Below are 57,671 nucleotides of genomic sequence, written 5' to 3'. Positions count from 1 at the left end.
GACTAATAGAGAAGTATATGCAACGGCCAGTTCAGCAGCACCTGCCAAGGAGTCTGAAGCAATTACTGGTTTGGTAAATGACCTGCTTTCTCAAGTCAAAAATATAAGTGTATACCCTAATCCTGCTGATAGAGTGTTGAACTTCGCCATTACGGAGAAGGCCTTGGAAACTTATACATGGAAGATTGTTGATCAAAGGGGTGTTACCATGGAGGAAGGTAGGATAGAGTTTGACAATGGTCTCTTTAGTACTAATATTGAAAACCTCTCCAATGGAATATATTATGTCGTCATCGGTACAGATGATAAGGCTTTGATATATAGAAAGCTAGCAGTGATGAATAGGAAATAATAGAGTAAGGAAATCCCTTTTAAGCTTGGATAATAACTTAAAAAGGAGGGGGGACTTGAATATTGAGAAGGGCACTCTGCTAGTTCTTCTTACTTTTGCTTAGCCCTATAATATGCGCTATCTCTTGAGCAATTTTAGTGTCTTTCAACTTATAACATTGCTGCTTGGTGATATCTCTGGAAATATTGATGAGATTGAGATTTTCTTTTATTGCAGGTGGAATGGAGGCGTCAGGATACTCATCGTATATGAGCAGTTTTGGTTTTAGGCACCAATAAAGTAGACACTCCTCCATACTAAAAAAGTTAAATACTCTTTGTTTGGTTATTTTTTCAATCGTAAGACTAAGGATATTACGGTCATACGTATCCGAATCAACCAGAAAAATTACACCGTCATGTTTTTTCATAGGGAGCTCACTATTTGAAATAGGTTATTTCAAGAAATGTGCCCAAATGAAAAAAAGCCTCTATTTAATTACAGAGATGTTTCTTGATAGGATGAATTCTCTTTTTGGGAATTGTGTTTCATTTCAGGGTTTCATTGTAGATTTTCAAGTGTATATCGCAATTCCATATAAGCTATCTGGCACTTCTGGGAAAGAATATCTACCAACGAAGGGATTTCATCTGTTTTGTAGCTTTCTTTACCATAATCCTCTATTTTCTTTACCACTGGCTTTAGAGATTCAATACCCATAAATGTAATAGATGGTTTTAATTTATGGGCAACATCACCCACTTTCCTCCATTCCATTTTAGTGACCTGCTTTTGCATTTCATTAACTGCAGAAGGAGTATTCGAAATGAAAGTCTCTATCATGTCCCTCATGAATACTTTATCTCCATCGCATACATTGGATAGGTAAGTGAGGTCAGTAACGTTATCTTCTTCCACAGTAGTGTTTTTTTCTAACTCAGAAGGTTTTTCTTTGGCAAACTTTGATATTACCTTATATAGATCTTCGGGCTGGAATGGCTTGGAGAGGTAATCGTTCATGCCTACTTCAAGACATTTTTCGTTATCTCCCTTAATGGCATTAGCCGTAAGTGCAATAATTGGAATGGAGCTCTTTGGAGGCTTTAGTCCTTTTCGAATGTTTTTAGTGGCCTCATAGCCATCCATAACAGGCATTTGAATGTCCATTAATATGATGTCATAATCATTTGTTCGTAGCCTTTCCAGAGCAATGTATCCATTTTCTGCACCATCTACTTCACATTGCCATTTTTTTAAAATATTAAGTGCATATAGCCTATTAATGTCATTGTCTTCAACCAACAGCACTCTTAAACCCTCGAAAGAGTGTCGAGGTGTGGTTTCTTTTCGAGAAGATTGAGGTTGTACAAGATCCTTTATCTGACCAGACTCATAAGGTATTATAAATACAAATCTGGTACCTTTACTTTCCATGCTTCGTACTTCAATAGTACCATTTTGTAGTTCAACAAGCTGTTTTACAATAGAAAGCCCCAGACCTGTGCCTCCATACCTACGGGTTACACTTTCGTCAGCCTGAGTGAAACTCTCAAATATATGATTAACCTTTTCTTTGGGTACTCCAACACCAGTATCGTTAACGGTAAATTTTATAAAGTGTGTTTTGTCTTTTTTATGATCCAGGTCAACCTTTACATTGATTTCACCAATGTGAGTAAATTTAACGGCATTACTTATAAGGTTGATTAAAATTTGATTTAAACGTACCGGGTCCCCAAGTAGTATAGTGTCAGCTTTGGGGTCAATGCTATATTTTAATTCTATTCCTTTTTCCTTACATTGAAACTGGAAAGTATCAATAACAGCACTAAGTTGATATTTAATGTTGAAGCCAATTTTTTCTAGTTTTAATTTTCCAGACTCAATGACGGAGAGATCAAGAATGTCATTAATGATCACTTTTAAGTTCTCCGTAGAATTCTTTATGGCGTTTAAATAACTTACTCGGTCTTCTTCGCTGGTAGCCTCCGTTAGGAGGTTGACCATTCCGGCTATTCCATTAATGGGTGTTCTGATCTCATGGCTCATGTTGGCAAGAAATTGCTCCTTGGCTTTCTGAGCCCTAAGTAATTCCTCGGCATCTTTTTTCCGTTGAGTAATGTCTCTGCAATCTAGTATCAGCCCTTCAAAACCCTCTTTATGTTTTAGGTTTATAGAGTTAAACTCCAGGTATTTGTAGGACCCATCTTTGCACAAAAAGCGAAACTCTATACTCTCATCATAGGGCTTAGTAGTGCTTTTTTCAAATTCCGCCCTGAAAGTTTTCAAGGTCTCGGGTTCCACAAAATCAAAGAAAATTTTCCCAATCAGGCTAAAAGGTGCATGCCCGAGGGTTTCTTCAACAGATGGATTATGATATAAAATATTGCCGTTGTAATCTACAATAAAAATAATATCAGAGCCGTCTTCTACTACTGCTTTGTAAAAGGCGCCTTGGTTTACGTAATCTGCCAGACTTCTAATTGCTTCCATTTATTTTACAGGTTCATCCTCCATTTCCTTCAGGTATCGGTAAATAGTTGATTTACCAATATCAAGTTTATCAGCTACCTGCAATACGTTGTTGTCATATTTATCAAGGTAATATCTAATGATCTTGAAGGTGTAGTCTCTAAGGGTCATCTCTTCGAAAAGAAAGTTGGTTTCCTTTGATACGCTATTAAAGCTAATGTCATCAGCCTTGATCTCATCGTCATTGGCCATAACAGCGGCTAACTCCATAATGGATTTTAGCTCACGTACATTACCCGGAAAAGGATAGCTTAATAACTTTTCCTGAGCTTCGGCCGATAACCTTAAAGTTGGTAGATCATTCTCTTTTGCAAAGGCTTGTAAGAAATGTTTGGCGAGTATTACTATATCATTGCCTCTATCCCGTAAAGGAGGGAGATGTACAGGAAGTCCAAGGAGTCTATAATAGAGGTCTTCTCTAAAATTGCCAACCTTTACTTCTTCTGCCAGGTCACGATGTGTGGCTACAATAAGTCTGATATCGAGCTTGATTATTTCGTTTCCTCCAATTCGAGTTAATTCGCGCTCTTGAATAACACGCAGAAGTTTTGCCTGAAGATTGAGGTCCATTTCACCAATCTCGTCAAGAAAGATGGTACCACCCTCAGCTTCTTCAAATTTACCAATGCGCCGAGTATTGGCTCCTGTAAAAGCACCTTTCTCATGCCCGAAAAGTTCACTTTCCATCAATTCAGAGGGAATGGCAGCAATGTTTACAGCTACAAAGGGTTTCTTTTTGCGTTTTGAGTTATAATGAATGGCTTTGGCTACCAACTCTTTTCCTGTACCGGTTTCACCTGTTATAGAAACGGTAATATTGGTTTTGACGGCCTTCTCCAATAAAGCGAAGACTTTTTTGAGTGCGCCACTACTTCCGACAATGCTTTTATCAAACTCGTATTTTTCAGAGATCTCCTGTTTCAGGTAATCAATTTGCTTGATCAGGGAAATATTTTGTCTTGCATTATTAATGGTGTTGAGTAGCCTGTTTTTTGTGTCTTCATCTTTTGTAATGTAATCGTAAGCACCAAGCTTAAGAAGCTCTACGGCTGTTCCAATCTTCTCCTGAGCTGAAATAATGATAACCTGGATGTTGTCAAAAGCTTTGATTTCAGACAATACTTTTTCTCCGGACATATCAGGTAAAGTATAATCCAGGGTGATTATTGTTGGTTTTTGGTATAAGTTATCAAGGCAGTCTTTACCTGTTGAAAAGGTTGATACCTCAAAATCAGGATTAAGACTGAGCACATACTGCAAAAACTTGGTATAAGCAGGATCGTCTTCAACAATGAATATTTTAACCGGTTCCTGTTTGTACATACTGTATTGGTTTTAATGTTAGGCTTCTAAAGATAATATAAGTATTTAATTAAAAAGAAAGGTTCATTTTTAATACTTTGAAAAAAATAATCTTTACATGTTGATTTGACAAAAAGCTTCTTTTACTTTGAAATATTAACCCAAAAGGTTTTGTAGAATACAAAATTATTTTAGCTGCTCTAAAACAATAGAAGTATGATTGAAAAATTTAAAAACTTGACCCAGGAGGAGGTTGAGGTTATGTACAAAGTCCCCGTGCTAGTGTCTATATTAATAGCAGGGGCTGATAATGAAATTGACAGATCTGAAATAAAAGAGGCGGTAAGTCTTTCTAAAATTAAACAGTCTAACGCCAGAGAAGATCTTATCGACTATTATAAAGGTGTGGGAAAGGATTTTGAGGATAAAATAAAGGTAATGATCCAACAGTATCCTGTAAGCGCGGAAGAGCGAAACCCAATCATTATATCAGAGCTTGAAAAACTAAATAATATATTGCCTAAGTTGGATAACAGGTTTGCTGTGGAGTTTTATAGTAGTATTAAGGATTTTGCTAAAAAAATAGCGGAATCTTCAGGTGGACTTTTGGGGTACATGGCAGTAGGGTATGAGGAGTCCAAATTAATAGCCCTCGATATGATCAGTGATCCTACAAAATAGAAGCCTATGTCAAATGGTCGTACCTTAATAGGAAGTGCGGTTGTACCTATTAGGTTTGTATTTCTCATGTGGCTATCTTTTGTGGTAGATTTTTTGTTTGGATATGATCTGACGGTTTTTGGTATCTGGCCCCGAACACTTATAGGGGGTATTGGTATTATTACCTCCCCTTTGATACACGCCAATTACATTCACTTAATTTCTAATACAATACCATTACTTTTTTTAGGAGTGGTATTGTTTTATTCCTATCATAGAATTGCTTCAGGGGTGTTTTTACGTTGTTATTTCTTTACGAATCTGCTTGTTTGGCTATTTGCCAGACCATCTTTTCATGTGGGTGCCAGTGGATTGGTTTATGGAATAGCTTCATTTTTGATCTTCTATGGATTTATGAGAAGAGATTTCAAATCATTGTTTGTGTCAGTGATAGTGCTCTTTATCTATGGCTCTATTTTTTACGGTGTTTTACCTGTTAATTCTCATGTTTCCTGGGAGTCGCATCTTGCCGGGGCAATTGTAGGTGCTGTAACTGCTTATAATTATAGAAAGGTTAAAGCCTGACAAATTAAAAAAATGGAGATGTCTTAGAGATAGGTATAAAGAGCATACTGACGTAAATTAAAAAGCCGTCTAAAAAGTATTTTTTAGACGGCTTTTTACAAACTAACTATCTGCTTTAAGGTTGAACTTTAATGTCCAATTCTATATAATCACCAGTTCCAAAAGTACCATTGATACTTACAACTCTGATTAAACCTTTTTTACCATAGCCATCAACAAATTCAATAATATCACCAACTTGCAATCCTGTTACACTTTCAGTAGCGGGTTTAGTAATAAAATCCAAATCTCCTTTAACCGCCACGGCATCAAAATCTGCTGAGGTTTTGCTAGACCCAGTGAAATATGCATGGTTTAGCTCTTCCTGAGGTGTATTGGTGAGGGTTGCAACCGCAACCAATGCTGTATTTGGATCATTGTCATGATTAAACAATTTAGGGTAAGTATATGTTGATGCAAGAGAAGCATTATTTGTATTTCCATAGTAATATCCAAAATCCCAGAAAGAAGCATATTCTACACCTTGGCTAATCTGGTATGTTTCTCCATTATACGTAGAAATGAAAGTTTTTGAAGACCCGTCTGCCAATGGAGCATAAAGAAGTTTTGCTGAATAAGATTTTACTGCAGCAGCCTCATTTGTACCTCCATAATTTAGAGTGATACTTCCTGTTCCAACCGCAAACCGTTTAGTTTGATCTCTATAGTCACCACGGCCTGTAGTTGTCCATAGTTTATAAACTACAGTACCAGTACCTACACCAGAAGGAACTGGTAAAGTAAGTTCGTAAACAATACCGTTTGAGTTTGCAGCTTCGATATCAATTGAACCGTCGGCTTTTTTGTCAACTGCAGCGGTGATTTCAAAAGGCTCATCTCCTTGTCCACCTATATTTTGAGTGATGTACAACCTTCTCATGCTTACTGAAGTAGAAAGGAAAGTAACTCTTGCTTTAATGGTAGACTGTGTGTTAGCATCCACTGTAACTGTAGCAGATGTAGTATCGCCTGTACCTGCTTCAGATAGTCTTAATATGGCATCATATGACGCATTAGGGTCTACTGGTGTTATTTCATCGTTGTCATCACAACTTGCGAAAAACATAAGACTACCTAACAAGGTCATCATAAATCCTAGTTTCATAGTTTTTCTCATAATTTCAATTTTTGGTTCTTTGTTAATGTCATCAACTATTACATAAACTATACCAGTTTTTTGACAAAGGTAACTTCGTTTATGCGCATAATTTTAATGCGAAAGTATACAGTTTTGTTTTATTTCTGTATATAAATTGACACAACTATTTCCTTAAGTTTTAGTAAATCGATCAACGGTTTTATCTGTCGATATTCAGTAGTTTCTCTTTCTTAATTGTAACCTTCTAACATTCAAATGAATCAATATAATGCTTCTGTAGAATAACAGCTCCAATAGAAATGTTTTCGGGGGGGTAATTCATGCTATATTTATTTATAGACTTTTAGTCATTACTAACTAATCTACTATTTTTGCCTATCACACATTATTGATTTATGGCTGTTACTCCTGAAAGTGTTCTCAAAGATTTAAAAAGTAAAAAGTATGCTCCGGTCTATTTTCTTCAAGGCGATGAGACATACTATATAGATCTTATTTCCGATTATATTGAAGACCACGTGCTGACGGAAAGTGAAAAAGGTTTTAATCAAACCATTCTGTATGGTCGGGATGTAGCTATGAATGCTGTACTGACCAATGCACGGCGTTTCCCCATGATGTCGGAGAAGCAGGTCGTTATAGTTAAAGAAGCCCAGGCTGTTAGTGATATTAACAAAGAGGCAGGGCAAAAGCTATTGGTTGATTATATCCAGAACCCTGTACCATCCACCATACTTGTTTTTTGTCATAAAAATAAAACTCTTGACAAGAGGAAGGCACTGGGAAAATTGATAGAAAAGCACGCAGTTGCTGTTACTACAAAAAAACTTTATGATAATCAGGTACCAGCATGGGTGGAAAACTATATCAAATCTAAAGGCTTTGGGGTATCACCAAAAGCAGTTCAGATGCTGGCAGACTCTATAGGAAATGATCTGGAACGTCTGGCTAATGAAGTGGATAAGATGCTCATCAATTTTAAAGAAAAGGTGCAGATTGATGAGGGCATTGTACAGCGGTACGTAGGTATAAGCAAGGATTACAATGTATTTGAGCTGCAAAAAGCGCTAATGACAAAGGATGTAATTAAGGCGAATAAAATCGTTAACTATTTTGAAGCTAATTCCAAGAAGAACCCGATCATACCTATTGTGGCGATATTATTTTCTTTTTACAGTAAACTATTAATGGCATTTCATGCCAAGGATAAGTCTGAAAGGAACCTGGCTTCAGTATTAAAGGTAAGTCCCTACTTCGTGAAGGATTATATTTATGCTATGAAAAACTATAGTCCTATGCAAGTAGTCAACAATATTCACCATATCAGGCAGGCAGACCTGAAATCCAAAGGGGTAGATAATATCTCTGCTACGGACGGACAAATACTTAAGGAGTTGGTTTTTAAATTATTACATTAGGTGTGTGGCAGTTAAAGCCACCAATGTTTATAGGCCTTACATAAACTATTTTATTTGAGCTGTAAATAACTTTTTGCAATTGTTTCGTTTATAGAGAGAGCTGATCTTTTTATTACCATAAAAAAGAATAACAAATAGATGCGATTAAAATATAGTCTTGTGCTTCTTGCTTTTATAAGCTTTTCTGCATGGAGCCAGAATACTGTTTACCAATCTGAAACAAATACGCTTTTTAGGAAGGGACTTGAGTTGCTTGATAGATCTGATTATACAGCTGCAAGAGAGAGTTTTGAGCGTTTTGTAGAGCAGTCTGATGATAATATCCGGAAAATTGATGCTGAGTATTACATTGCGTTCAGCGCACTTAGCCTATACCATAGTGATGGTGAGAAACTAATTGCGGACTTTATAAAAAAACATCACAATCATCCCAAAGCTGCGGTTGCTTACCTGGAACTGGGGAATTTCTATTTTGCTCAAAAAAATTATAATAAAGCTGTAAAGTATCTTTCGAAGGTTAATCTTTCATTAGTTACAGAGAAGCAACGTCAGGAAACTCGTTTTAAGCTTGGATATTCATATTTTAGTCAGAGGGAATTTGCAGAATCCATCAATTATTTCAATGTACTTAAGAGGCAATCTACTCCCTATGCTGCGGCATCAAGTTATTACGCCGGTTATATTGAATATGAAAGTGGTGAGTATGATAAGGCCATTGCTGACCTGGAACGTGCAGAACGAAATGATGCCTATAAATCTGTAGTGCCAGGCATGATTGCAAATGCCTATTACAAACAGAAGAGATACGATGATCTCATCGCTTATAGTAAAAAAGTATTGGCAGGTTCGGGTAGTGTTAACCAAAAAGATTTTTACCTACTTACAGCGGATGCTTATCTAAATAAAGGCGATTTTAAACTGGCAGCAGAATATTACGGGCTTTATAATGAAAAAATAAACAATCCTTCGCCAGACATACGGTATAGGGCGGGATATGTTAATTATCGTTTAGGAAATAATGAAGAGGCAATAGCAAACCTTAAACATGCAGCGTCTGACCGTGATAGCATTGGAATATATGCTTCATATTATCTAGGTATCCTGTATCTGAAGGAAGGGAACAAGCTTTATGCCCTTACGGCATTTGATAATGCAAGAAAAAACAAAATAAGTATGGCCTTACGGGAAGAAGGTGCATATCAATATGGTAAGGTCAATTATGATTTGGGGCGTTTTGAAGAAGCGATAGAGGCTTTTCGACAGTTTATTACTAACTATTCAAATAGTAATCATGCGGATGAAGTGAATGACCTTTTATCTGAAGCATACCTCAATTCCAATAATTATAACCTTGCCATAACGCATATTGAAAATATGCGCTCCATTAACCGAAGCATGAAGAAAGTCTATCAAAAGGCAACATACCTTAAGGGAGCAGAACTTTTCAATAAAGGAGATTACCGTCAGGCCATAGACTTATTTAAAAAGTCGCTGAAACATCCTATAGATCCAGAATATGTGGCTATGGCTAATTTATGGGCAGCTGAAGCCTACTCAGTAGGGCAGAAGTATGAAGAGGCTATTGGACATTATCAGGCTATTATCGGAAGTTCTTACGGGAGGGGCTCTACCTCAGGGCTGAAGGCCAGATACGGGCTTGGGTATGCTTATTATAATACTAAGGCATATGATAAGGCACTGATTCACTTTAAAGAATATGTTGCTCAATTAGAGCCGGCCAATGATAAGCTGTATTATGATGACGCCTTACTTCGGTTGGGAGATTGTTACTATGTTTCCAAGTTATATGATAATGCTTTAAGATATTATAATCAGGCTATCAAGTTTAATAAGGTGGATAATGACTATGCTCATCTTCAGGCGGGGATAGTACTTGGGGTACAGGGTAATGTAGATCAGGCCAAAGAACGATATGACTTCATTATTAATAACTATTCAAGGTCGCGATATTATGATGATGCTTTATTTCAAAAAGCACAGTTGAATTTTGAGAAGGGACTTTATGAACAAGCGGTTGGTGGTTTTAGTAATCTGATTTCAAAGAAGTCATCAAGTCAATATACTCCTTACGCATATATGAGAAGGGCATCTTCATATTACAATCTTAAGCAATACGATAAGTCCATAAATGATTATGAAAAGATATTGGATGCCTACCCCACTCATTCCATAGCATCAGAGGTGCTTTTGCCATTACAGGAAGTGCTTAATATTCAGAATAGGTCATCCGAGTTTGATAAGTACTTGGCTCAATTTAAAAATGCTAATCCTGAAAAGAAAGGTATTGCGAGTGTTGAGTTTGAAACAGCTAAAAATCAATACTTCAACCTGGATTATGAAAAGTCTATAGCTTCTTTTAACGATTACATCAGAAATTATCCTGATAACCCCAAGGTGTCAGAAGCCAGATATTATATGGCCGAATCGCATTATCGTTTAAGAGAGTTTGATAAGGCGTTGGAGGTATACAATGAACTTCTGGCCAAAGGTACAACTAATCAGTTGAGCAGGGTAATTCATAGAATCGCAGAAATAGAATACAGGGCTGGAAGGTATGAAAATGCAGCTTATTTCTACTACCGACTAGTGAATGCCGCCAATAGCAAGAAACAACAATATTATGGTTGGGCAGGGTTAATGGAATCTTATTATGTGCTAGGGGAGTATGACTCAACCAGTCATTATGCGAATATCATCCTGGAAAAAGGGAATGTAAATATCAGTTCACAAAACAAGGCATCTCTTTATTTGGGCAAGGCTGCTTATGCTATGGGAAAATATGAAGATGCAAAGGATGAGTTTTTGAGCACGCTCAATACAGCCAAAGATGAGCATGGTGCTGAAGCGCAATATTTGTTGGGCCAAATATTCTATCAGAGCAAGCAGTATCAGCAATCTATAGAAGCGCTCATAGAGCTCAATAGCAGTTTTAATGTTTATGAGGAATGGGTAGGGAAGGCCTATCTGTTACTGGCGGATAACTATGCAGCTTTAGGAGATTTCTTTCAGGCTAAAGGGACTTTAAAGTCTATCATCGAAAACTTTCCGTTGGAGCATGTTCGTCAAAAAGCAAAAGCAAAACTGGCTGATATTGAGCAACTTCAAAAGCAGGTTGAGGATAGGTCTGATATTGAATCAGATAGTTTAATCATTGATATTAAAGATATTGAAAATTAATAACTTAAGAGTTTATTATAGATAAAATCTATCACTAAGAAATGAGATATTTTAATATATGTATAGGTGCTTTTTTGCTGTTTATGCCTTTTGCACTGTCAGCGCAGAATGGCTGGGAAAATGATGGCGAAATTGAAAATGTGGAAATTGAAATAGTGAAGGATCGAGAAATCAAACTGCCTAGTGCAAACCGCAATTTTGAGAAAATTCCACCAACTACTGTTGATGCTTCAAAGCAGGAAATTGAATACTTCTACAATAATATAAACTTTGATCTTCCAGACCTGAATGTGAGGGTAAGACCATTGAGAGTAAAAGATGAGAGACTGTCTAAGTTATATGGCAATTATGTAAAAGCGGGTTTTGGTAATTATACTACGCCTTATGTGGAAGGTTTTTTTAACAGTAAGAGAAGTAAGGAATACAGCTACGGGGCTCACTTCAACTACCTGAATTCAAAAAAAGGACCTGTGGATGATGATAACTCAGGTTCTGGTAAAATAGATGTTGATCTCTTTGGTAAATACTTTACAAAGAAGGCTACATTCAGTGGTGACATTGGTTTTAACCAGAGACTGTATCATTTTTATGGTTACCCGGAGGGTCAGGAAGTAGATGCTGATACACTGAAGCAATTTTTTAACAATTACTACATCAAAGGTAGTGTTGAAAATTCTGATGAAAAGTCCGATTTTCACTACCACACTGGTGTTAGGTTTGACTATCTGAAGGATAACCGTGATGCCACTGAGACTGATGCTCAGCTCAATATTAAATTTGAGTATACTCTTAGTGAGCAGTCGTTTGTCAGGCTGGGTGGAGATATTGAAGCCATAAGTAGGGAAGACAATCTCGTGGAAAAGGAAGCGAGAAACTTATTTCGAATCAGACCTTCATTTGGGTTTGATTATGAAGGTTTTAAAATAGTTGTTGGCTTCAATACTGTTTATGAAAATGATACCTTAGGAGATGCAGGAGAAATGCACTTTTATCCTATTGCCAGAGCTAGTTATCCATTCTCTGAGAGCATAGAATTATATGCAGGAATCGGTGGAGATATAAAGAAGAATACTTTGAAGACACTCTCAGAGGAAAATCCATATGTAGATTCTAATATTGGTATTTATCATACCAACAAGACATTTGATTTGTATGGAGGTATTAATGGTAAGCTGAGTAGTAAACTGGGCTTTGGCGCTGGGTTCAGTGCAGCCAATTATAAAAACATGTATTACTTTGTGAATTCTACCGCTGATCAGTCTAAGTTTGAAGTGATATATGATACAGGTAATACTACTGTTTTTAATGTGTTTGGTCAGTTGAGCCTCAACACTGATGAGAGGTTCAGGTTATCAGCAAGAGGTGATTATTGGGGGTATGGAGTAAATGATGTTGAGGAGGCTTGGCACAAGCCTAATTATAAAATATCATCATTAGCCAGCTATAACTTGTTTGATAAGTTCTTATTTACTGCTGAAGCCTATGCAATAGGTGGGATTATGGCGAGGGATACCGAAACGGGCGATGCTGTAAAGCTTGATGCTCTATTTGATTTCAATTTTAAAACTGATTATCTGGTATCAGATCAGGTCTCTGTTTTTCTGCAATTCAATAATATCTTCTCAAAAGAATATGAGGTTTATTACCATTATCCCTCAAGAGGATTACAGTTTATGGCAGGGCTTACTTATAGCTTTTAGTCTACAGGTTTGATTTTAAATGAATTAATATTCCTATATTGGGAGTATTGTAGCAAAAAGATAGTTTGTGTCATGTAGTTTGCCACAGTGAAAAATTAAATTATTTTTGTAAGACCAAGATTAAGGCAACTTTTAAAAATTCAACCATGGCTAAGAAAGATAAAAACGACGAAATAGAAGATAACGATAATATAAATAGAGATTCAAACGATGACTTTAATGAAGCTGATGATAGCTTTGGTTTACCCGATGTTGATTATGAGCCATTAGACAGGGATGAGGATATTCAGGATGATTCATCGCAGGAAGATCAATCAAGTACGATTGAACCGGAACCTGAGCCCGAACATACAGAAACTGAGGATGCATACACTCAGGAAGAAGAGTCTGATGTTTATGCCTCTTCTTCCGAAGAGCCTCATGTAGAGGAGGAAAGTACATACGTGCCGGGAAGTTATACGCCTCCAAAGGATAACTCTATGTTGCCAAAAATTTTAGGATTGGTATTCGTACTGTTGCTGGCTGGTGCCGCCATTTGGTGGTTTGGTTTTCACCAACCAGCTATAGAGGCTGAGCAAAGGGCAAAGCTAGAGCAGCAGAAGCGTATAGAAGAACAGAAGCAACGTGAGGAAGAAGCTCAGCGCGAGAGGGAAAGACTTGAACGTGAGCGGGCACAAAGAGAAGAGGAGGCTAGGTTGGCAGCGCAAGAAGCAGAACCTAAAATTGGTACAATAGAAACAATTTCTTCTCGTACAGGGCGTTACTATGTGGTAATTGCTAGTGCTATTGATGAAGATCTGGCTATGGACCATGCGAAGAAACTTAGCAATGAAGGCGCAAATATATCGATAATTAAGCCTTTTGGCAGCAGCAAATTTCATAGAATAGCAGTAGAGAGCCATGATACTTGGGCAGGAGCAGAAGCTTCGGCGACTGATTTAAGAGGGCAATATGGCGATGATGTATGGGTAATTAAATATTAATATGATTTTAGCGATATTAGCGCAGATTACAACAAGCGTAGATACATCGGGAGTGAGTGAAGAACTCAAGTCCGAATCGGTACTGGACCTCCTTTTTAAAGGAGGTTTTATGATGATACCCCTTTTAATCTTATCGATTGCTGCAGTGTACATTTTTGTGGAACGAGTACTTACCATTAATAAGGCATCTAAAACCCCTGAGGCATTTATGGGTAAGATTAGAGGAATGGTAGAGAAAGGCGATATTAGTGGGGCAAAAGTGCTATGCCATGAGTACGATTCACCAACTGCCCGAATGATTGAGAAGGGGGTATCGAGAATTGGCAGTCCCTTAAAGAATATCGAGGTAAGTATTGAGAATGTAGGTAAAATAGAAATTTTTAAACTGGAGAAAAACTTGTCCTTGCTGGCTACCATCTCCGGGTCAGCTCCGATGTTGGGATTCTTAGGAACAGTAATTGGTATGATTGATGCGTTTATAGCCATCGCAAACGAAGAAGGATCTGTAAGCCCTAAGTTGCTCTCGGAGGGTATTTATACAGCCATGGTAACAACAGCGGCAGGCCTATTTGTAGGAATACTTGCTTATCTAGGATATAATTACCTTGTTACCCGCGTTCAAAAGGTTGTTCATAAAATGGAATATAGCACAGTGGATTTTATAGATCTTTTACAAGAGCCGAGATAAAAGTTATTTATGATTCACTGTTTTATAGTTTTCAGTGGTTGCTATAAAGAAACTATAAATTAAGAAGAAATTGAGAACTGACAAATCATGGCATTAAAATCAAAGCATACAGTAGAGCCGATGTTCAGCATGTCTTCTATGACTGATATCATCTTTTTGCTACTCATTTTCTTTATGCTTACATCCTCATTTATCACCCCATCAGGTTTACCAGTTAACTTACCAACTAGTAAAGCTGCTACGGTGGAGTTGCAGAAGGTTTCTGTGACAATAACCAAAAACCTTGATTATTATGTGAATGATAAGAAAGTGAGTAAGGGAATGCTTGAGGGGGAACTCAAAAGTAAATTAAAAGGTAATGAAGGGGTAGTTGTACTGCATATTGATGAGAGTGTGCCAACTCAGCACCTTGTTAATGTAGCGGGCATAGCAACGGCTCTGGAAGCCAAAGTATCTATAGCAACAAAGCCGAATTGATAGAAAACCTATGGAAGAGCGGGAAGAAGAAAAAAGAAACAGGAAAGTAGGCATAATGGTGTCAGCAGGTTTGCATGCGCTGTTGTTAATTGCCTTCTTGTTTATCCTCGCTTGGCGAGAACCTGATCCCCCACTTCCTGAGTATGGTATTGAATTGAATTTTGGTACCAGTGAGGTTGGTACTGGAGAAGTGCAGCCTGAAACACCTGCGGAGATAACCGATAGCGAGGAGGAGGCAGCTCCTGAAGAGGTGCCGGAGGAGGCTGAAGTAGAACCTGTAGAAGAGAGTCAGCACGAGCAGGTATCAGAGCCTGTAGAAGAAGTTGTGGAGACTACCTCAAATACGCAACAGAGTCCACAAGTGGTGCCTGATGAGAAAGAGGAAGTTAAGAAACCGGAGGTTAAGGAAGAAAAGAAAGAAGAAGCGAAGCCGGTATCAAAGCCTGTTGAGACTGAAGATCCGGTTAAACCAGAAAACGGGGCCAACGGGAGTGAAGGAGAAAGTAATAAGCCTCAGAATACCAGCCATGGGGATGACGCCAATAGTGAGGGTGATAAGGGGGATGAACAGGGAACCTTAGACTCCCGGGCACTTTACGGGAATTCTGGAGGAGGTAGTGGATCTTCCCTGGAAATGACCGGTTGGATGTGGGACTTTAAGCCCAAGCCAGATGATACTTCAAATGAAAATGGGCGTATTGTATTTGAAGTAAAGATTGATGATATGGGGGAGATTATTTCAGTGCGTACAATAGAACGCAGTGTAAGCCCCGCAGTTGAAAAGATCTATAGAGCAGAGGTTGAAAAGCTTACATTTAGCAAGACTTCTGATAATGCTATTGTAGCCCCTATGTCGACCGGGAAAATTACATTTGTTATCAAGTCAAAATAGTTCTTTTTAGAAGCTTCTTAAATATTACTCCTCTTTGTTTTAATATCGTTTGCAGGATTGTTTTTAGGCAAGGGAAATTTGCATATTTGCGGCTGTTAGTGATGGTCCTTTATGTCAGATACAAATAAAAATCCTAATACTTATTTTTCCAGCTATCAAGAAGTGCTGGATTACATGTACACTCAGCTCCCTATGTTTCAAAGGGTGGGAGGCGCAGCTTTTAAGAAAGACCTTGGCAACACATTGGCACTTTGCCAATATTTGAATAACCCTGAGCATCAGTTTAAATCAGTACATATTGCTGGTACTAACGGGAAAGGGAGTAGTTCAAATTATCTGGCCGCTATTCTTCAATCAGCGGGATATAAAACAGGCCTGTACACTTCTCCTCATCTGAAAAATTTTACGGAACGAATAAAGATCAATGGCAAGGAGATTGCTGGAGAAAGAGTGATTAACTTTATGAACAGAGTATATCCGTTTATAGAGGAGCACCATCCTTCTTTTTTTGAATTGACCGTCGGTATGGCTTTTGACTACTTTGCAGAGGAGCAGGTGGATATCGCAGTGGTTGAAGTTGGAATGGGAGGGAGGCTTGACTCTACTAACGTAATTATACCTGAGGTGGCCTTGATTACCAATATAAGCGAAGATCATAAGCAGTGGCTTGGTAATACACTTGAAGAAATAGCTGCTGAAAAGGGAGGTATCATCAAAGATCATGTGCCGGTTGTGATTAGTGAAAAGCAAAAAGGGATTTCTGAAGTATTTGAGCGAATTTCTATTGAACGTCATGCAGCTTTGAGCTTTGCAGAAGACAGTTATACAGCAACATTTGAACAGTCTGGAGACCTTGTGGTACAGTCTGGAGATAGTCAGGTATATTCATTGAAGGTGCAACCTGCGGGATATTACCAAAAGAAAAATATACCTGGTGTATTAAAAGTAATCGAGGTTTTACAGGCAAGAGGTTTTAATATCGGTGAGGAGCATGTTATTCGGGGAATTGAAGATGTAAAAACTATCACTGGGCTTAAAGGCCGGTGGCATGTGTTGGGAAACAAACCCATGGTAGTATGTGATGTAGGTCATAACAAAGCCGGAGTCGAATTTATTATGAGACAGGTAGCTTCAACACCGCATCATAAGCTTTATGTGGTTTGGGGAGCAGTAAATGATAAGGATGTCTCCGGTGTATTGGCGATGCTGCCTAAGGAGGCTCAATACTTCTTCTGCCAGGCTGACATACCCAGAGCATTGGAAGCTGAGAAGCTATATGAGGAAGCTGCAAAGCAAGGGTTGAAAGGAAAGGTCGTTAAAAATGTGAACGAGGCCATAAAAGAGGCAAAGGTTCTGGCTAGCGAAGACGACATGATCTTTATTGGAGGAAGTACCTTTGTTGTAGCAGAGGTAGCTGAGCTGTAATGTACCACATAACTCAAGATAATTTAATTTAGACCTGTTTATAAAGCACAATTAAGTTTTGTAATTAATAGTTACCTTTGCAGCCTTATTTGAGCAAATGCATAGAATATAGCTATGAGTAGACAAAAATTGGCACGTTTTGCAGACAATGCTAAACGTGAAAACGTGGTAGAACCCGGGAAGGAAATTATTGATAAAATAAAGGGGAATTGGCACGAGTCATATTTTAAAAATGATAGAAATATTACGCTTGAGTTGGCATGTGGAAGAGGGGAATATACTATAGGGCTAGCCCGTTTGTTTCCGGAAAAGAATTTTATTGGGGTTGACCTTAAGGGAGACAGAATATGGAAGGGGAGTGGTATTGCCCTGGAAGAAGGACTGGGTAATGCGGCATTCCTAAGAGTACATATTTTGGAGTTGCTCAACTATTTTGAGCAAGGGGAGGTGTCAGACATTTGGATAACTTTTCCTGATCCTAGGCCAAAGGATAGGGATGAGAAAAGGAGAATTACAAACACCAGGTTTCTTGATCTTTATAAAACCTTAATTAAGCCGGGGGGAAACGTTTTTTTTAAAACAGATAATACCGGTCTTTTTGAATATACTCTGGAAGTTCTTAAAGAACGTAACGATATTGAAGATCTGATTTATACATTTGATCTGTATCATTCAGAGCTTAAACCGGAATGTTACGACATCCGCACTCGCTATGAGCAAAAGTTTAATGAAATGGGGCATGATATTAAATATATGCGCTTTAAGTTTAAGTCATAAATCCTTTTTCAGCTCGTAATAAAAGTTGTAGCTTTGCTGCAAGTCTGCAGGGTGGATATGTTTTTTAAACCTAACATTAAAAACAATACCGAGTGAAGCCTTTGACCTAGGCCAGGCCTCATCCCGCTTGTCGGGACCTCGTTCGCATGAGCAGGTTAACAGTGGAAGGCCGAAGTTAGTGGGCAGCTCAAATCCTGTCTTATCTGGGGTTTAAATAACCTTCTGATACCCTGTAGGCTTATTTTTATAAAATTCCCTTTCTTGTTTTTTTTCATAATGCAAAATGTTAATATAAAGCTGCTTCACTTTTGAGCAGTCTCCATTGTGTCATTTGTAAAGGGGCATGGTAATGCTCAGGTGCAGTATTGTCTTCAGAGGTTAAAGGGCAAGGTGTTGCCTTGGGGGTGAGAGAAAAGGGGGATGAATTTGACCATCTTCATTGAGGTTTAGGTGGATGGCCAAATTCGGGTTAGGTGATTAGGGTTTACTTAGTTAAGACCTCTTCAGGATGCCTTGGGTAGAGGCTTAATCAGTGCCTGAGAGATATTTTAATAATTTCAGCAAGAATCGTCACTGCAAATCTGCGCTCCTTGTGATATACATGCTATCTTAATGGACTCTCCGCCACCACAGAAATAACCTGTAGCTCCTCCTTTTGCAATAACAGAAGCTTCGTCATTTAGACGAGTGATGAAACTTTGAACTTTCAAGTCTTCAAGTTTTATTTTCTTGCTTTTCATAAGTATTTTATATTAAAGTTTAGTTGGTTCTAACATGACCGCCAAGTTAGGGAATATGTCATGAGAAGCGTAATTAGTTTTACTCGTAGACTTACTTATGTAATATTTTTATACGAAATGCAATTATTTTGCATTTCGAATTCTCAATTGCCTTCATCGAATATCGGGGAAAATCACCCTTTTTAGGACTTGTGATTATACCTCTTCAGTATTTTTTATAATTTCAACTTTGGGTTTTAATTACTAAAGTTCCTTAACCTATTTTAAAACAACTAAAACTATGAAAAAAAACGTTAATAGACTGATTCGGGTATCGTCTGTGGTGTTAATATTCTTAATTGCTTATGGCTGCGACAGTGTACCAGGTGAAGGTGATAGATCTAGTGGAGAGAAGCCGAAAGAAACAATAAGCTTGGAGAGAGCCCATGCCATGTTTGAAGCTTATCAAGAGCGTTTTGATGTAGTGACTGAGTTTAGAGAAGGTAGGGAAGATGCTCGTTATGGGTGGCATTCGCTGGAGTTCTATGAGAATTATATTGCTTACCTGAAACTTGCCTCCAGGAAAGCCGGGATAAAAGTATCAGGTATTAGGATGTACTATGTGGCGTACCCTGAAGATGATCAGGCAGGGGAGTATAGAGGGTATCAAACTTATATTTATGTGCCAACCTATTACGATGAGAAGTCTGGTGACCACATTGCTTTTGATCCTTTACATATTGGTAATGACGGAGTGCCTCTACCTATTCATGATGTCATTGTCAATGGTAAAAAACGATCCACTGATAAGGCAGGTGTTTCTGAAGCGGCAATGGCACGCTCTATGGCAGAGACAGAGAGTTCGATTGCCAATATGGGAGAGATGTGTGAGCCTAACTGTCCGGAAGAAGTAGGATCTGGATCTAATTAAATCGATGAAATTGTTTGGGCTGATAAAATTTCTTGAGCTTTTAACTGCCATAATCGGCTCCATATATTATAGAAAGTACTCTCATACATTTTTGAGATACTTTTTATTCCTATTGTGGCTGGTAACTGGAGTAGAGTTTACTATGTGGTTGCTAAAGATTTATGAAGTAAGTTTAAAGAATCATTTTGTTTATAATTTACTGACATCTGTCCAGTATATCTATTTTCTGTTACTTTACCACCGAACCGTTAAGTCAAGGCGATATAAATCCTGGATACTTGCATTTCTTATAATATTTGTAATTTCTGTTACTGTAAACTTTATATGGATAGAAAAGCTAATGACCACATCCGCATTCTCTTCTTACACTTTTACTGTGGGGGCTGTTTCCCTCATTGCTAGTATTGGATTATTTCTGATCGAAATTTTGAATACTGAAAAGGTACTTTATTTTCAGAAATATCTCATGTTTTGGATTAGTGCGGGTCTGGCCTTCTATTATACTGCTATTATTCCATATATTATTAGCTTACATTTTCTGCCGGATTTTCGCAATTCAGATACCTGGACCTTTATTATCTTTACTTTAAACCTTGTAATGTATGTCTGCTTTAGTATTGGGTTTATTATTAGTAAAAAATTATCTGATTGAGGTCAATTTTAAAGCTTGTAGGGACCTGAAGTTATGGAACATGATGTCGTTTTATGGGCTACTATAACTCTTATCATTCTGGTAATGATAATCATACTTCTGTTTGGAACCTTTCAGGCACGAAAGAATAGGTACATCCAGGCTGAGAAGAAGTTTGAAGAAGAAACGGTCAAGTCACAAATGGAGATCCATGAGCAAGCCCTCAAAAATATGGGATGGGAGCTGCATGATAATATTGGGCAGTTACTTTCGGTGGCTCGTATGCAGCTTAATATATTGCAGGCAAAGTTGCCAAATGGCTACAAGAAAGAAACTGTAGATGTAAGTGAGCTTTTGGGGGATTGTTTGAAAGAAATAAGGTTGCTGTCTAAAACTTTGAATCCTGATATTATACGGGAGATGGGGCTGGTGCGATCCATAGAATTGGAGTTGGAGCGATTTAATAAACTTAACTTTTTGAAAGCGAGTCTTTCGATTCAGGGTGAAGAGCAAACAGTGCCACAAAAGGATGGTATAATTTTGTTTAGAATATTACAGGAGTTTTTTTCCAATGTAATTAAACACTCGAAGGCACAACATTTGGATGTAAATTTAGAATATTCAGCAAATAAATTATTAATTTCAGCTAAAGATGACGGAGTGGGCTTTGACCATGAGGAGGTCATAAAAGGAGCTGGATTAATAAATATGAAGAGCAGGGCAAAACTTATTGGTGCTGAGTATGGTATGGTGTCGGCAAGAAATAAAGGAGTAGAGCTAACTATAGAATATAACCTAACACAGAAAAGCTATGCATGATTATTCCGTTGTAATCGTTGATGATCATTTGTTGTTTGCCCAGGCTTTGGAGAACCTGGTAAACACTTTTGACAATTTCAAAGTCCTGTATCAGGTAAACAATGGAAGAGAATTGCTCAAACAACTTGAGGCAGAAGAGGCAACTCCTGATATCGCTTTAATGGATATTAATATGCCGGTGCTTAATGGTATAGAAACTATGCATATGCTCAATAAAGAGCATCCTGATATTAAAGTTCTAGCGCTGTCGATGGATGATGATGAGGGTACCATTATCAAAATGTTAAGGGCCGGAGCCAAGGGATATTTGCTTAAAGACATTCACCCTCAGACTTTTCATTGTGCATTAAATGATGTTATTCACAAAGGGTTTTATTACTCTGAAAAGATAACCAGCACAGTTTTAAGCTCCTTGCATAAAGCTGATTCTCCCGAAGTTATTCTAAAAGACAGGGAAATAGAGTTTCTGAAACTAGCCTGTACAGAGAAAACGTATAAAGAAATAGCTGGGGATATGTTTCTGAGTCCCAAAACTATAGATGGATATAGAGAGTCGTTGTTTGAAAAACTGGAAGTAAAAAGTAGGGTAGGGCTGGTGCTCTATGCCATTAAACATGACTTGTATAAAGTCTAAAATGAAGTTAATCTTTATATTCAGCAACTCATCAGTGATTATGTAGGTTAAACGTATGCTACTTTTGAAATTGTCGTTGAAGTGATACCTTGGTATCAATTAAAGCCAACTATAGACAACGAAAATCCCCATTGGACAAGGTCCCTTGGGGATTTTTGTTTTGTAATTATTTTGATGTGCTGGAATATATAGCGATTAAAGCTGTAAATAACAGTTTATGACTTTATGGTCCTTTATTTGGCGGATAATACTTTTATCTTAGTAAATCTGGGTCAACGCCACTTTTTGTTGTAACTTTCTGAATAAATGCAGTAGTGTTTTTTGTGTTCCAGGATTCATATCCTTCATAGGCTACATCATAATCCTGGTCTTCTGTTTCTTCCTGGCGCATGTATATAAATTCATCCCCGGAATTCTACTCCTTCAGAGGTTAAGTGGGGCTTAGTGTTTTCGAGTAGTTGTAATATTTGAGCTTCCTGTTTATTGTTCGCATTCATGGGTACAGAAATATAACCTACCCCTTCCCGATATTCTTTTAGTGTACTGCCCAAAATAAAAGTTACTCTTAAGGCTGTATATGTGAAGTTAGGTATCTAAATATCTCTTTTTAAAGAAGTTAAGTACTAGTTTGTAGTGATTAATTATAATTAAAATAATATAATTTATAATTAATAATAAAAATAATATGTGATAATAGGGGAATAACCCCTTTTTATTATGGGGTCTTTCCCTCTGTCGGGCGGCTATGGTATAAGCTAATTTTGAATCATTAAACCAACGAATCGATTCGAAACAGCGGATTCTGAAAAGCTGAAATAGAGTAAGAATTTAAACAAAAACCATCTAATTATGAGACCTAACCTACTTATACCACACGCAAGGAGGTATTGGAATGTAGATCATGCGCTGAAACTAGCATTTTTGGTCTGTATTCTTTTAACATCAACTTCACTGGCTTTTTCTCAGAAGTATTTTTACTACTACAATGGAGAAAAGCAGGCCTTGGAGCTTAATACTAATTATGTGTACCTTGTTATTCCTTCAAATGTATCAGATTCAAATCAACTCAAAGTTTTAGTTGATGAGAGTGTACAAGTGACCAAATTTGATTTAGATAATTCTGCAAAAACGATGAAGTCGGTTGCGAAGTTTGATAATGCGCCGTCCGAGTATTGGGCAGAGTTGAAGCTAAAGAACAGGATGTCTGCCGATGAATATCTGCAGTACTTAAAAGAGCTTGAAAAACTGGATGCCATTAAAAATGCTGCACCATACTTTACAAATAAGGATGGGGATAAGGTAGGCATTTCTCAGTATTTTAATGTTAAACTGAGAACCCAGGATAACTATAGCAGGCTCTCAAAAATGGCAGAAGAGTTTGATGCAGTTATTGTTGGTCAAAACCCATTTATGCCTCTTTGGTATACCCTAAAATGTAAGGAGAATGCAAAAAATAATGCATTGGAGCTAGCTAATAAGTTTTACGAAACAGGTGTTTACGAGCACGCTGAACCCAGCTTACTTTTAGAAGGAATAGCCCAGGATCCAAATGATCCGCTATATAATGATCAATGGGGACTCAACAATACAGGTCAATATGGAGGGACTGTTGGAGTAGATATTAATGCAAATAATGCCTGGGACATAACCAAAGGTTCAGGCGATGTAGTGGTTGCTGTACTTGATCATGGGTTTGAAATGAACCACCCCGACCTTCAGGGAAATACTTTTGGAACAGGTTTTAATACCGGTACAGGAACTTCACCAGCACAAGTGTTAGGATCTCATGGCACCGCATGTGCCGGCATAATTTCTGCTAGCCAGGACAATAACAGAGGGGTAAGTGGTGTAGCACCTAACTCAAAAATTATGTCTATTAGCAATTCATTGCTTTCAGGGCCAACAACTATACAGGAACTGGCAAATGGCATCAATTGGGCATGGCAAAATGGAGCTGACATTATTAGTAATTCCTGGGGACATAATTCGCTTGTCAGTGGTTTAATCGATAATGCTATTACCAATGCCTTGACAAATGGAAGAGGAGGATTAGGTACCATTGTTGTTTTTTCTGCTGGTAATTCTAATAATGCAGTGATTTACCCGGCCAGCAGTAACCCCGATATTATTGCCGTTGGAGCATCTGATGATTGTGGTCTTAGGGTAGATCCTACTAGCGGAAGTTCTTGCATGTCTTGGAATTCATTTCAGGGCAGTTGCTTTGGTGCTCCGTTAGATGTAATGGCACCAGGCGCCACTATTTCTACCACGGATAGGCAAGGAGGAACTGGCTATTCTACAAATGATTATACGGGAGGTTTCGGTGGTACGTCTGCAGCATGCCCTTTTGTGGCTGGAGTGGCAGCATTAATTTTATCCGTTAACCCATGTCTCACACATGATGAAGTTGAGGATATAATTGAGCAAACAGCGCAAAAGGTAGGAGGTTATACATATAGCCCAACAGTAGGCAGGCCTAACGGAACCTGGAACAACCAAATGGGATATGGTTTGGTAGATGCAGAAGCAGCAGTACAGGCAGCTCAGCAAATGCTCCCGAGCAATGGCGGCTTTGATATCTATGCCAAAGACAGACCTTTTGATATTGGAAATGAACCAAACCCTGATAGTGGACCGATGTGGATAAGTGAAGACATTTGGGTACGTCAAAACCTGGATGGCGGTACAAGTCATCAAAACCCTGAATTCAAAATATTCTCACCAAATGGGGTATATGTGAAAATACGTAACAAGAGCACTGTAACGAGTGATTGTGCAAACCTCTCTCTATATTTCTCAAAAGCCTCTACAGGGCTTGTATGGCCTAACCATTGGATAAATTACTCATTGTCAGGGGTTTTGAATGGGGATAAGGTCAATACAGTTTCTATACCTCCAATAGCTCCCGGAGGCACTTACACGGTTGAAATACCATGGTACCCACCAAATCCGGCAGACTTTGTTAATGACATCCACCATTTCTGTTTGTTAGCAAGAATAGAGTCCCCAGCAGACCCCATGTTTAACGAGCTAAATGGAGTCGGTGTAAGCGGTAACGTAAGGAGAAATAACAATATTGTATGGAAGAATGTACAAGTATATGACGTTAATATTAGTAATTTTTCCAGCTTGTATGTAAGAGGAACCGAAAAAGGATTGAACAAAATAGACCTGTTATTTTGGGATAGAGGTTTTGAAGATAAAATTGAGAAACCATTTTTTGATAGAGGAGGTGAGATAAACGTGAAAGTTGATCCTGAATTCTTTGAAAGAATAAAAGAAGCAGATTTACAGGAAATCAAAATTATTGATCAGAATACACTTCATATCGCTTCTTCTAAGGCACGTATCTCAGGTATCCCTGTTTACGGTGATGAAACATTCTCTATGCATTTTGCCTTTGGTGCAGACGTCGGTGAGGGCGAAGAGGTAATCCTTGATGTATTGCAACAGAATACCGAAAAAGGCACACTCGAAGGCGGTGAGCGCTTTGTGATCACTAATACAAGGAAGGGATACTTTAATGAAGCATCAAAACTGGATGTCAAAAAAGATAATCTGGTATACCCTAACCCAGCTGATAGTGAGATATACCTCAAATATGAAGTTCTCTCAGATGACAGTGAAGTTGAAATCTCCATTCACAATATATTGGATGCTCAGCAGTCGATAAAACTATACAGTGGCAAGATGCAAAGAGGAGAACGTTTTGAGAAGTATGATATTCACAAGCTCAAAAAAGGAGTTTATATTCTTCAGTTGAAAGTTGGAGATAAGGTAACTACAGAGAGAGTAGTGGTTGAGTAAGTAGTATTTGGTGACTGCTCGTCGGATAAATAATAAACTGAATACAGAGAATAGTAAATAGTAATAGTTGTAGTTTTCATTCTCAGGTTCAAGAACTGCCGTAAATCAGCTATGCTGTAGGCAGTTCTTTTTTATGAGCCTATGCTTAAAGAATTCCCAGTCTGTAAATATTGCTGTATGCCAAGGGTATTATTCCCCGTATTTAAGGGCAGTTTTCCTATGTTATTCCCAAACCTGATCATCTAATTTTAAACTTAAATGGCCCGGTATCCGGGAGAGTATTGTTACATAATCTAACCTAAAGCAAATCATCATGAAAAAACTAAGTTTAGTCAATCTGCGAGTAACCAGTTTTGTTACTGAGTTAAAGAGCCATGAGAAACAAACCGTTCACGGAGGTATCGAAATAGAACTGCGTGAGCCAACTTATGGATGTCCATCGAACGGAGTAAGTTGCTTGCCTCCCAAGAGTAAAGGGTGCTTCAGCGAAGGGCCAGGCCAATGTACTATGGATGTAGAATTTGGTTGATGTTACCTCATTGCTGAGCGATAAAAGAAGCGAAACGGTAAAAGGTGGAGCGCGACGCTCTGATGAGATAGTTTGTACTGCTTCCGGAGTTTGTATTTGTCCTTTGGAAGACTTGCGAAACACAGGTAGTCTGCGATCTTACGAGGGATTGCCCTATAAAATTGTAGCAAATAAAAAGGCCGTTTCAAAGTATGGGTCACTTTTGAAACGGCCCCTGTGCAAACTACAAACTATTATTCAGGTAAAATCAATTGGCCTGTTTCACTATCCTTTTGATCAGTCTGCTTTGATCAAACTCTATTTCGAATAGATATACCCCTTCTTTCAAACCTGAAATATCTATAGGCTCCTGATTACTTATTGCAGGAAGCTCCATCACAGTCTGGCCTAAAGTATTGGTTATTCTGCCCTTTGCTTGCTCCCCCGAAAAGGAGACGTTGATTACGTTTTTGGCAGGGTTAGGGTATATTACCGGGTCAATCTTCTCCGTCTCTGATTTTATCAGTTCAGAGGTATTGCCTGTGTTGTTAAGTATAGAGCCCTGTTTTGTTATTCTTATCCAGTTGATGTTCCAACCACCAACCTGAGCGTAAATACCAAAGGGGTATGTACCCGCAGAGACATTTACCGTGTGGGAGATGGTGGTCCAGTTTTGCCAGCCACCGGTGCCTGGTATATCCAATTCACCTAATATGGTGGCTCCGGCGTTCAGGTCGGATGACAAGCGCCCACCACCATTAGCACTTGCTACACGGTATTCTATCAGGTATGTTCCGGAAGAAGGAAAATTTATACCATTGTAAGCCATCCAATCGCCCTGATCGATATAGCCCACATTCTGTCCACCTTCTGAACAGTTCTCTAACTCTACACCGGCCATGGCACTGTAACTTTCAGCTTCAATGACGGAACTGGAAGTGACTCTTGATACAACAATTGAGCTTAGCTGGTCATTAAATCCTTCATTAACAAGACAGTCATCATCACCGGTTTTGACCAACGTGCTTCCCTGAAAGTTGTTTTCCCAGTATATGGTTGCCTGATAGCCTGCCTGTACTTTGATGGAGGAAGCATCATCGTTGGCCAGACCTCGGGCTTCTAAGTCAGCCAGGGTATAGCTGCCTTCACCAAGGCCAACAGCGTAACCGCCATATGAGCAGTGTTGGTAGAGGGTAACCACACCCCCAGAACCGCCGGGAGGGATAGTGCCGGAAATCCAGAAACTACCCAAAGAGGCATAGTCCGAGTATCCGTTGGTGGACGGGTTACCAGCCCCGGTACCATCTACAGAGATGTAATAGGTTCCGGCTCCCAGATAAGCCTCTAATCGCGTGTTCAGGCCGCCTCCGTTGAAGGTGCCGATCTGATTACCTGTAGAACCTTCATATAGTCTGACGAGTACGTCCAGATCACCATGTCTGTTGACCGTGTTAATATCAAGGTATACATTTCCTGTACCACAGGTAAACCTGAACATGTCCTGATCTCCTGTTCTTTCAATGATACCATATTGCATATCGATATTGCCTGCACCGTTACTGGAAATATTGGTTGCTGAACCAAAGTTATTGCCATGATCATCCCCTCTAAAGCCCACATAACCAGCCATAATGGAAAGGTCATCTTCCGTGTTGTTTGCATAAGCGTATTCACCACGACTCCATTGAGAAATAGGCTTATAGTATCCCACTCCCATAATTGGAGCCCAGTCGCCGTGTCCCGCAAAGTAACCCTCGCTAGGGTTAGTTCTGCCGTCATGTCCCAGACCTAGTGTGTGACCGATTTCGTGAGAAGCTGCCTCGCCACCAGCTTTTCCTGAAAGTATAAATACCCAGCAGGGCCAGTCCTGATAGCCGAAACCTCCTACGAAGGCAACGCCACCAGCTCCCGCAGCAGCATTATTAGTAGGAGTGAATACACAGCGCTGTCTTCTGTTTTGAGGGTAAGAATCATAAACCGCTTGACTGGTGGTTATGTTCACATTAAAAGGTCTGAAATCTTCACTGATTAGATCCCAGGCTTCCTGTATCTGAGCGTCAGACATTCCGGAATGTGCTGCATTTAAAGCGTTTCCGTTTACCCAACCAGTTCCGGGAGGGAGGTAATAGCCGTCAAAGTCCAGCAACACGCAGCCGTATGCCCCGGGCAGGCTTTGTAAATCATAAACACCCTCTGCAACCTCGAAGTTGGCTTCTGATTCTGCCATATCCAATACTTTTGAGCCCGATTTAGCCGGGTACTCAATACAAAGTACCTTGTCTATATCCTTTTCATGAATATAGGCCCTGCCACTGGCATCAGAAAAGTATTCATAGGCAAGTTTTTGATCTTTTAATACAATGTTACCGCGTAACTCTCCTTGCACAAGCTTGATATAGAAGCTACTATTTTTGACATTGTCGACAGATCCTACCAGCGTAAACTCACCGTTTTCATCGTTTTGATATTTTACGTTGAGGTCAAGTTGTTGCTTTGGAGTTTGCACTCCAAGTAACATATCTTGTCTGCTTTGACTGGTACTTTTTTCAATCTTTTCTTGAAGTGATTGTTGAAATGCCCCGATAGTTCCGAGGTCAACGACATCGTTTTTTTGCTGCCCGTGTGCATACCATCCAATACTTAGCAGGGCAAAGGTTATAATCGATAATTGTTTTATTTTTTTCATTGGTTTATCGTTTGGTTGAAGGTCTATTGTTTAATCAGACGTTGGGTTTCCTGTTTTCCCCCTGACTCAATTTGAATGAAATAAAGCCCTTGTTTTAGTTCGGAAAGATCAATGACCTCACCAGAAGTAATGTTGGTCGGAGGAGTCATTTCTTGTCCCAAAGCATCTGTAATTGTTACCCTGGTGTTATGGTCTTTTGTGTTTACCCGGATAGTGTTGTTAAAGGGGTTTGGATAAACTAAATTGTTAATTTGTTGATTTTCAGGTGGTTGATTGGATTTATCTTGAGCGATCCTTGCTTCTGATGCTGATGACTGGTAAGTAATCTTCCACCAGTTTAGGTTCCACCCACCTGTTTGGGCATAGATACCAAAGTTGTAGGTTCCCGCATTGATATATACCGTATGCGATACTGTGGTCCAGTTTTGCCATCCGCCGGTTGAAGCAATACTTCTTGAGCCTAATACGGTAGCACCAGCATTAACATCCAAAGAAAGCTGTCCACCACCATTGAGGCTGGCTACTCTGTACTCCACAAGGTAGGTGCCTGAAGTGGGAATGTTAACATTTGAATATACCATCCAGTCTCCAGTATCGATCCATCCTACATTCTGCCCGCCACCGTTATCGGTAGTGCCTTCCAGTTGCACACCTGACATGTTGCTGTAACTTTCTGCCTGAATTGTTTGGGAAAAGCCTCCTGAACTCTGACCAACGATCACTGAAGTAGCAGCATCATTGAAATTCTCGTTTACCAGACAATTGTCATCAGATGTTTTCACTACTGAAGTTCCTGAAAAGTTATCAGCGGCATATAAGGTGATCTTATAACCAGATTGTACTTTGATAGATGATATGTCATTATCAAGAATACCTCTGGCTTGTAATTGAGCCAGGGTATAGCTGCCAACAGGAAGGCCTACAGCGTATCCACCATAGTCACAATGTTTGAAAACAGTAACCGGATCGTTTTGAGGAGGTGTACCCATCTCATCATAAATGGCAGTCAATAGAGAATATTGATTTTGTACATCATGATCTATAGACCAGATCATAATGCCACCACCTTGCTGAACGCCCAGGTTGGTTTTTGCTTTAATGGTATTGATGCCGTTATAATAGTCACCATTAAAATAGTCAGCGTAAGGATCGGCACCCTGTGATAGCAAAGTGCTGTAAGTGTTCCAGCTTGGTCTTGCATAAAACGGAACCCCAAGTACAGCTTTGTTTGCTGGTAAGCCTCTGCCTTTCCAGTAATTTAAAGCACTCTCCGCATAGCTGTATGGCGAATGACCTGCACCGGCATCACCGTCGTAAGCCATAATATTTAGCCAATCAACATGGCCAAATACCTCACTGCTGACACCAGCGCCAGCCCAGGCGGAGGCGTTTACCGCAGCTGTAAGCAGTAAACCACGACTGTGTAGCGCGCTTGACAGTGCCCCCATAAGCGCAGTAAAATTAGGATCAGGGTTGCCATTTACTGCATCAGGAAACTCCCAGTCTATGTCAGCGCCATCCAGATTGTATTGCTGTATAAAACTGATGACACTGTTGACAAAGTTATTTCGGCCAGTAGCGGTGGAAGCGATTACTTCAAATCTACTGTCATTGCCACCACCATCTCCAAGGTCCCAGCCGCCAATGGCTATCAGCACTTTTACACCATGACCATGCGCCTGGCTGACCACACTGTTTAGTTTTGCTGGATTGGCTACTGGTTCGAGACTGCCACTTGTTGTTGGTAATGCAAAGGAATAATTGATATGCGTTAGTTTAGCATAGTCAATCTGATTGGCATTGTTTACCCATGAGGTAGTGTAGCCAACAATTCGCTGACCATAACCGGTTACGACCAGCGCAGAAAAGAGTAAAACAAGGGTTAGCCGGCTAAATAAACCGGCTCCCCTGCGTAGGTAATTTTTCATAAGCTTTAGCTTTTTAGGTTAGAAAAATGATTTAATTATTCCTTGTCTGCATTGGTATCCTGATACTGCCGTTCAGCAAGCTGACGACAGTATCAGGAGTTTCTTTTATTCCTTGATAAATCTCTGTGAGATTGCTCCATCGCCACTACCCAGTCTCAGGGTGTACAATCCGGGCTTTAGAGATGAAATGTCAATAGTGTTGTTTGTTACCCGCGTTTCTAATACTACTTGTCCGGTGTTGTTAAATACCCTTGCTTCATCAGAAGTACCAGACGGTAGGTGTAGTTTTAGTTCATGAGCAGCAGGGTTCGGGTAAAGTTTGAGTTCAAATGTGGTCTCTTCTTCCTTATCCAGAACCTGATCAGTTTCAGAAGCCATGCGGGCTGAAGCAGTTCCTTGACGTGTTAATCGCCACCAGTTGATATTCCATCCACCAGCTTGAGCATAGATCCCGAAGTTATAAGTGCCTGCATTGATATATACAGTATGGGAAACGGTAGTCCAGTTTTGCCATCCTCCTGTGGCTGGTACACCCAGACTTCCCAATACTGTTGCCCCTCCATTGAGGTCTAGTGATAGTTGTCCGCCGTTAACACTGGCTACACGGTACTCCATAGTGTAGTATCCTGATGTTGGTACATTGATGTTGTTGTATGCCATCCAGTCTCCAGTATCGATCCAGCCTACATTCTGGCCTCCACCAGTGTCGGAAGTGCCTTCGGTTTGTACTCCACTCATGCTGCTGTATTGTTCAGCTTCTCTAAAAACCGAGAAATTAGTGCTGCCACCACCTTGATACACTCGTACATAATCGACATACATGTTAGCGGGAAGTGCACTATCATCTATGTTGAAACCAGGCCAGTTGCCGCCTACGGCCATATTGAGCAATATGAAATACTCATTGTGAAATTCACTGGTACCATTAACGCCATTGCTGATATCCACAATGTGGTATTGCTGACCATCTACAAACCACTTGATGGTGCTTTCATCCCACTCAATGGAATACACATGGTACCCAGTGACGTTGGTCGCCGTATGTCCACCATACGAGGCGTAGTTGCCATTATGATCTTGCCAGTGTATGGTGCCATGTACATCAGGAGAGGTGTTAACATGCTCCATGATATCAATTTCACCACAGGCTGGCCAGCCTACACTGGTGATGTTATTGCCCAGCATCCAAAAGGCAGGCCATGAACCCAGGCTAGATGGGGTGGCTATACGTGCTTCAATTTTCCCGTATCGGAATGACTTGCGCCCCTGAGTCTTCATTCTTGCAGAGGTATAATTGAAACCTCCGAAGTTTTCGCGTTTTGCTGTGATTACCAGTTGTCCGTTTTGAACGGTAGCATTTTCTCTGCGGTAGTATTGTAATTCATTGTTTCCCCAGCCCGATGAGCCGTTACCGGTCTCAAAGACCCAGTCTGAGCTGATGCCATTGGTGAATTCATCCTGCCAGACAAGCTGCCAGCTTTGTGCAAGACCGAGGTGCCCCAGAAGAAGCCCTGCGATCACTAAAAATGTGGATTTGGTTTTCATCATCTTGTTGGTTTTAGTTTGAGAAATTTGGTTTATGTAGTTCCGGACTAATCGTATAAGGTCAGGTGACCACATACCAGAAATGGAGAGGCCTGATCTGGTCACCAGTATTCCATACTATAGCCGGGATGGTTTAGTTATTTCTTTATAAAAGGAATGGTTGTTACACCTTTTTGACTTTGTATTCTGATAAAATGGAGACCTTTACGCAAGTGGGTTACATCCAGCGAAATCTGTTGACCCTCTATGGCATTGAGTGTCAAATGACTCTTACCTGTATTGTCATAAATGATGATCTCAGTTACATGCTCAGGTAACTTGCCGATATTCAGATAGTCATCGGCCGGGTTCGGGTATAGTATGGGCGTATTCACCAACTGCTCACCACTTTTATCTATTTCTGATGTTGTGGAGGAGGTTCTTGCTGCGTTTGCCTGACCACAGTTACCCACTATAAAACTCTTCTTATTGTTTAAAGTGTTGTTTTCACCACCTTCAGGCAAACTATAGGTATAGTAAAAGTAAATGGTTTGCCCGGCGCTGGCGTTGATCTGGTAAGGTGTATTTGCCGCAACCATATAACCAGGGTAAGGATTGTTGGCAGATGTACTGTAGTATAAAATACAGGTTGAGGAGCCGACACCAGATCTTTTAGGGACAAAAGTCAACCTGGGGTTATTGGCATCTTCTGAAATCTCCACTGAGAAATCAGCATTTACGGAAATGTTGCACCCATTTTGAGGAGGATTAGCGGACGATTTAAATGCTATCCAGTTAATATTCCACCCGGAATTATTCGAGACCAGCCTGATGGTTTGATTTCCGGCAGATAAATTTACTGTTGTGCTGACAGTAGTCCAGTTTTGCCATCCACCTGTTGCATTGAAAGTTGTTGTTCCTTTGGATGAACCGTTGGTGAAAAACTCAATGACTCCTCCGGCATTCAAACTGGCTACTCTGTATTCAACAGTATAATTTCCAGCCTCAGGGGCATTAATGGTATATTCCATCCAGTCGCCGGCGTCAATCCATCCTACATTTTGACCGCCGCCTTGATCGGTTGTTACTTCAAGCTGTATCCCACTCATATTGGTGAAGTTTTCAGCCTGAATAGTGGCAGGAATGGGTGTGCCGTTGTTATTGTCACCACTGTAGGGGCCTATGTTGATAATGACTTGGGATGGATTAGGGGTATGAACAGAAGAAGAGTAATCAAAAACATCATCGTAAGCGAATCCATATGAAAGTCGATCTACGCTAATGCCTTGCTGGTGCCAGAACTTGGCATAATGGTTACACGGGGAAGCCTGGTAGTATTTGGAATCGTCAGACCAATCTTGCAAACCGGGGTTAGGAGTGTTAATATCTATGACATGACGGTTAAGAGCCGCACATAGCTGAGCTTGTACTAACAAGTCGGTTGTTGCATCTTGTACAACATTATCCAGTACACCCTTTCCTTCAAAAACTTCCTGGGTAGTGGGCCTTCTGGTGATGATAGCTTTTCTTCCCAGAAATGCGGGTGATTGGCTTACCATAACGAGTTGTTCTCCCTGAACACGGCCTTTCCAGACCCCGGCGTCACCGGCATCAAATATCAGGTCTTCGCCAGCATATTTGTTCCATACTGCATCTACATAAGGCTTCATATAATTTACATAAGGTCCGGGTACAGGCATGGAGCCCACTGAACCATCAGCAAATTCAGGAGTTTTGGAAGGTGCGGTTATTTCACCGGTTTCAGGGTCAAGGCATTTCTGGAATTCAGCAGGTACACTGGTTTGAAAAGCTGCCACTATTTCCTCATGGGTAGCTATTTCTCCTACTTTTTTGTAGTAGCCATCCGAACCAAAGAGCTCCATACCGATAGGGTACTGGTATGAATCAACCCGCGTGGTGTTGGCAAACATTCCGTATTGGTTATTGGTCAGTTCAATAACCTCATAGCGTATTCCCTGATTGGGGTCTGTTGGGTCGGTGGCATTAGGGGAGGTGTACCCCCGCTGAGCGCCGGAAGACCCAAAGAAGTAAAAATACAGTTGCTCTTCATAGGCGATAAAAATGCGGCAGCCCTGAATGGGAGGTACCATAACGGTATTATTGGAGATATCACTGAGTCGTTTGAAACAGTCCGCATACAGGCCGTTTTGCCCTGGCCCTTGATTGCCTCCGTAAACAGGCCCCTGTACCGTATTGTAAGCAGGCGACATGGGCAATTGTGCTCCGGTAGAGGGATCAACCCATATGTGATTGCTGGGGACAGCCAGATCTTCGCCCACAATTGCCACAAAGAGTTGATTGTCGGGTAAGCCGGAGTGGTTTTCAATTTTAAAAGGAACTGTAACCTGTGCTATGGACAGCATAGGTATTAACATGACCAAAAGAAGCACCGTTCTTTTGACCCTGGTTAAAGGAATTAAAGATTTCATGGGGAGTTGGTTTAAGTTGAACATTTAGGCCAAGGGGTTTGACACCTCTTAGCCATGGTTATTTTAAATTGGTTAATGCATTCTGTTTGCTTTTGTGTGATTTTCGGTTCAATAAAATGGGTGCTAAAGTCGTCATTCCTAAGAGGCCCTCAATTCGTTATACATCCTGTAGCGGGAACCTCAATTTTGACGGAATGACGACATATTTAAGGTACTATCTTGGTTTACTCTTTTATGAAGGGCTTTGTGATTACATCATTTTTTGTCTGCACCCTAATGAAGTACAGCCCTTTGATGAGATGCCTGATATCCAGGGACAAGCTTTGTTCATCATCAATCCTGGTTATTGACTGAGTGCGTCCCGTTGCATCATAAATCAGAATCTCGGTTGTACCATGAGGCAATCCTGATACAGAAATTTTGCTATTGGCCGGATTAGGGTATAGCTGTAACTGTTCAGTTCTGTTTTCCTCTGTAGTATTCAGTCTTGCACTGCTGCTACCACATGCACCAACAACAAAACTCTTTTTGTTATTCAGTGTGTTGTTTTCTCCACCTTCAGGCAGGCTGTAAGTGTAATAAAAGTAAATGGTCTGTCCGGAGGTGGCATTGATCTGATAAGGTGTATTGGCAGATGCCAGATATCCCGGGTAAGTGCCATCAGGAGATGTGCTGTAGTATAAAATACAGGTTGGTGATCCCACACCGGCGCGTTCGGGGATAAAGGTCAAAGTTGGGTTATTGGAGTCCCCTGAAGCCTTGACGGAGAAGTCAGCGTTAACGGAAAAATTACATACTCCGCCCGGAGGGTTATTTCCTGACGACTTGAATTCCAACCAGTTAATATTCCACCCAGCGTTATTAGAAACCAGTCTGATAGTCTGATCTCCAGCAGGTAGGTTAACTGTTGCGCTCACTGTAGTCCAGTTCTGCCAATCTCCTGTAGCATCAAAGCTGGTGGTGACCTTGGAAGATCCATTGCTGAAAAATTCAATGATGCCACCTGCATTCAGACTGGCTACCCTATAGTCTACGGTATAATCACCAGCTTCAGGCACAAAGATCTCATACTCCATCCAGTCGCCGGTATCAATCCAGCCAACATTTTGACCGCCATCAACATCAGAGGTGCTTTCCAGCTGAATACCACTCATGTTGGTGTAACTCTCTGCCTGGATAACTGCGGGAATAGGTATGCCATTAGAAGTCTGTTCATCAGTAGTGCCACTAACTGCAGCTTTTGCGGAAGTGGCATTCTCGCTGTCGCGGGCATTGACTTCTATTTGATAAGTGGTGTTTGGTGCTAGTCCCGTGAAAGTGTATGCTGTTGTAGCTACCTGATCAACCAGTGCATTATTCAGGTATACATCATATCCATTGAGATTGTTGTCAGGGTCAGTTGATGCATTCCAGGAAATGGTAAGGCTGTTGGAGGAAGTATTGGTAACCTGCAGACCTGAAGGAGTGGCAGGGGGAGAGTTGTTCCCGTCAATATCTCCGGTCCTTGTAAACGTAAGTTTTCCCAGGTTATAGACTCCTGAGTTAAAGGTCACCCTAATAATGTGTGTTCCTGATGGAATGTTAATATCAGTGGCCTTAACAGGTTGATAGGTATCCCAGTCACCCGTAAGTGGCGTTGAGTTAATGGTGGCTACAGTATTGCAATCCAGGTCAATACTTATTGAACCACTCATACCACCTTCAGCTGCTTTTGATGCAATATTCAGATCTATGTCGAACTTTCCGGATGTTGCATTAATGCTATATTCTACCCATTCTCCAGCTGCAATCCACCCGATGGATGTGCCCTGAGATGGCGAGGTGGCAGCATCAACTTCATCTTCGGGACGAAAATTTGCTTCATAAACATTTGGGTTGGTGTCAAAGTAAGAAATACCATTGCCACCGGCATCATACAGGCCTGATTCGAACGTGCCAGGCACGGCATGTGGAGAAGTATACGGAACCTGAGTTCCCAAACCTACAATGACCTGATAAACATTACTTACTTCAAAGCCAGATCCGCTGTGCGCCCTGGCCGTGTATGTATATACCCCATCAGAGCCGAATGATTGTGAAAGCTGATAAGGGGCCGAGTTATCCGTGGCTATGGAAACACCATTTCTGAAAAACTCAACATAGGAAACACCCGAACCTGATACGTTAGCTTCCAGGGTAAAGTTACTGTTTATACCCGGAGTGCAGGGTTCTTTGACAATACCTGGGGCTGAGATGGCGATTGATGCTCCAGTATCTTTACTTGTAGCCATTTCTCCTGCCGGGACATAAAGTGTGGCTCCATCAGAAAAGTGAACCGTAATGGCAGAGTTACCATAATTTTGGGCTACATAGGTTTTTTGTCCGTCTTTTTCGAAAACACTGGCGATGGGGTAATCCGCAGTAATCTCATTTGCTACATGGCCAAGCGCATTCATGGAGTGAAGCCAGTGGTAGGTCTGTGCATCTGATATGCCTACTTTTACATCTCTGGCGGTATAGCTATTATAAAGGCTGATGGCCTGAGCAGGGTCAAGAAACGCCAGAAAACTCCAGTATGTATCATACCATAAATTAGCGTTAGGAGTGTTGCTGAGTACTTCCGTTTTAGATGTCATGCCGTTCCAGACTTCTTGGACGTAGTCCAGATCATATCCCATATATAATGCTCCGCCGTGGATAGGGTAGAGCTGAATGCCATAGGAAGCTGCAATGTCTGAGGTCCACCAGGTGCCATTGTCATATCCGGCACTCCATATTCTGGCCATCATCTCGTGTGCATATTCAGGACGGAAAGTTCTGTTGTTAATATCAAACCAGTACTCTTGTATGGCTGTGACCTCAGTGGTGTACAGGTAAATACCCAGGTCACGGATTTCAGGATTATTGGTGATAGTACCCCAGTGGATCAGAGAAGCATTAAACTGCATGGATTCCGAGGTTGACTCCTGATCATTTCCGAAAGGCTCAGAGGCAAAGCCATTAGCCCAGGCGTGACCTGCGTAGGGGCTGAAATTTCTCAGAAAAGGAAACATGTTGTCGGTCCTGCTAGGATTACCTGCATCTCTGATCAGCATGTTGATCATAGGACCCCAGTTGTTTGCCCAGCCTGGTCTGAATTGCTCCAACGCCGACGCTGCATGGATAAAGTACCCCCAATGAAAATGGTGGTCGTTGAGGTTGCTGTCCTGGCTATGGCCCGCAGGGTAGCCTAGAAGGGCATCCCACGTATCGTTGTAATAAAACATAAATGCCAATTCACCATTTTCAACAGACAGCCAGTCCTCCAGACGCTCCTGAACGGTGTCTAATAGTTTGTCCCGGGCCTCGGTGTTGCCAATCTGGTCTGCAATACGCGCAGCCTGGATCAGCCGGTTCATGTTCTGTCCTTCGTTATATGAATCTGTCCAGCCGGGTAGTCCATCTCCTTTAATCGCATTGACCTTATCGTTCAGGCTGCTTACGTCAAACCCATTGCTGTATTTGGCCAGATTGGGTAAGGTAGGAAGTACGCCGCTGAACTTATTGGCTACTGTAAAAGAGTTTGCTCCCAGCATTTTCAGGTCCCCTCTTACGGTGTGGTAAGAGGCCAGGTTGGGCTGGGCTGATCCTGCTCCAAGGTGTGCCCATTGATGGGGCAGGAGTCCCAGCAAAACCTGGTTGTAGCCACCTTCTTTTACATCAGGGGTAACAGCAAAAGTAGTTGTTACCATGGATGTGCTTTCGTTGTAATTCCAGTTTACGGTTGTGTTGGAAGGAAATACATAAGCGTATTTCTCAAAATTGGCTATGAAGCTATTGATATCCATACCCGGAGGCACAAGAGCCATAGACCAGTAGTTTTTTCCTGCCAGTGATGAGGTGAAGACACCTCCATTCCCTGACCAGGTTGATCCGGAGGGTCCAAAAACAACATAATTGGAGTTATTCATATTGTTTTGGATCAGCAGTTTGTTGCCGGAAATAGTGACACCCGGGGCATTGAAATTTACCTGTACGCGTGCTGTGTTGCCTGAAGCTTTGTTAAAGTAAACAAAAGGCATTCCCATGCCCATAGTAGCTGAGAAGTTGTTTCCACCTGAGGTCCAATTAGCCGTCGCAGTCCAGTCCGAGTGATTGGAGATGGTTGATCTGGTTGCATTCAGACCAGTGACGCCAACTTTTATGGCATCCACAGCGCTCATTGGCTCTCTGTATTCATTGGGAGATGAAGCTAAAGGTATGGTGTAGTTGACAACGAGTCCTTCATTCTCAGACCGAAAGGATAGTGGATAGTTAAACGCCTGGCCTCCGTGATCATTCTTTACCAGGTTGGACCACCAATCGTTTGTAGGCACCGGTTTGTTCGCTGCAATACCAGAAAGCTGTGGAGAACCAGAAGGAAATGTGTTTCTTCCGGCTTCGTCAGTTCCGGGGAAGTTAGTGGTATAACTTCCGCTACCTACTGGTACAACCTGGGCCATCGTGGTGAAGTTTAAAAATGCACTGATAAGTAAGGGTAGACCAGTAATTATAAGGTTTTTGGCTGCAATCGTTTTCTGTAAAGTTTTAATAATAGTATGAGCAGGTGGCAGGGTAAAGGTTTGCCACCCAACACTTGAAGTTGGTTTCATGGGGTTTTAGGGTTTCGGTTGAACAATAAATTCAAGTTCAATTTCGCTTCATTCCTAAACCCATAAAAGTTATGACCTACTACAAATACTCAAAATAAGCGGGTATCTGACCTCAACAAAAATACATCAGGAGAAGTGAAATAAGCCTTCTGTTGCTTTTAAGTGGCGTTTTTGTTTTTCACCTTATTTGTTTGTTCTAGCCTTTTTTGATGAGGTGGTATTTTAGCCGGAAATATATTTTCACATTCGGGCACCTATATTTTCTTTTAGGGCTTATGGCAGAATGGGGATTTAATATTAAAATCAGACAATACTTTAAATTATATTCGCGGATTAATTTTGATAGCTAATTTTTGAATGAGCGATGAAACTGCAGAGGGAAAGTTAACCCTTCAGGAGGTAGAGAATTGTCTTTACGTACTGGAAAAACTTGTGGCTGATAGTGGGCAGTTGATTGCCCTGCCTGAAGAGAAACGGGTGGCTTTGCTTAAAGCTGCCGGTATGTTGTCAAGACCAGATCGTGATGAGGTCAGGAAACGACATAAACTTTCAAAACAACATCAAAGACAGTTGGTGGTACAGCGTGATCGGGAATCACGTGCAGCTACAGGTATCAGGTCTGCCAGAACAGCATCTGTTTTTATGGCTCCCAGGCAGATCACAGCAGTAGTTGAGGAGCAATTGGAAGAGCGTGTACTAAGTTCTCCGCGAAATTGCTACGTATGTAAAAAAGAATATACTCACCTGCACCACTTTTATGATACCATGTGTAAGGAGTGCGGGGATTTCAATTATCTAAAACGGTTTCAAACCGCAGATCTTACCGGACAGGTGGCTTTGATTACCGGTTCAAGGCTGAAGATTGGTTATCATGCTACACTTATGATGCTGAGGGCTGGAGCTACGGTAGTGGCCACAACGAGGTTTCCGGTTGATTCGGCACTACGGTTTTCCAATGAAGAAGATTTTAGCGTCTGGGGGCACCGCTTACACATCCATGGCCTTGACCTCAGGCATATCCCCAGTGTTGAGATATTTGCTAGTTATATAGAGCAGCATTATGATCGTCTTGATATCTTAATCAACAATGCCGCGCAGACTGTAAGAAGACCTGCTGGGTTCTTTCAGCATATGATGGCGAACGAGAGTCTGCCTTATGGTGACCTGTCCGATGCAGCTAAAATGTTACTTCATAAACACCATGACTGCCTCGATCAATTGAAAGGTATAGGTGTGGTGCAGGGGGGCAAAAGTAGTGCTTTGCCTGTCTCTTGGCACACTAACGAGCCTGGAGTAGGGTTGAGGGCTTCTGCCCAATTGTCGCAGATTCCTTATAGTTTTGATCAATCATTGAATGTAAAAGAGGTGTTTCCTGAAGGCCAACTGGATGCTGACCTGCAGCAGGTCGATTTAAGAAAAACCAACAGTTGGAGATTGAAGTTAGGGGAGATCCAGACACCTGAAATGCTGGAGGTGCAACTGGTCAATGCGGTGGCACCTTTTGTGCTATGCAACAGACTTAGCGCGATGATGAGGCGAGACAATACAGGACAAAAGCATATCGTTAACGTTTCGGCCATGGAAGGTAAATTTCACAGGTTCAAAAAGGAGGACAGGCACCCGCATACGAATATGGCCAAAGCAGCACTCAATATGCTTACTCATACTTCTTCGAGTGATCTGGCGAAAGATGGTATTTATATGAATGCTGTTGATACTGGCTGGGTTACGGACGAAGATCCTGCTGAGCTTGCCCGACATAAAGAGAATGTGCATGACTTTCAGCCTCCGTTGGATATTGTGGATGGTGCAGCCAGGGTTTGCGATCCATTTTTTGACGGCATCAATACGGGGACTCACTGGAGTGGTAAGTTTTTGAAGGATTATTTTCCGATTGACTGGTAGGTGGCTTTGACGTGATTTGGGTTAAATTCGTCATTGCGACGACGATAGGAGGAAGCAATCTCCTTAATTATGACCGAAAAAATTGATACGGGGTAGTGATAGTTTTGCCAAGATTGAGGAGATCACTTCGTCGTTCCTCCTCGTGATGACGATGAAAAAATATCGAATAATTTATCGTCATTGTGCAGAGTGAGGTACAGCTTGCCCCAAACGCTTTCATGGAAATTTCCTTATCGTGAATGACAAACAGAATTAGGAGGGCTAGACGGGTTCCATCTCCGAAATTGGGCGGTCATTTCGTCGTGCTCCTACCACGTATATTAAGTTAAATTCGTCATTGCGACGACGATAGGAGGAAGCAATCTTCTTAATTATGACCGAAAAAATTGATATGGGGTAGTGATAGTTTGTGCCAAGATTGAGGAGATCACTTCGTCGTGCCTCCTCGTGATGACGATGAAAAAATATCGAATAATTTATCGTCATTGCGTGGAGTAAGGCACAGCCTGCCCCGAATGCTTTCGGGGAAATCCCCTTATCGTGAATGACAAACAGAATTAGAAGGCTAGACGCGTTCCATCTCCGAAATTGGGCGGTCATTTCGTCGTGCTCCTACCACTTATATTAAGTTAAATTCGTCATTGCGACGACGATAGGAGGAAGCAATCTACTTAAATGTGACCGGAAAAATTGATACGGGGTAGTGATAGTTTGTGCCAAGATTGGGGGGATCACTTCGTCGTACCTCCTCGTGATGACGGTTTTGCGTGTTTTTATTTATCCATCAACTACTTCAAAATTCCCTATCTTCGCGGGTATGCGGAAGTATTTTTATCTTGTTGAGCTTCAGTTTTTGGGATTCAGGTATCATGGCTGGCAGAAGCAGCCTAATGTAAAAACGGTTCAGGGGATGGTGGAAAAGACCCTGACTTTTATTTTGGAGCATTCAGAATTTAGAACTCTGGGCTCATCGCGAACCGACGCCATGGTGTCTGCCAATAACTTTGCCTTTGAGCTTTTCATGAGAGAGCCGGTAGATACGCAGTTTTTGTTGGAGCAATTGAATATCAATCTGCCTAACGATATCAGGGCATTGAGCGTGGAGGAGGTTACGGAAAACTTTAACGTAATACAAGACCCTAAAGTCAAAGAGTATTTATATTTGTTTTCCTATGGTGAAAAAAACCACCCTTTCTGCGCTCCTTTTATGGTTTACATGAAAGAACAGCTTGATATTGAGTTGATGAAGGAGGGAGCAAAACTTTTTGAAGGTACCCATAATTTTTCCAGTTATTGCTACAAACCTTCTGAGGATACTATACTTCATAGAGAGATACTCTATTGTGAAATACGAGAGAATGATGTTTTTACTGCCAATTTTTTTCCTAAACACAGTTATGCGCTGCATGTACATGGTCAGGGGTTTATGAGGCACCAGGTGAGACTCATGATGGGAACTCTTTTTGCTCTTGGCAATGGTGATATTACGTTGGAGGAGATCAAAAAATCTCTGGAAGACAGGCATACGGAAGCACTAAGTTTTATGGCTCCGGCATCAGGGCTTATGCTTAATAATTTACATTATAAGCACGATCATTAAGGTGTTTAGTTACTTTTTACCGGAGATTTGAAAAATACCTTTGCAAACAATAAGGCATAGATCGTATATGGGACTGCTGCAAGCCATAATGCGGTGTTGTTAGATGTTGCCAGAGCAGCTTTAATGATTCCAATGGCACCCACGCCAAAATGTACAAGATTGCCCATGGTTACAGGTCTGTAATAAATTCCCCCAAGCATATTGCCTTGGGCCATCCAGTTAAGCATACCAAACCCCATAAATTGAGCGGCCAGAATTTGCACCAGTAAAACGGATATGCGTGTTTCAGCCAGATCAATTATAGCCAGCATTTCTTGAGGAAAAAAGGACGTAGCTAAGCCAATGGAGCCGAGAAATATGGCACTTGATGCCAAGAGAAGTTTGGTGTTCATGATCTGCACTTTTATAAACTAATTCGAAGGTAGGGTCTTCAAATAGATAATCAGGAAGAATTTTAATAAGCGGGTAATACTAGGGGCGGGCGCTTGAACCTGAAAAGATATATAAGACTTCGGAAATTTCACAAAACTTCCGAAGTCTGTAGATAAGTTTTATAGATTAATACAAAACACGGAACTTGATGGTGTGCTCAATATTTCTAAGAGCCTTGATCACCTCTTTATCATATTCCTTATCAATATCTGTGATCACATAACCTATTACCTCATTAGTTTTTAGGTATTGTCCTACTATGTTGATGTCATGGTCTGCCAGCACTTTATTGATGCGTGCCAGGATGCCTGGCATATTCTCATGGATGTGTATTAGCCTGTGTGCATTTTCCAAAGTGGGTAATTGCAGGTTTGGAAAGTTTACACTGTTTGATGTACTTCCCGTATTGATATAGTCCATGATCTTATTGGGAACAAAGTTGGCAATATTTTCCTGTGCCTCTATGGTACTACCTCCGATATGTGGGGATAGTATAGTATTGGGCAGAGTTCTCAGTTCTGAGATAAACTCTTCATTATTGCTCTTAGGCTCCTGAGGGAATACATCTATTGCGGCACCAGCAATTTTGCCACTTTCTATATTTGCTTTTAAAGCTGCTATATCTACAACATGTCCACGGCTGAGGTTAAGGAATATTGCTTTATCCCTCATTATATTAAACTGCTCCTCACCAAACATGTTTTTATTTTCAGGGCGACCATCCACATGCAGGGTTACAATATCGGATACACTGAGGAGTTCTTGCAGCGAGTGGCATTTTCTTGCATTACCGAGGGCAAGCTTTTCCTCAACATCGTAGTAATATACAATTAGACCGAGTGATTCGGCAAGTACAGATAGCTGAGCACCGATATTTCCATAACCTATAATACCCAGGCTTTTACCCCTGATTTCGAAACTTCCTTTTGCTGATTTATCCCATTTACCCTGATGCATGAAGGTGGATCGATCAAAAAGCTTACGCATAAGCGCAATGATCTCAGCAATTGCCAACTCCACTACAGAGCGGGTATTACTGAATGGCGCATTGAATACAGCAACTCCTTTTTTCAGGCATGCTTCAAGGTCAATTTGGTTAGTACCTATACAAAATGCACCAACTGCTATCAACCTGTTGGCGGATTCCAGTACACGAGCGGTTACCTGTGTTTTGGAGCGGATACCCAATACAGAAACATTTTTGATTTTTTCACAAAGCTCATCTTCGTCGAGTCCTGCAGGATATACCTCAACATTATAGCCCTCATGTTTCATCTGTTCAATGGCTCTTGGGTGTACATTTTCTAACAGTAGCACATTGATCCTGTTTTTAGGGTAAGAGATAGCTGTGTTCATTTTGTTTATGTATAAGAATTCATCAAGACTAGGAGTAACGTGGTCAGCTTTTTCAAGAATATTCTCCCGTTCTACATTTTCAGTAAAGGCATAAAATTTATTGGCAAGGCCGGCGACTTTAATCTCATAATCGGTATAGCCATCACCAATTACATACACATCACCTTGCAGGTTTAGTTTGCGTAGCTGCTCTACCTTTCCGTTATTCAACGAAAGGGCATTGTCCCGGTCATAGCCCACTATTTTTCCGCTTTCGTCAAATTCAAAAGAATTCGCGAATACATTTTCAGGTTTAACATGATATTCGGAAACGATGGGAACGATAAAGTCTTTGAAACCATTGGATATGATAAAGATCCGGTCTGCATGTTCATTAAAGAACTCTTTATTCCTTTTAAAACTTTTAGAGACCTGTTTTTTTAATCTCTCCACGAGAGATTCAAGGTCTTTTTTGTGAGCATCAAGTAGGGCAAGTCGCTGGTCCAGCGATTCACGCAGATTAAGTTCTCCATTCATGCCTACATCAGTGATGTCTTTGATCTTCTTGATGCGGTCTTTTCTTTCAGGGTGTCCTTCAAGGGATATTTCTGCAAGTACGTCCAGCGCTTCTACCTGCGTGAAGGTACTATCGAAATCAATAATAAAATTTTTCTTGCCGTTTCGCATAGCATTTTGAGGTTACAAGACTAAATAAAGAGATTAATTTCCCTTATGAAAGCGTTTGTCAATAAAAAATAAACAGTTTTAGCTCGCAACCGATTGCAATGCCTGGCTATGAGAATATTGGTTTAGCTTTTCATAAAAGGTGTTCTTGAGCAAAAGTAGACGAGTAATCCCTGATCATTCGCCTTACTTTCCTGAATTCTTCCAATATTTGATCCTCGGTACCAGTGGCTTTGGCAGGGTCAGGGAAGTTGTAGTGGAACTTTTCTGCAGTGGAAGGGAAGTAAGGGCAGCGCTCTTTGGCATGATCACAGACTGTGATGATATAATCGAATGGTATATCAGCGTACTCATCTATATGGTTAGATGTATGGGTACTGATATCTATGCCATCCTCTTCCATTATTTTGATAGCCAGGGGGTTGACTCCATGAGTTTCTACACCAGCACTGTAGACATCTACACGGTCATTTCCAAAATGGCGCAGATATCCTTCTGCAATCTGGCTGCGGCATGAGTTGCCGGTACATAATACAAGAACTTTCTTTTTCATATTCAATGAGGTGAGTATTGAGTTTTATATATTTTTATCAATCTGTTTCTTTTTTCAGTTGCAAAGTCATGCATACTGCGGATGCAGGGCAAATATGTTGAAATTCTTTACTTTGTCTGACTGCGTTAGGTACTTTTTCACGGTCAGTAACCTTAAAGCCTAGTTTATTGAAGAAACCTTCAGCAGTTTCTGTTAATACAACAAGTTTACTTAGGTTAAGTTTTTGAGATTCCTTGATCATTTCTTTGATTATACAGGTTCCTAACCCTGTTTTGTGCCTATCAGTGCAAACGGCAACTGACCGTAGCAAGGCATGTTCTTCATATAACTCCAAGGCGGCCATGGCCAGCAGTTCTTTTTCACTCAGAGCGCCGATTACATGAAATGATGAAATGTCAAAGTCTTCTGATGGAAGACCATTCTCCGTTAGCAGGCTGAGTGCCTGGGGCTGGTAGGAGGGAGCAAGTTTGATGAAATCTATCATGGTGTTTTAGTCTAGAGGCCTATTATAATAGTATTTTTCCCAGGGTTCGTGGTTGCCTGATTGGTGGTGATAAGCCCATCTCAAAATTACTTCAGTTTCTTTTGAGACAGGCTTAGTTTATTTATGCACAGCAGGTACTTTCATCTTTTGTAGTCGCGCTTTCAGGGGCGCAGCAAGCTCCCTCTTCAGTGTACTTTTCGTCGTTTTCGTCCACGTCTTCCATAAACTGATAAACTTCCCACTTGTAGCCATCAGGGTCAGTTACCCAGAATTTATCTTGTTTGGCATAGCAGCATTTCACTTCTTTTTCCACATCAATAGGGAGGTCATGATGCATAGCATTGCCCAACCTTCTTTTAAGCTCTTCAGGATCATTAACCTCTATGCCAAAGTGAATAAAATCAGGTTTGACAGGTTTGGTTGATTGAATGAATGAGATGTTCAATGAAGGAGCTTCCAGTAAAAATTTAGCGTAATCTGCTTTAACTTTTACAGGTTCCTTTTCAAAAAACTTTGAATAGAATGCTATTGTGTTTTCTATGTTTGAAACATAATAACTCGCATGTACTCTTGGGAATGTTGTCGTTTTCATAATCTTGGTGTAAAGTTAGAAATTTAAACTTTGTATCGTAATATTACGATTGGATTGAGCAAATTTTTTAGCAGCAACTATTAGTGCTGACATAAGATTCGAAAAGGTCGCCGAGCATAGCTTTGGCTTTTTGCCATGTTACATCATTAATACAGTAACAAACGCTTGGCCCATCAATGGTACCTTTAATGAGTCCTGCTGTCTTAAGTTCTTTCAAATGCTGAGAGACGGTGGATTGTGAGAGCGGTAGTTCGTCAACTATATCTCCACAAACACATGACTTTGTCTTCACCAGAAATTGAATGATTGCAATCCTTGCAGGATGGCCCAGCGCCTTAGCCAGTTTGGCCATTTCATTTTGCTCTGCTGTAAATTTTTCGATCTTTGATAAGCCCATATTCTCTTAATCGTAATTTTACGATAAATGTTTCAGGTACACCTGATTTTTTTCTGAATTTTTTGATCAGGCTATCATCACGGCCAATAAAAGCACTTTTTAATGTTTAAAGAAAGTGATGAATGCCTGACCTTATAATACTATTTTACTCGTTTTTAAATGCTTTGTAGCTATTGATCAACCCATTGGTAGATCCGTCATGAGAGCTCACCGAGGTTTTGTCTGATAACTCGGGGAGGATCTTTTTTGCAAGCTGTTTGCCTAGTTCTACACCCCACTGATCAAAACTATAGATGTTCCAGATCACCCCTTGAACGAAGATCTTATGCTCATACATGGCGATCAGGCTACCGAGTGTTCTGGGGTCTAGTTTTTTAAACAGGATGGAGTTCGTTGGTCTGTTTCCTTCAAAGACCTTGAATGGTTTCAGTTCATTGATCTCGCTCTCAGAAAGGTTTTGACCTTTCAGCTCTGCCAGTACTTCCTCTTCAGTTTTTCCATTCATTAACGCTTCGGTCTGGGCGAAGAAGTTTGCCATCAATTTGTCATGATGATCCCCGATGGGGTTATGACTAATGGCAGGTGCCAGAAAATCGCATGGGATAAGCTTCGTTCCCTGGTGAATCAGTTGGTAGAAGGCATGCTGGCCATTAGTACCCGGCTCCCCCCAGATGATGGGACCTGTCTGGTATTGTACCTTGCTTCCGTTGCGATCTATATATTTACCATTACTTTCCATGTCCCCCTGCTGGAAGTAGGCTGCAAAACGATGCATATATTGGTCGTAAGGTAAAAGGGCATGGGATTCCGCATCAAAGAAGTTGTTATACCAAATACCCAGCAGCGCGAGTATCACGGGTATATTTTGTTCAAAAGGTTTGCTTTTGAAATGTTCATCCATAGCATGGGCGCCGGCAAGCAGTTCTTCAAAGTTTTCGTAGCCTATGGCACAGGCTATGGATAGACCAATAGCTGACCACAAAGAGTAGCGGCCACCGACCCAGTCCCAGAACCCAAACATATTTTGTGTGTCAATCCCAAACTCAGCTACAGCTTTACCATTAGTAGAGATCGCAACAAAGTGCTTCTTGATATGCTCGTCATCTTTGGCTTGTTCTATAAACCAGCTTCGTGCACTATGTGCATTGGTCATAGTTTCCTGAGTCGTGAATGTTTTTGAAGCAATCATGAAAAGCGTTGTCTCATGATCTACCTTCTTCAATGTTTCGGCTATGTGTGTACCATCTACGTTTGAAACAAAGTGCACTTCTATCCCCGGCTTTTGATAAGCCTTGAGTGCTTCAGTAACCATTACCGGTCCAAGGTCAGAGCCTCCAATGCCTATGTTAACAATAGATGTTATTCGCTTGCCAGTGTAACCTTTCCATTCACCGTTTATCACAGCACTGGAAAATTCCTTCATTTTTTGTAGTACCTCATTAATAGCAGGCATTACATCTTCTCCGTCAACCTTTACCGGTTCGTTAGACCTGTTTCTAAGTGCGGTGTGCAACACGGCTCTTTGCTCGGTTTTGTTAATTGACTCACCGGAGAACATGGCATCGATGGCTGCTTTAAGGTCGACTTCCTTGGCAAGAGCTAATAAAGTGTTTTTGGTTTCTTCAGTGATCCTGTTTTTGGAAAAATCGACTAATATATTTTCAAACCTCAGGCTGAACTTTTTAAAACGGTCAGGGTCTTGAGCAAACAGCTCTTTCAGGTGAGTTGCTTTTATGCTATTGTAATGGCCCTTAAGCTTTTTCCAGGCTGACGTTGTTGTTGGGTCTATAGATGGAAACATGTACTTATTAGTTTTATCTTTCAAATTTGTGCTGGCGAATTTAGCAAAGCCTATGGCTTAATAAAAGCTTGTATATGCAATCTGAGTTAAGTTTTTATCAACAACAGGTTTGCAGATTTTATGTTTTCGAAAGACTTGAAGTTTTTACAACGTTTGAAATAAGTTGAAATGCAATTCTTTCAGTTAGATTCGGTATAGGTTAAGTAAGCAGAAATAGTCACAAATATTTTTTCTTTCAGGTTGCCTTACTGAAATGTATATACTCGATGCAGCTAGCGGCCTTGATCGAGAACGTAACGATCAGATTTTTAATAGATTATATTGGTGTATTAAGCGATTAGCAACAATCTTTGGAAATTACGGGAAACCTTAACTGATCAAGGTAGTTGAATAGGTCAGGGTACTGTAGTTTATCATTTTCGATTATGCCAACTTCGATAATCATTTCGTTTTTATTGTAAAATGTTCCGAATACCTGGTCCCAAAAGGGTAGAATGCTGCCATAATTCTTCGCCTGGGTCATGTTAGTGCTGTGGTGGAAATGGTGGATCTTTGGAGTTACAATAAGGTAATCGAGAATCCCGGTATGTGCCTGAATGTTGGCATGTGAAAGGTAAGCTACCACCATGTGAAGCATAGCGACGGCGAACAGTATATCTTCACCAAATCCTAGCATGAGTAGTGGCGCTATTTTAAAAAAGGTATTCAGGAAAATATTGAAGGGGTGTATCCAGTTGGTTTTGAACCAGTTCATAGAAGTGGGTAAGTGATGTATGGCGTGTATTTTCCATAAAAACACACTAAACGCAGACCTATGATTTCCGATATGGCTTATTCTGTGATATAGGTAAGGTAAGAGCTCCCCAATAAGGTTTGCTATGATAAAGCTTGCTATAAAGGGTAAGTCTTGCCAAAGAACCATTTCCGAAGCATGGTATTCGTGCAGTTTTAGAATGGCTCCTATGGCGACTGCTTTAGCCAGAGCATCAAATATGGCCGTGGAAAAGAAAAGGTGTTTGAGGTCCGTCAAAAGAGACTGTTTTTTGCTTTTCCAATGAGCTTTTAAAGGTATACTATGCTCTAGCAAAAGTATGTAGGCAAAAGTAAGCAGGAAGAGTGCGTAGGTCATTAGTTCTTTGTTCCAGCCTTCTGTTATACATAGATAGGTAAGCCCGCCCGTTAAGATTAGTAGCAATGGAACGGCCACATACGATAATAAATTTGATGCTTTCATATTCACTTTTTTCTCCTATAGTCGTAGGAAAGGAGTGAAAAGACGCAGCTTAAAGTGTTAGATTTATTTTTTTTATTTCCTTTAGTAGCTCTGGAGGTAGCTCGCATGAGTTTTTAAGGTAGTAGTCAACGGGTTCTCCACGACTGTTCCATTCAATATTAACACACTTTGTTACCAGTTCCCTGAGTTTTTGTCGGCCTCTCTGTATCCTGGATTTTGTAGCTGTCAACGATAAGCCCATTTGTTTTGCAATTTGCTGTTGAGGCAACTCCTCAATGTCGCTGAGGTATAAAGCGTGGCTATACTTTTGAGGAAGATAGTTTTGAATAATAAAACCAGATAGGTCACATATGCAACTTTCAGAGGCATTCCTGTTTGGAAGACTTGCCATTTGCGTTTTGGAGATGTTTTGGCTGCGGTAATGGTCGCTTATTGTGTTTCTGGCAACCTGATAGAGCCAGGAGGTATGATTTCGGATTTCCACTTTTCTGACCAAGGCGTTGTGAAGTTTAATACTAACTTCCTGAAGTATATCATGGGCCAGTGCTGCATCATTTGTTTTAGATAAAATGAAGTTGAAGAGGTTTGTTTCACATCGTTTCCAGATAGTTGTAAAATCCATATCCTATTGTTTTATCGAATAAGATATACGCACCCTCGGTCGTCAGGGTTATTTATTGACGGATTAACGCTGCTTCCGGCTGTTTGCTAAAAACATCGATTAAAATAGCCTTGGTGTTTGTTATTGTTCGAAATGTGAGGGTTGAATTTTTTCTTGCTGATTTAATATTTAATATTGAATAACACCTCGGAGAAAACTGTATGATAACCAATTATCAGTATTCTCAATAATCACTAGAAATGGTGAGGTAACTCATTCATGGAGTCCTCATTTTTGATGTTTAAACTTTTATGATAAGATGATAACTACAGAAGAATTACAAGAGGAGTTTAACAACCTAGCCAATAGCCATGAGGCTATGAAAACTGCCGCTTTACAAAATGATGGCTTGGTAGAAATGGCAGCTAAACATCCGCTTTATGAGATAGAACCATTTTTTTCAGAACTTAATAATGAATTTAATAATGGTCAACACTCTTTTCTTTTAGAGTCTGATGACTTTGATCCTGAGAAAGATGACCTGTATACCCTTTGGATCAATATGGATCAGCGGCGGGCGTTTTACAGAGTACTTCACCTGGGGGGAGGTGTATCTTATGAGACCGTGTTTGAGTATCATGAGGGCTACTATAAAAGTGCCACGGTTTTTATTAATAAAGATGAGAAAAAGCCTATTAAGCTCGCTTACCTATACTTTAAGGAGGAGATGCCTGACCTGTATATGGAGTGTTCATCCTATGGGGCGTTTACTAAAAAATATCATAGCCAGGAATACAGGCTGGATGGTTATAAATTGACCGCTCATGGGAATGATTACGAATATGATGTGCAGTTTGAGTACAATTATGACGGGGCTTTAGAGCGCATAACCGGAAAAGGGAAGGATAATGACAGTTCAAGAATTATTTTTCAGCGGCCTGACGAGCGGCAAAATATGACAGATACGCTGGCCACGATAGAGGAGCAGTTGGTCGAGGAGATTACGGACCAGATCCAAAAGAAGATAAAGATCGACGGAAAAGTATACTGCATCCTACTGGAATACACCATGCAGGGGCCATTTCCTCCGACAGTAGCAATTGGTTTAGAGTCAGAAATTGACGGTACCTGGGATGAATCAAATATTGGTGAGTATTACAACGCACCAGATATGCACTATTTCTCCGAAGCAGATACACTTCCCATAGATCTGTATTCTGAGGAACTGGAAAAGTCATATATTTTCTTTGACCAGAATTATGACATTATGGACCTCAATGTAGAGGAGTTTGATCAATGGGAAACGCAGGTAAAGGAGATTTATCTCAGGGTCTGTAAGAGAATTATACATATGGACTTTTCAATGTCCTTCAAAAAGACGGATAACTTTTTGGTGATAGCCAGAGATTTTGAGGCTTGCAATGAGGAGTATTATTATCAGGAAATGATGGAGTATAAGAGGGAGAAGGGTTTGTGATATCGCGTTTTTCGGAAACGTTATGGTTGATATTGTACAGCGTTTACTATTCGTACACTTTACTTGCAGTACAACAATACTTTAATCTAACAAGTTTTTTATGTTTTTAAGAGAATTCAATGCCACATAGGTATATATTTCCGTTGTCTTGCACCTCTGGTAGTAGGTTAAGCACAGCGATCCTACAACCTAAAAAGGAATAGGACATCCGCCCGGGTTGATTCTTTAATGCTAATCTTTGAAACATGGGAAGAAAGTATGCCATTCGAGATCAGCACGCCATGTATTTCGCCACATTTATAGTGGTCAATTGAATTGATTTGTTCATTAGGGATGAGTGCCGGGAATTGAGCGGACGCTCAAGATCATGCAGGGTCAGTAGCTGATGCAAGGATCAGGGGGAGGATAATGAATGAATCTTGCATCGGAGTGAGTAAAGGAAATGTTGGCTGAAAATCAGGCTATTAATGAGGTCAGGTTTTATGACGTGTAAGATATAGGCAACAGGTGTTATTTTTTATGTTATGATTAGGAGTACACTTTTGACTTATTAGTCGAGAGTCCTTTTTTAGTATGTAAGCTTATCGGTAATAAAGCGCTTTTATTAATAAATAATAGCTATAGTTTTGTATATCATTTAAAGAATGGTATTGGTGCAAATACATTGCGTTTGTCTTTAAGAAGAATGAAAGAACAATGATTTTGATGCTACTCGATGCCTCATTTTAAATCCCCATAATTTTATTAGTTGACTAACAGGTTTGAAGGAGCCGTTAGATAGCCGTGTCTATTAAAGCATATCAATTTGGGGTGAATAAATGAAGCATATTACCAAGAACCAATACAGATTTAATTACTCCCTGATCCATGCCTTGTTGATGGCGATTTACCTGTTCATGGGAGTAGCTCAAAGTGCTTTCTCTCAGATATATCCGGTAAATGCTACCACCCAAATCGCACCTCCATACTCCGTATGCATCAGCGACTATGTAGCTCCGGGGTCGGAACAGCTCAAGCTGAACCTTTTCCTGCGTGACCTTACCGAACCGGTATATGATGTGAGGATCAGGCTGGTGATTGAAGGGCAGGGGGTGAGGATAGAAACTTCACCAACCTATAACCCTCCGCCCATAACCATCGAAGGAGGACTTTCCACCTGGCTGGATGCTACTGACCTGGCACCGTTGTTTGCGAGCAGGAACCTTATTTTTAGCGGCTACAGCAAATCGGAGTTTGAAAGATATGGCAGGTTGCCCGAAGGGTTTTACCAGTTCTGTTTTACCGTTTATGACTACCGCCACTCCGAAATACAGCTTTCACAACAAAGCTGCCAGAACCTCTGGCTGGTACGCCCTGACCCACCCATGCTCAACCAACCCGCATGTGCCGCTGAGCTTGAGCTGAATGAGATGCAGCAATCGGTGATATTTCAATGGACACCGATGGCTATTTCACCCAATTCCAGCTTTACAACAGATTATATTTTCAGGTTGTACGAAATCCGTTCTGAAGGCCGAAACCCTGCGGACATTGTGCTCAGCACCAACCCGATCTATGAATTACAAACGGCGGAAACAAGCCTGCTCTACGGTGTAGCAGAACCACCCTTGGTACCGGGCATGGAATATGTCTGGCAGGTTCAGGCGGTAGACCTTGGTGGGAGAGATCGTTTCAAAAACAATGGCTACAGTAAGATCTGCACTTTCAGGGTAGCCGAAAATGAAGAACCGCTGCCTGAACCGGACGAGTTTAAGGCCTGGGGGCTTAATGAGAGCATGGGGATGGCTTCATGGGTTCCTTCGCTGGAACCGGACGGTTACACGGTAGAATACAGGCTGGCGGACAATCCTCAGGCGGAATGGTTTGTGGAAGAACTACAGCTCCCGCCGGATGCACAACTGGCCGACAGCATGTATGTGGTACTACAAGACCTGATGGCTCAAACGGCCTACGAGGTTCGTGTTGGTAGCAAACGGGGAGCCTTTGTCAGCTCATGGACGGAAACCAAAAGGTTTACCACCTATCCACCACGCGTATTTGTCTGTGGTGATCCTCAGGAGGTTCAGCAGCCTTTAAATACCACTCCTCTTATTTCTGCCATTCGAGGCGAGGTGTTTACCGTGGGGGACTTCAATATGAGGCTCACCAAAGTAACGGGAGGTGACGGAGTGTTTTCAGGCTATGGCTCTGTTGAAACCCCATTCCTCGGTTTCAATCTCGCGGTGAAGTTTGACAATATTAGGGTCAATGAACTGTACCAGGTAGTGGACGGTGAAGTGATTGCTCTTTCGGATGGTATTGATGGTTTGATAGAGACCTGGGAAGGTGATGGTGATGCAGGTTCCGATGATGGAGACAATAATACCGATGATGACTTTGATGGAGTGGATATTGACTTCAACGGAGAGATCAGTGATGTAACAGTGGGCGATGATGGTGTAATTGTGGTTACAGATGAAAATGGAACGCAGACCACTTACGAACAAGAGACCGATGAAGAGACGGGTGAGAAAAAGTCGGTTAAGATCACTGACTCCAGCGGGGATATTTTCCTGATCGACAAAGATGGGAAAGTTACTAAAGGAAGCCGTTCCAATGCAGATAACCAATCACTGGGTGTTCAGGAAAAGCTTATCGTTGAAGTTCTTGAAGAATTATCAGTCGAGATCAATAATTGGCTAGCCACCAATGGGAAAGGACCATTGAGCGAAGAGGAAATTAGAATGCTTCTTCTTTCGGACTATTTCTCAGACAAAGCATTTGTGCTGAAAGGCTTGGTTGATGAAGCAATACCGGCATTGATGGAATCACCGGGTAAGCTAAAGGAAAGTATAAATGCAGACCCGTCAGACGCCGACAAGTTTCAAGAGATTATCGGTCAAGTAACTGATAAAGAAGCGGCATTTAAAGGCCAACTTAGTGAAGGTGAATGGGAAACCGGTAAAAAGATTGTTTATGACCATCTTGAAGAATCCTTCTGGAGAGACTTCTTTTGGGAGTACCCTCATTGGAAGAAGGCGGCAATTATAATGGAAGAATACCTTGGCCGTCAAGGATATGAAAATACCCAGTCGTACCACTACCAGACATTTAGCGAAGTCAAAGCTGACCTTGTATTTAGCCAGGATTTCAGTACTGAAATGGAGTGGACATTTTCTGATGAGCTAAGCGAAAAGGCCACATTCGAATTACTTGCTTTTACCTATAAGGTGCCCTATTGGGAGGCAAATCAGGTTACAGTTGAATCTTTTAAAGAGTATACCATCAACTGGCTTAGGCTTAAGGATGACCGAATCGCCCGTGGTGAGGGATGGGAAGTTGGCTTTGCCGAGATTGTTGCAGATATCGTTACCGCAGCAACAGGAGCACCGGCCATATATGGTTGGGTAACGGGTAAACACTACAGAACAAATGAAGAGCTGGCTGATTGGGAGCAGGCATTGGCGATATTGGATGTGATACCTGCCGAAGCACTAGTTAAGGTAGGTGTTACGGCTATGGTAGTAAAAATAGGTGGTAAGGTAATTGATTTTGCGGCAGTAAGTAAGGCTACAACGAATGTATTGATGGCCGCAAAGGCTGCTGGGCTTAAATTTGCCGTTAAGGCTTCTAATGAAATTATTGTCCTCGCCAAAAATGGGAAGGATTACCTGTTTAAAATAGTTAATGATGTAATTCTGGATATTTATTGGCGATATGATGTAGAAAGGGTAATCGCTAAGTTGGCGGGTGTTAAATATATTATCGATGACAGCAAGAATATTTATAAGGGTTCGTTAGAAATTGTCGAAGAAGGGGGGAAAACAGGGGTAAGGAGGGCTGTTACTGGGGTGAAATGGTTCGATGAATTGCCAGAAGCTCTTAAGGCTGACATCGGGGAACAAGGGAGCGATCTTTGGCATTTATTTGAGAAGGCGAGTGATGCAAGAAGAGCAGAATTAGTTGAAGCTTGGGATGTGGTAATCAAACCGTCTAAAGGTGTAAGAGAAATTACAGGAAATCTTAATACAATTCGCGAAAAATATTTACTTGCAAAAAATGGGGATGTTTCTGCAAGGGCTGAGATTGCATACGCTAAATATAAAAGTAGTTTAGGTGAACTGGTTCATTTCAATACACCGCCTAATTCCGCAATATCAATGGCAGACTTTACCATAGGCGGAGTCACGGTTGATACTAAATTGCTCAGCGGAATTGGAGGGAATGCAGCGAAAAACGTTTCTAAAGGGGTAAAGCAAGTAGGTGATAATGGTATAGTTCAAGTTATAAGAAAGACAGAATCAACCCATACTTTGGATGAGTTCAAGGATTTTTTTGATACTTTTAATCCAAGTAATCCTTCCGTTAAGATTGAAGTTATAGACCAAGAATTACTAAGCCAATTTTGGAATTTTTAAGAAATGATAACCAAGTCAAGTATAATTTTAGATATTTCTAGTAGCGCAAAGTTGACAAACCTATTAGATAAACTGTGTAAATGTTTAATGATCGATTATGATATATGTGATTATGATTATTTTTCACTAGAAGATTATGAGCATGCAATCAATATTTCAGGAATAGAGACTGATGAAAACCTTAGCTATTTGAATTCATTAAAGGAGGCCGTTTTTTTAATAGAAATTGATTTAGGTATCGAATTAGAAAATAATGCTCGTGATTACCTCCCTTCTTTTACAAATTTTATAGCCCAATCGATATCTAAAGAGTTTAGTTGCAAATCAATAAGTCATTTTAAACCCTTACATCTGGGTGAAGAGGTACCTATTAGTTTATTTGTTAATGGGGTAGAAGAGCTTGATTTTACCATCACAGAACCAAATGGAGAAAAGCATTGGAGAAAAGTTGCGTGGGTAAAGAATAAGTTTTACAAGAGTAACCTTTCTGGTGCATAGCATTGATAGGTTTAATAGAGCTTTGAGTAGGTTTTTTATTTCTCTTGATAACTATTCCTAGGGCGTCTGCTCTTACAAATGGAAATATCAGCCCACTCCCAACTGGTCTTAGGTTTAGCGTAGCGATCCTAAGACCTAAAATGATATAGGGCGTCCGCTCGGGTTGATTCTTTAATGCTAATCTTTGAAACATGGGAAGAAAGTATGCCAATTCGGGAGCAGCACGCCATGTATTTCGTGACATTTACAGTAGCCAATTGGATTGATTTGTTCATTAGGGATGAGTGCCGGGAATTGAGCGGACGCTCAAGATCATGCAGGGTCAGTA

At 40.7% G+C, this 57,671-nt stretch carries 43 protein-coding genes (1 of these 43 running past the window's edge); 22 read left to right on the top strand and 21 right to left on the bottom strand.

All coding sequences use genetic code 11. The annotated features are described in order from the left end of the window. On the top strand, window positions 1-352 hold the 3' portion of the coding sequence (locus JMN32_RS26970; RefSeq protein ID WP_238354652.1) for a PKD domain-containing protein. Its footprint begins 6,188 nt before the window's first position; 352 of the gene's 6,540 nt are visible here — the last part of the coding sequence; its start codon lies off the left edge, out of view; the stop codon is at window positions 350-352. A 79-nt stretch (window positions 353-431) separates the two neighbouring features. Here JMN32_RS26970 and JMN32_RS26965 read toward each other — a convergent pair whose 3' ends face one another. The 3 genes from JMN32_RS26965 to JMN32_RS26955 form a co-directional block, all read right to left on the bottom strand. Beyond that, on the bottom strand, window positions 432-761 hold the full coding sequence (locus JMN32_RS26965) for a hypothetical protein (RefSeq protein WP_202859532.1): 330 nt from the start codon (window positions 759-761) through the stop codon (window positions 432-434). 131 nt (window positions 762-892) lie between these two features. Further along, a complete protein-coding gene (locus tag JMN32_RS26960) occupies window positions 893-2,824 on the bottom strand; it encodes a PAS domain-containing hybrid sensor histidine kinase/response regulator (RefSeq protein ID WP_202859531.1) in 1,932 nt (643 codons plus the stop codon). Continuing rightward, the gene (locus tag JMN32_RS26955; RefSeq protein WP_202859530.1) at window positions 2,825-4,186 is read right to left on the bottom strand and encodes a sigma-54-dependent transcriptional regulator; all 1,362 of its coding nucleotides are present in this window, start codon (window positions 4,184-4,186) and stop codon (window positions 2,825-2,827) included. A gap of 195 nt (window positions 4,187-4,381) precedes the next feature. Between JMN32_RS26955 and JMN32_RS26950 the strand changes: the two genes are divergently transcribed. Beyond that, window positions 4,382-4,846, top strand: a complete 465-nt coding sequence (locus tag JMN32_RS26950; protein WP_202859529.1) for a hypothetical protein — start codon at window positions 4,382-4,384, stop codon at window positions 4,844-4,846. Between the two features lie 6 nt (window positions 4,847-4,852). Beyond that, window positions 4,853-5,410: a rhomboid family intramembrane serine protease gene (locus tag JMN32_RS26945; RefSeq protein ID WP_238354651.1), complete on the top strand. Its 558-nt coding sequence runs from the start codon at window positions 4,853-4,855 to the stop codon at window positions 5,408-5,410. 115 nt (window positions 5,411-5,525) lie between these two features. Here JMN32_RS26945 and JMN32_RS26940 read toward each other — a convergent pair whose 3' ends face one another. Beyond that, a complete protein-coding gene (locus JMN32_RS26940; protein WP_202859528.1) occupies window positions 5,526-6,566 on the bottom strand; it encodes a hypothetical protein in 1,041 nt (346 codons plus the stop codon). Between the two features lie 377 nt (window positions 6,567-6,943). Here JMN32_RS26940 and holA point away from each other — a divergent pair, with 377 nt between their 5' ends. From holA to trmB, 9 genes are all read left to right on the top strand, one after another. Further along, window positions 6,944-7,966, top strand: a complete 1,023-nt coding sequence (gene holA / locus JMN32_RS26935) for a DNA polymerase III subunit delta (protein ID WP_202859527.1) — start codon at window positions 6,944-6,946, stop codon at window positions 7,964-7,966. Window positions 7,967-8,104: 138 nt separating this feature from the next. After that, entirely contained in the window at window positions 8,105-11,164 is a 3,060-nt protein-coding gene (locus JMN32_RS26930) for a tetratricopeptide repeat protein (protein ID WP_202859526.1), read from the top strand. Window positions 11,165-11,205: 41 nt separating this feature from the next. Further along, window positions 11,206-12,864, top strand: coding sequence for a TonB-dependent receptor (locus JMN32_RS26925; RefSeq protein WP_202859525.1), 1,659 nt, complete (start codon window positions 11,206-11,208; stop codon window positions 12,862-12,864). A 146-nt stretch (window positions 12,865-13,010) separates the two neighbouring features. Further along, the gene (locus JMN32_RS26920) at window positions 13,011-13,847 is read left to right on the top strand and encodes a hypothetical protein (RefSeq protein WP_202859524.1); all 837 of its coding nucleotides are present in this window, start codon (window positions 13,011-13,013) and stop codon (window positions 13,845-13,847) included. Between the two features lies 1 nt (window position 13,848). Beyond that, window positions 13,849-14,535 (top strand): MotA/TolQ/ExbB proton channel family protein, encoded by a 687-nt coding sequence (locus JMN32_RS26915; RefSeq protein WP_202859523.1) that lies wholly within the window; start codon window positions 13,849-13,851, stop codon window positions 14,533-14,535. Window positions 14,536-14,622: 87 nt separating this feature from the next. Next, window positions 14,623-15,012: an ExbD/TolR family protein gene (locus JMN32_RS26910; protein ID WP_202859522.1), complete on the top strand. Its 390-nt coding sequence runs from the start codon at window positions 14,623-14,625 to the stop codon at window positions 15,010-15,012. A gap of 10 nt (window positions 15,013-15,022) precedes the next feature. Continuing rightward, complete coding sequence (locus JMN32_RS26905; protein WP_202859521.1) at window positions 15,023-15,904, top strand: hypothetical protein; 882 nt, start codon at window positions 15,023-15,025, stop codon at window positions 15,902-15,904. A gap of 111 nt (window positions 15,905-16,015) precedes the next feature. After that, window positions 16,016-17,329, top strand: a complete 1,314-nt coding sequence (locus JMN32_RS26900) for a bifunctional folylpolyglutamate synthase/dihydrofolate synthase (protein WP_238354650.1) — start codon at window positions 16,016-16,018, stop codon at window positions 17,327-17,329. A 114-nt stretch (window positions 17,330-17,443) separates the two neighbouring features. Continuing rightward, on the top strand, window positions 17,444-18,106 hold the full coding sequence (gene trmB / locus JMN32_RS26895; RefSeq protein WP_202859520.1) for a tRNA (guanosine(46)-N7)-methyltransferase TrmB: 663 nt from the start codon (window positions 17,444-17,446) through the stop codon (window positions 18,104-18,106). Between the two features lie 557 nt (window positions 18,107-18,663). On the opposite strand, the gene JMN32_RS26890 is transcribed toward trmB, so the two are convergent. Further along, window positions 18,664-18,846 (bottom strand): pinensin family lanthipeptide, encoded by a 183-nt coding sequence (locus JMN32_RS26890; RefSeq protein WP_202859519.1) that lies wholly within the window; start codon window positions 18,844-18,846, stop codon window positions 18,664-18,666. A 280-nt stretch (window positions 18,847-19,126) separates the two neighbouring features. Here JMN32_RS26890 and JMN32_RS26885 point away from each other — a divergent pair, with 280 nt between their 5' ends. From JMN32_RS26885 to JMN32_RS26875, 3 genes are all read left to right on the top strand, one after another. Then, on the top strand, window positions 19,127-19,756 hold the full coding sequence (locus JMN32_RS26885; RefSeq protein ID WP_202859518.1) for a hypothetical protein: 630 nt from the start codon (window positions 19,127-19,129) through the stop codon (window positions 19,754-19,756). A 736-nt stretch (window positions 19,757-20,492) separates the two neighbouring features. Beyond that, window positions 20,493-21,206, top strand: a complete 714-nt coding sequence (locus tag JMN32_RS26880) for a sensor histidine kinase (RefSeq protein WP_238354649.1) — start codon at window positions 20,493-20,495, stop codon at window positions 21,204-21,206. Beyond that, window positions 21,199-21,840 carry a response regulator transcription factor gene (locus tag JMN32_RS26875; protein ID WP_202859516.1) on the top strand — a complete coding sequence of 214 codons (642 nt, stop codon included), beginning with the start codon at window positions 21,199-21,201 and terminating at the stop codon, window positions 21,838-21,840. Before JMN32_RS26880 ends, JMN32_RS26875 begins: the two co-directional genes overlap by 8 nt. 253 nt (window positions 21,841-22,093) lie before the next feature. On the opposite strand, the gene JMN32_RS26870 is transcribed toward JMN32_RS26875, so the two are convergent. Beyond that, entirely contained in the window at window positions 22,094-22,231 is a 138-nt protein-coding gene (locus JMN32_RS26870) for a hypothetical protein (RefSeq protein WP_202859515.1), read from the bottom strand. 458 nt (window positions 22,232-22,689) lie between these two features. Between JMN32_RS26870 and JMN32_RS26865 the strand changes: the two genes are divergently transcribed. Continuing rightward, on the top strand, window positions 22,690-25,647 hold the full coding sequence (locus JMN32_RS26865) for a S8 family serine peptidase (protein ID WP_202859514.1): 2,958 nt from the start codon (window positions 22,690-22,692) through the stop codon (window positions 25,645-25,647). Window positions 25,648-25,960: 313 nt separating this feature from the next. Then, window positions 25,961-26,176 carry a pinensin family lanthipeptide gene (locus JMN32_RS26860; RefSeq protein WP_202859513.1) on the top strand — a complete coding sequence of 72 codons (216 nt, stop codon included), beginning with the start codon at window positions 25,961-25,963 and terminating at the stop codon, window positions 26,174-26,176. A 247-nt stretch (window positions 26,177-26,423) separates the two neighbouring features. Here the strand turns inward: JMN32_RS26860 and JMN32_RS26855 are convergent, their stop codons facing one another. The 5 genes from JMN32_RS26855 to JMN32_RS26835 form a co-directional block, all read right to left on the bottom strand. Beyond that, complete coding sequence (locus tag JMN32_RS26855) at window positions 26,424-28,841, bottom strand: carbohydrate-binding protein (RefSeq protein ID WP_202859512.1); 2,418 nt, start codon at window positions 28,839-28,841, stop codon at window positions 26,424-26,426. A 23-nt stretch (window positions 28,842-28,864) separates the two neighbouring features. Then, window positions 28,865-30,769, bottom strand: a complete 1,905-nt coding sequence (locus tag JMN32_RS26850; RefSeq protein WP_202859511.1) for a glycosyl hydrolase family 18 protein — start codon at window positions 30,767-30,769, stop codon at window positions 28,865-28,867. Between the two features lie 105 nt (window positions 30,770-30,874). Beyond that, on the bottom strand, window positions 30,875-32,317 hold the full coding sequence (locus tag JMN32_RS26845) for a carbohydrate-binding protein (protein WP_238354648.1): 1,443 nt from the start codon (window positions 32,315-32,317) through the stop codon (window positions 30,875-30,877). A gap of 134 nt (window positions 32,318-32,451) precedes the next feature. Further along, the gene (locus JMN32_RS26840) at window positions 32,452-34,743 is read right to left on the bottom strand and encodes a beta-1,3-glucanase family protein (protein WP_202859510.1); all 2,292 of its coding nucleotides are present in this window, start codon (window positions 34,741-34,743) and stop codon (window positions 32,452-32,454) included. A gap of 224 nt (window positions 34,744-34,967) precedes the next feature. Further along, window positions 34,968-39,353 (bottom strand): glycosyl hydrolase, encoded by a 4,386-nt coding sequence (locus JMN32_RS26835; protein WP_202859509.1) that lies wholly within the window; start codon window positions 39,351-39,353, stop codon window positions 34,968-34,970. Window positions 39,354-39,710: 357 nt separating this feature from the next. Between JMN32_RS26835 and JMN32_RS26830 the strand changes: the two genes are divergently transcribed. Together JMN32_RS26830 and truA are read left to right on the top strand one after the other, a co-directional pair. Next, on the top strand, window positions 39,711-41,258 hold the full coding sequence (locus JMN32_RS26830; RefSeq protein ID WP_202859508.1) for an SDR family NAD(P)-dependent oxidoreductase: 1,548 nt from the start codon (window positions 39,711-39,713) through the stop codon (window positions 41,256-41,258). 817 nt (window positions 41,259-42,075) lie between these two features. Continuing rightward, window positions 42,076-42,858 carry a tRNA pseudouridine(38-40) synthase TruA gene (gene truA / locus JMN32_RS26825; protein WP_202859507.1) on the top strand — a complete coding sequence of 261 codons (783 nt, stop codon included), beginning with the start codon at window positions 42,076-42,078 and terminating at the stop codon, window positions 42,856-42,858. A gap of 5 nt (window positions 42,859-42,863) precedes the next feature. Here the strand turns inward: truA and JMN32_RS26820 are convergent, their stop codons facing one another. From JMN32_RS26820 to JMN32_RS26780, 9 genes are all read right to left on the bottom strand, one after another. Next, on the bottom strand, window positions 42,864-43,250 hold the full coding sequence (locus JMN32_RS26820; RefSeq protein WP_202859506.1) for a hypothetical protein: 387 nt from the start codon (window positions 43,248-43,250) through the stop codon (window positions 42,864-42,866). Window positions 43,251-43,416: 166 nt separating this feature from the next. Further along, on the bottom strand, window positions 43,417-45,312 hold the full coding sequence (serA, locus tag JMN32_RS26815) for a phosphoglycerate dehydrogenase (protein ID WP_202859505.1): 1,896 nt from the start codon (window positions 45,310-45,312) through the stop codon (window positions 43,417-43,419). A 130-nt stretch (window positions 45,313-45,442) separates the two neighbouring features. Then, window positions 45,443-45,862 (bottom strand): arsenate reductase ArsC, encoded by a 420-nt coding sequence (locus JMN32_RS26810; protein ID WP_202859504.1) that lies wholly within the window; start codon window positions 45,860-45,862, stop codon window positions 45,443-45,445. 37 nt (window positions 45,863-45,899) lie between these two features. Next, entirely contained in the window at window positions 45,900-46,346 is a 447-nt protein-coding gene (gene arsN2 / locus JMN32_RS26805) for an arsenic resistance N-acetyltransferase ArsN2 (protein ID WP_202859503.1), read from the bottom strand. 121 nt (window positions 46,347-46,467) lie between these two features. After that, the gene (locus JMN32_RS26800) at window positions 46,468-46,938 is read right to left on the bottom strand and encodes an ArsI/CadI family heavy metal resistance metalloenzyme (RefSeq protein WP_202859502.1); all 471 of its coding nucleotides are present in this window, start codon (window positions 46,936-46,938) and stop codon (window positions 46,468-46,470) included. A 67-nt stretch (window positions 46,939-47,005) separates the two neighbouring features. After that, a complete protein-coding gene (locus JMN32_RS26795; protein WP_202859501.1) occupies window positions 47,006-47,335 on the bottom strand; it encodes an ArsR/SmtB family transcription factor in 330 nt (109 codons plus the stop codon). A gap of 145 nt (window positions 47,336-47,480) precedes the next feature. Further along, a complete protein-coding gene (gene pgi, locus JMN32_RS26790; RefSeq protein WP_202859500.1) occupies window positions 47,481-49,136 on the bottom strand; it encodes a glucose-6-phosphate isomerase in 1,656 nt (551 codons plus the stop codon). Between the two features lie 337 nt (window positions 49,137-49,473). Beyond that, window positions 49,474-50,370, bottom strand: a complete 897-nt coding sequence (locus JMN32_RS26785; RefSeq protein ID WP_202859499.1) for a sterol desaturase family protein — start codon at window positions 50,368-50,370, stop codon at window positions 49,474-49,476. A 49-nt stretch (window positions 50,371-50,419) separates the two neighbouring features. Next, on the bottom strand, window positions 50,420-50,992 hold the full coding sequence (locus JMN32_RS26780; protein ID WP_202859498.1) for a sigma-70 family RNA polymerase sigma factor: 573 nt from the start codon (window positions 50,990-50,992) through the stop codon (window positions 50,420-50,422). 298 nt (window positions 50,993-51,290) lie between these two features. On the opposite strand from JMN32_RS26780, the gene JMN32_RS26775 reads away from it, so the two are divergent. From JMN32_RS26775 to JMN32_RS26765, 3 genes are all read left to right on the top strand, one after another. Further along, complete coding sequence (locus JMN32_RS26775) at window positions 51,291-52,448, top strand: hypothetical protein (protein ID WP_202859497.1); 1,158 nt, start codon at window positions 51,291-51,293, stop codon at window positions 52,446-52,448. 818 nt (window positions 52,449-53,266) lie between these two features. Beyond that, complete coding sequence (locus JMN32_RS26770) at window positions 53,267-56,845, top strand: hypothetical protein (RefSeq protein ID WP_202859496.1); 3,579 nt, start codon at window positions 53,267-53,269, stop codon at window positions 56,843-56,845. 87 nt (window positions 56,846-56,932) lie between these two features. Next, window positions 56,933-57,343 carry a hypothetical protein gene (locus JMN32_RS26765; RefSeq protein WP_202859495.1) on the top strand — a complete coding sequence of 137 codons (411 nt, stop codon included), beginning with the start codon at window positions 56,933-56,935 and terminating at the stop codon, window positions 57,341-57,343. A 128-nt stretch (window positions 57,344-57,471) separates the two neighbouring features. On the opposite strand, the gene JMN32_RS27440 is transcribed toward JMN32_RS26765, so the two are convergent. Further along, the coding region (locus JMN32_RS27440; RefSeq protein ID WP_238354647.1) for a hypothetical protein at window positions 57,472-57,671 on the bottom strand (200 nt) is incomplete at its 5' end.

The sequence above is a fragment of the Fulvivirga marina genome (assembly GCF_016775155.1).
In the GTDB taxonomy this organism is placed as follows: Bacteria; Bacteroidota; Bacteroidia; order Cytophagales; family Cyclobacteriaceae; genus Fulvivirga; species Fulvivirga marina.
The sequence above is the reverse complement of the archived record's forward strand: the minus strand, read 5'-3'. Positions and strand labels throughout refer to the sequence as shown.

Bases quoted from the DNA above. Each gene is read 5' to 3' on its own strand.
- JMN32_RS26870 (WP_202859515.1), bottom strand. From the start codon at position 22,231: ATGCGCCAGGAAGAAACAGAAGACCAGGATTATGATGTAGCCTATGAA.
- JMN32_RS26865 (WP_202859514.1), top strand. From the start codon at position 22,690: ATGAGACCTAACCTACTTATACCACACGCAAGGAGGTATTGGAATGTA.
- JMN32_RS26775 (WP_202859497.1), top strand. From the start codon at position 51,291: ATGATAACTACAGAAGAATTACAAGAGGAGTTTAACAACCTAGCCAAT.
- JMN32_RS26930 (WP_202859526.1), top strand. From the start codon at position 8,105: ATGCGATTAAAATATAGTCTTGTGCTTCTTGCTTTTATAAGCTTTTCT.
- trmB (WP_202859520.1), top strand. From the start codon at position 17,444: ATGAGTAGACAAAAATTGGCACGTTTTGCAGACAATGCTAAACGTGAA.
- JMN32_RS26880 (WP_238354649.1), top strand. From the start codon at position 20,493: ATGATAATCATACTTCTGTTTGGAACCTTTCAGGCACGAAAGAATAGG.
- JMN32_RS26795 (WP_202859501.1), bottom strand. From the start codon at position 47,335: ATGGGCTTATCAAAGATCGAAAAATTTACAGCAGAGCAAAATGAAATG.
- JMN32_RS26800 (WP_202859502.1), bottom strand. From the start codon at position 46,938: ATGAAAACGACAACATTCCCAAGAGTACATGCGAGTTATTATGTTTCA.
- JMN32_RS26910 (WP_202859522.1), top strand. From the start codon at position 14,623: ATGGCATTAAAATCAAAGCATACAGTAGAGCCGATGTTCAGCATGTCT.
- JMN32_RS26785 (WP_202859499.1), bottom strand. From the start codon at position 50,370: ATGAAAGCATCAAATTTATTATCGTATGTGGCCGTTCCATTGCTACTA.
- JMN32_RS26965 (WP_202859532.1), bottom strand. From the start codon at position 761: ATGAAAAAACATGACGGTGTAATTTTTCTGGTTGATTCGGATACGTAT.
- JMN32_RS26920 (WP_202859524.1), top strand. From the start codon at position 13,011: ATGGCTAAGAAAGATAAAAACGACGAAATAGAAGATAACGATAATATA.
- JMN32_RS26830 (WP_202859508.1), top strand. From the start codon at position 39,711: ATGAGCGATGAAACTGCAGAGGGAAAGTTAACCCTTCAGGAGGTAGAG.
- arsN2 (WP_202859503.1), bottom strand. From the start codon at position 46,346: ATGATAGATTTCATCAAACTTGCTCCCTCCTACCAGCCCCAGGCACTC.
- JMN32_RS26770 (WP_202859496.1), top strand. From the start codon at position 53,267: ATGAAGCATATTACCAAGAACCAATACAGATTTAATTACTCCCTGATC.
- pgi (WP_202859500.1), bottom strand. From the start codon at position 49,136: ATGTTTCCATCTATAGACCCAACAACAACGTCAGCCTGGAAAAAGCTT.
- JMN32_RS26765 (WP_202859495.1), top strand. From the start codon at position 56,933: ATGATCGATTATGATATATGTGATTATGATTATTTTTCACTAGAAGAT.
- JMN32_RS26860 (WP_202859513.1), top strand. From the start codon at position 25,961: ATGAAAAAACTAAGTTTAGTCAATCTGCGAGTAACCAGTTTTGTTACT.
- JMN32_RS26945 (WP_238354651.1), top strand. From the start codon at position 4,853: ATGTCAAATGGTCGTACCTTAATAGGAAGTGCGGTTGTACCTATTAGG.
- holA (WP_202859527.1), top strand. From the start codon at position 6,944: ATGGCTGTTACTCCTGAAAGTGTTCTCAAAGATTTAAAAAGTAAAAAG.
- truA (WP_202859507.1), top strand. From the start codon at position 42,076: ATGCGGAAGTATTTTTATCTTGTTGAGCTTCAGTTTTTGGGATTCAGG.
- JMN32_RS26905 (WP_202859521.1), top strand. From the start codon at position 15,023: ATGGAAGAGCGGGAAGAAGAAAAAAGAAACAGGAAAGTAGGCATAATG.
- JMN32_RS26885 (WP_202859518.1), top strand. From the start codon at position 19,127: ATGAAAAAAAACGTTAATAGACTGATTCGGGTATCGTCTGTGGTGTTA.
- JMN32_RS26810 (WP_202859504.1), bottom strand. From the start codon at position 45,862: ATGAAAAAGAAAGTTCTTGTATTATGTACCGGCAACTCATGCCGCAGC.
- JMN32_RS26850 (WP_202859511.1), bottom strand. From the start codon at position 30,769: ATGAAAAATTACCTACGCAGGGGAGCCGGTTTATTTAGCCGGCTAACC.
- JMN32_RS26955 (WP_202859530.1), bottom strand. From the start codon at position 4,186: ATGTACAAACAGGAACCGGTTAAAATATTCATTGTTGAAGACGATCCT.
- JMN32_RS26900 (WP_238354650.1), top strand. From the start codon at position 16,016: ATGTCAGATACAAATAAAAATCCTAATACTTATTTTTCCAGCTATCAA.
- JMN32_RS26875 (WP_202859516.1), top strand. From the start codon at position 21,199: ATGCATGATTATTCCGTTGTAATCGTTGATGATCATTTGTTGTTTGCC.
- serA (WP_202859505.1), bottom strand. From the start codon at position 45,312: ATGCGAAACGGCAAGAAAAATTTTATTATTGATTTCGATAGTACCTTC.
- JMN32_RS26890 (WP_202859519.1), bottom strand. From the start codon at position 18,846: ATGAAAAGCAAGAAAATAAAACTTGAAGACTTGAAAGTTCAAAGTTTC.
- JMN32_RS26845 (WP_238354648.1), bottom strand. From the start codon at position 32,317: ATGATGAAAACCAAATCCACATTTTTAGTGATCGCAGGGCTTCTTCTG.
- JMN32_RS26840 (WP_202859510.1), bottom strand. From the start codon at position 34,743: ATGAAATCTTTAATTCCTTTAACCAGGGTCAAAAGAACGGTGCTTCTT.
- JMN32_RS26855 (WP_202859512.1), bottom strand. From the start codon at position 28,841: ATGAAAAAAATAAAACAATTATCGATTATAACCTTTGCCCTGCTAAGT.
- JMN32_RS26915 (WP_202859523.1), top strand. From the start codon at position 13,849: ATGATTTTAGCGATATTAGCGCAGATTACAACAAGCGTAGATACATCG.
- JMN32_RS26940 (WP_202859528.1), bottom strand. From the start codon at position 6,566: ATGAGAAAAACTATGAAACTAGGATTTATGATGACCTTGTTAGGTAGT.
- JMN32_RS26835 (WP_202859509.1), bottom strand. From the start codon at position 39,353: ATGAAACCAACTTCAAGTGTTGGGTGGCAAACCTTTACCCTGCCACCT.
- JMN32_RS26950 (WP_202859529.1), top strand. From the start codon at position 4,382: ATGATTGAAAAATTTAAAAACTTGACCCAGGAGGAGGTTGAGGTTATG.
- JMN32_RS26960 (WP_202859531.1), bottom strand. From the start codon at position 2,824: ATGGAAGCAATTAGAAGTCTGGCAGATTACGTAAACCAAGGCGCCTTT.
- JMN32_RS26820 (WP_202859506.1), bottom strand. From the start codon at position 43,250: ATGAACACCAAACTTCTCTTGGCATCAAGTGCCATATTTCTCGGCTCC.
- JMN32_RS26925 (WP_202859525.1), top strand. From the start codon at position 11,206: ATGAGATATTTTAATATATGTATAGGTGCTTTTTTGCTGTTTATGCCT.
- JMN32_RS26780 (WP_202859498.1), bottom strand. From the start codon at position 50,992: ATGGATTTTACAACTATCTGGAAACGATGTGAAACAAACCTCTTCAAC.